Origin of the sequence: Acinetobacter sp. IK23, from assembly GCF_035615275.1 — a bacterium.
GTDB classification, from domain to species: domain Bacteria; phylum Pseudomonadota; class Gammaproteobacteria; order Pseudomonadales; family Moraxellaceae; genus Acinetobacter; species Acinetobacter seifertii.
The window spans coordinates 1-57,671 of sequence record NZ_JANBNX010000006.1 but is presented as its reverse complement, the minus strand read 5'-3'; the positions used below and the strand labels follow the sequence as shown (position 1 = coordinate 57,671).

The window sequence follows — 57,671 nt, the reverse complement described above, 5'->3', positions numbered from 1 at the left end:
GCTCTGCCATAGCTCCTATACCCGCTAGGTGATGATCAGTACCGGAAATGAGTTGCGAGCGAGTAGGGGAACAAGTTGGTGCAGTATGATAGTCCGTTAAAAGTCGACCTTCTTGTGCCAGACTATCAATATTAGGCGTATGAATTTCACCACCAAAGGCTCCTAAATCTGAATAGCCTAAGTCATCAGCCATAATGAATAAAATATTGGGTTGCTTTGATGTAGTTGCTGCAGTTTCTTGTGAATCATTATCGTTACAGCCAGCTAAAGATAAGCTAAATAAAGCAATCGAAAGACTAGGTAAAAGAGCTTTGTACTTCATTGTATCATCTGAATTATTAAAAGAATTGTGCACGAGTTTAATCAGATGGTTTTTGCAATCAAAACAAGGAATTGATCAAAGAAAATCAGAAAAATGTCTGAGCATTTATGCTGATAAATAAATGAGAAAAAAAGAAAAGCCCCTATTGGGCTTTTCAAAAATATTAAGTTTAAAATGGTAAGCGAGTAAGTTGATCTAAGAAATGTGGAATCACTCTTGGTTCAATCAAGATTGTTACAATCACGCCGTAAGCCGCACCCCATAAATGGGCACTATGGTTAATATGAGTATTGCCACGTTTGCCTGCCCAAATGCTATAAGCGACATATAAAACCGCAAAAATAATCGCTGGTACAGGAATAAAAAACACAAAAATCAGCTTCCATGGCTGAAACAGAATATAAGCAAATAGAACAGCAGATACCGCTCCTGAAGCTCCAAGACTTGCCCAGTTTGCATCATTTTTATGTTGTAGATAGCTTGGTAAAATCGCAAAAATTAAACCGCCTAAATAGAACAACACAAAGCCCATGTCATAAAAATATTGGCGATAAAAACTCTCAATAATACTGCCAAAGAAAAACAGGGTAATCATGTTGAACAGTAAATGTGTCCCATCTGCATGAATAAAGCCATGTGTAATGAAGCGATCAAATTGTCCACGGTGCATTGCAGGAGGCCAGAAGATCAGCCGGTTCATCACGTTTTGGTTGCTAAAAGCAATTAAAGAGATAATGACCGTAATAATAATAAGAGTAACTGTATGGTTAAATGGCAAATGCAACATAAGAAATATTTAAAAAATGATCAATACTGGCTCAATAATGCCATTAAAAACTTAAGTTGAAACCCTGTTGTGTATAAATCCGACAAATTTAGTTGATTTTTTTTAAATCCACCTCATCTTCGGTTAATATAAAGGCATCAGCTTGAGGAATATTGTTATGTCGACTGAGAACACCAACACTGCTGTTGCAGAAGAAATTCCGAACCTTTTGATTACACCATCTGCACAAGAGTATTTGCACGAATTATTGGCGAAGCAAAATACTCCGGGAATTGGCGTTCGAATTTTTGTTGAACATCCGGGTACACCACGTGCAGAGTGCTGTATGGCATATAGCGCACCAGAAGAAGTGGTACCAACGGACTATAAACAGGACTATCCTGATTTTCCTGCATACATTGATGCACCGTCTATTCCATATCTTTTAGACGCTGTAATTGATTACAACAAAGACCGTTTCGGTGGTCAGTTAACTTTCCGTGCACCAAATTCAAAAGTGCCACGTGTAGGACCAGATGCTTCAATTGAAGAACGTATTACTTATATTCTTCAAGCAGAAATTAACCCAGGTCTTGCAGGGCATGGCGGTAACTGTAGTTTGGTAGAAGTACAAGACGACCCAGAACATGGTTTAACTGCTGTATTAAAATTTGGTGGTGGTTGCCAAGGTTGTTCTGCAATTGATGTGACTCTAAAACAAGGTGTAGAAACAACCTTGAAAGAAAACATTCCTGAGCTTCAACGTGTGGTTGACCAAACAGACCATACACAAGCTGAAGGCGCTTACTTCAAATAAAATTATTTGAAAAATGAAATAAAAAAGCCTCTATATGAGGTTTTTTTTATTTCTAGTAATTGAAAATAATTATCAATATTATTTATTTTATTATTTAAATTTGTTACATTTGTTTAAGTAAAACTTAATATTTATTCATAATTTAATCTGTTGGAGCAGGATATGACTAAGCGTATTTTCCAATCTGTACTATCAATTTCGGTGCTTACAGGAATGTTTCCTGCGGCCTATGCCGCTGAAAGTGAAAATATTTTAGTTGATTCTTCCAGAAAAAATAAAAAAGAAAGTGAAGTTGCACAATTAGAAAAAATCGTTGTGACAGCAAGTGGTTTTGAACAAAATATAAAAAAAGCAGCTGCTTCTATTTCCGTTTTAACACAAGATGAAATTAATAAAAAAGCATATCGTGATGTAACGGATGCGCTTAAAGATGTGCCTGGTGTTGTGGTTACAGGCGGCGGAAGTTCATCTGATATTAGTATTCGTGGAATGGGGAGTGCCTATACCGTTATTATGGTCGATGGTAAGAAAGTAAACACACGTTCTGTGCGACCAAATAGTGATAATTCAGGTATTGAACAAGGTTGGTTACCGGGAATCGAAAGTATCGAACGTATTGAAGTTATTCGTGGCCCAATGTCTGGACTCTACGGTTCAGATGCGATGGGCGGTGTAATTAATATTATTACTAAAAAAGTTGCAGATGTTTGGAGTAGCTCGGTTAAGTTAGATACCACCATCCAAGAAAACAATAAATCTGGCAATCTTTACCAAGCCAATACTTATGTTTCAGGGCCGTTAATTAAGAATTTACTTGGGTTAAAGGCCAACGGCACATTTTCACAAAGAGATGAAGATGAAATTATTGGTGGTTATAGTAAACAAAAAATCCGTGCTGGTGGGGCTACTTTAAGTCTGACCCCGAATGACCAACATACCATTGAACTTGAATATCAGCGTTCTATTCAAAATCGTAATGCTACAGTTGGAAAATCAGTTTCACCTGTTCAAACTGGACGCAATCCACCAGTGGATTCAATAACGGATTATTATCGTACCGAATATAGTTTGACCCATCATGGTGACATTGGTCCTGTAAAAACTCATTCTTATATTCAACGCGAAGAAAATAAAAATTCATCTAGAAATATGGAAGCGGTAAATACTACTTTTAATACGCTTAACCAGATCACACTCGCAAATCATGCGCTGAGCGTTGGGGGGAGTTATTTAAAAGAAGAATTAGATGATTTAGGAAACCAGTTAAAAGTGGGCGGGTCACAACCTGTTTCTAATTTAGATCGTTATAGCTGGGCATTATTTACAGAAGATGCATGGAATATTATTGATCCTTTTACTTTAACAATGTCACTGCGTATGGATCAGGACGAAAAATTTGGAGATCATTTCACTCCTAAAGTCTACGGTGTGTGGACTTTAAATGATAACTGGATTATTAAAGGCGGTGTATCAACAGGCTATAAAACACCTGCGCTAAGAGCGACAGTAGCAGAATGGGGACAAGCTACGGGAGGAGGACGTTCGGCAGGGGTAATTGTTGGTAATCCAAATCTAAAACCAGAAAAAAGTACCAACTATGAGCTTTCATTTTCTTGGGATAATTTAGATAACTTGAATGCTGGCCTAACGCTTTTTAATAGCGAATTTAAGGATAAAATTACAGAAGTTAGAACCTGTTCAGGTGATGCAGGTACTTATAATTGTGATTGGTTAGGTACAAAATTTGATTTTGTTAGTCAACGCACAAATGTAGATAAAGCCAGTATGAGAGGGATTGAAGCGACGTTTGGCTGGCTCATTTCACCTGACGTAAAGTTGAATGCTAATTATACCTATACTGATACAGAGCAAAAGAGTGGGGAGTTTAAAGGCCAACCTTTAAATGAAATGCCGGAACACATGTTTAATACTACTTTAGATTGGCAAATGAATGATTTGGTGGGTATGTGGAGCCGTTTGAATTTCCGTAGTAAAACTTCTGAATATTTAAGCCGAACTTCAATGGCTGAAGGAAAGCCTGCTTATGGGTTAGTTGATATTGGTATGAACTATAAACCAACTGACAAAATCCAAGTTGCAGTAGGTATCTATAACTTATTTGATAAAGATATTGATGTAGCAACTTACAATTATGTTTTAGACGGACGCCGTTATAATTTAGGGATTATTTATAAATTTTAAATAGTTAAATAACAAAGGCGCTTCAAGCGCCTTTGTTATTTAAAATATCTAATGCTTTTTCAGAGTAATAAAACTTTTCTAAGTACACACGGGCACGGCATCTTAAATGTCCTGTTGTAACGAGTTGCTGTAATACGGGTACAAGTAGCTGAGTAAGTTCATGTTGTACTAGGCTTTCTTCAATATTTAGGTCTCGCAGTAACAAGTCAAAATTACGTTCTTGGTTACGCGCGTACCACGTATAAATACCATCATGGACTTGTTGTTTTAGATAATCAGTTTGACGAATATGGTCCCAAATTTCATGCCCTAAACCAACCGTTTTGGTTAAATCTTCAGTTTCTATATAATTTTTTAAAACAGAAAGTGGCATCGTTTTAACTTTATGCCAAATATTAGCTTGAAAGTGATAAAGCTTATCATTGTCAAAATGTTGGTTTAAAACACGTTCACTCATTTGGCTGAGTTTTAAAATATTCTTTTGCAAATAATGGTTAATCGTGTCATCGAGATTAGAATCCGTCACGGTTTCTAATACTGATTTGCCCATTTTCATAAAACGACCTACACCTGGTACGCGTTTTGACATAGATTCATCTAAATAATCATGCATGGTTTGCTGAATCAGTTGTGTGAGCAGGGCCGAAAAAGCAGGGTTATTTACGATCGTTTTTATTAGTTTTTTACGATGCTGTTCTTTACTTGCAACATACTGCGCAATGCGGTCAATGGTTAAGACAGGAATAACATCTTCAACTGTTGCCGTGTCATTTGCAGGATGAATGAGTGCAAAGCGAATATGCTCTGCAATCTGTTCAATTAGAAAATCAGAAGCGGGTGTATCTAAAATTTGCTTTTGAATGAGCTGTTGAATCTGTTCAAAAGTCCACAATTGTTGTAACTGCCGGCTACCCAACCAATGATAAAACTGCTCAAACTCTTGTTGGATGACTTGAGTCTGAGCAAATTGCTCATCTAAAAAATCTAGATGAGTTTCAATAAGTTTTTCAATGATTGGTTGGGTAGACATAAGGTCTCACAAGTCCGAAGTTTTATTTAATGAGAAGTCGTTTTTGACGCTTGATTTGTTTCTACTTTAAGTAAAAACGGTACATATTGTTGAATAACCAATTGCTCAGCCTCCAAAATTGGCATATGGCCTACGTTTTCTAAAATGACAGGAGGTTGTGCATTTTTTAAGAGACTTTTGAGCTCACTCGCCACTTCTACATTAATAATTTTATCTTGTTTGCCCCATAAAATGAGTGTGGGTGCATCAATGGTTTTGGTAAGCACTGCAAATGAGTCTGGAGTATAGACTTTATTAAGTGCGATCAGTTGATCAATTAGTTTTTGTGTTTGTGGTGCCTGATTAATCATCAGTTTTTCCTGAGCCTGTAAGAACTCTTTAGGAATAAATGGAGGATTAAACATGGTTTGTTTTAACAAATAGTTAAAGTCACCTTTTTTAGAGACTAAAAGTTGTTTTAGATAGGTAGGATCTTTGAGATAAATTGTGTTGGCAGAACGGAAAATACCGCCGCTATCAACTAAAAATAGACTCTTAGTTTCAAATGGATATTGTCCAGCATAGAGTAGGGCAATTGAGCCACCAAGCGAGTGCCCCGCAATATGAATAGGTCCCTTCAAATTTTCAGCTTCAACAAATCGACGTAATTTTTCAGCTAAGTTGGGAACAGAATAATCGAAATCTTGAGCAACAATTGTTTCGCCACTCCCTGGTAAATCAGGAATAATGACATGATAATTTGTAGTTAAGTAATGTGCTACTCGGTTCCAGTTATCTCGACTACCACCTAAGCCATGAATGAGCAGTAAAGTTGGCTTTGTGCTAGAACCACCTTCACTATATGACCAAGTGATATCACCAACTTTTAATTTTTTGCTTTGCAGTCCAGCCCAGCTACGTTCTTGCTGTAATATGGTCTGAAAGTTGATATCAATATTATCGGCTGCCTGTGCTTGAGAAATACTCATCACTGAAAATAAGCTACAAGAAGCTATAGTCAATACAGTAGCAGTTTTTTTCATGGAGGCTTTAATTGATGCAGACAGCCTAGTCATAGTTTTCATCCTTGAAGCTTAAACGAGTTTGAAAAATTATTGAAAAACTTTGCCAATGAGTCATTTGCCAAACGTTTGGAATCAAGAAAATTATAGTCAATCTAGGAACTAAAGTATGTCTATTTTTTCACTAAACAGTAGGGAATTGAGCAGTAATAGCTGATTAAAATCGATTAGGCATTTTTAAATTTTTTCATAACAAAGGATTTATTTTTTGTCAGTGACATTCAAATTTTGACACATTAAAATAATTTCTAACCTTGAAAAAACAATGGAAATATAAAATGCCTACTGCGCAAGAAGTTTTAGATCGTCTGAAAGCTGGTAATCAACGATTTGTAAATGGAAATACTTCCCTTGCAAAAACCTTATCGCACCATGAACGTGCTGAAATGGCAAAGGACCAAAATCCGTTTGCGATTGTATTAGGTTGTTCAGATTCTCGTGTACCAGCAGAAATGGTATTCGATCAAGGTCTTGGTGACTTATTCGTAATTCGTGTTGCTGGTAATGTGGTTGCCCCTTCACAAGTTGGTAGCGTCGAGTTCGCAGCAGAGCGTTATGACTGTCCAGTTGTAATTGTATTGGGACACAGTCATTGTGGCGCGATTCAAGCAACAATTGATACGTTGATGAATCCTGACCACCCACCGTCATCTAACTTAATGTCAATTGTGAACCGTGTTCGTCCATCAGTTGAAATTTTAATGCAAACTGATCTGAAGAATGATTTGAAAAAACTTTCATATCATGCAGTACGTTCAAACGTTTTTGCTTCGGTCAATCAATTACGTCATGGTTCTGCTGTATTAGAGAGCCTAATCGCAAAAGGCGAATTGATTGTTGTTGGTGCTGAATATTCGTTAGAAACTGGTGAAGTTACTTTTTTTGACTTCTGAGCAGATTGAAAAAATTTAAAACTAAAAGGTGCCTATAGGGCACCTTTTATGTATGGATAAGCCAAATTAAGTAATTTTGTTTGTGCTTGAGCATTTGGATGAATCAAGTCATTTTGCATTAGTTGTTTTTGACCAGCGACGCCATCAAGGAAAAACGGTAGCAGTTTCACCTGATATTTTTGACTTACAGTTTTATAGTTATTCTCGAATGCTTTGCTATAAGCAGTTCCATAATTTGGCGGAATTTTCATACCAAAAAGAATAACCTGCGCTTTTTGTTTTTGGCTTAATTGAACAAGCTGAGATAGATTTTGTTGAATCATTTGTGGCGGTTGCCCACGTAAACCATCATTGCCACCTAACTCAATAACAACAACCTCTGGTTTATAAGTTTGTAAAAGTTTAGGTAATCTCGCTAAAGCGCCACTTGTAGTTTCACCACTCATGCTTGCATTGACCACCTTATGTTGTTTGGGATACTGTTGGTCTAAGCGTTTTTGTAGTAATTGTACCCAACCTTGTTTAGGGTCTATTCCATAACCGGCACTAATACTATCTCCTAAAATTAAAATAGTCTTTGCCGAGACCAACATGGGCAACATGCTCAATGAGATGAGTAAGAGGCTTTTAGAACCAAACAAATAAGATTTATACATTTGTGTTTCAACTCGAATACTAAACATATAGGACTGTCCACATCATGCCACAACCTATTATTGCTGCCCATAAAGTTACACAAACTATTCAGATTAACCAAAATCAGTTTACGATTTTAAAAAACATTGATTTAGAGATTTATGAAGGTGAGCAGGTAGCCATTACAGGACGTTCTGGCTCAGGTAAATCGACTTTGTTGGGCATTTTAGCGACTTTAGACCAACCGTCGGAAGGAGAGGTGTGGTTATGTGGACAGGCTGTTCATGAGTTGACAGAAGAACAACGCGCTCAGATTAGAATGCAACATATTGGTTTTGTATTTCAGTCTTTCCAACTTTTACCGCAACTAAGTGCGCTTGAAAACGTGATGTTACCGCTTCGGTTGCGTAAAGACTTTGATTATAAAATTGCTGAGCAAAAAGCCTTAAACTGGTTGCATAGAGTAGGGTTGAGTCGACAAGCCGAACAAACGCCTAAAGTCTTATCTGGAGGTGAGCAGCAGCGTGTAGCAATTGCTCGGGCTCTGATTGCCGAACCACAAATTATTTTTGCCGATGAGCCAACTGGGAACTTAGATGGGCAAACAGCTCAAGAAGTTGAAGGTCTCCTTTTTGATTTAAATAAAGAGCTCGGCACTACACTTATTTTGGTTACACATGACCGCGATTTAGCTGGGCTTTGCCAGCGTCATGTTGAACTAGATGATGGTTGTTTAAAGACAGTACAGGGTGGTTAGACTATGCGTAATCTACTTAAACCACTTTTATTACAAAGCTTTCGTACTGGTGGGTTATATTTACTCATTATTGCGCTTTCACTTGCTATTAGTGCAACAACAGCTCTCAAGTTCAGTAATGATCAGGTTAAAAATGCGGTAAGCCTACAAGCGTCACAAATGTTAGCAGCCGATTTGGTTCTGTCGAATAACGAACCTCTAGACACTAAATGGCAGAAAAAAGCAGAGCAGCTTGGTTTAAGGCAGACTCATGTGACCATGTTTAGTTCTATGGCACATACTCAAAATCAGTTTGTCATGGTCAATGTCAAAGCAATAGAGCCGGCGTTTCCATTAAGAGGACAGCTTGAGATTGTACCTAGTGCACAGAGTATTCAACCCGGCCAACTGTGGTTAAGTCAAAGAGCAGCCGATTTACTTAAAGTTAAACTAGGCGATACGGTTTCTATTGCAGATGCCGAATTTCGTTTTAGTGGTGTCATTGTACGTGATTCGAATCAGGTACTCGGCTTTTCAGGTTTTTCGCCTACTGTGATTATTCATCAAGCCGATATAGCTAAAACGCATGCAATTCAAACTGGCAGTAGAATCGATTATCGACTATTAATGTCTGGTCAACCTGATCAGGTACAAAACTTTAGCAAGCAATTTAAACAGCAACATAAACCCGTAAATGATCAGGAAGAAAACGCAGGTTTACGTTTACGCGATGCCAGTGAGTCAAATAGTAGATTATTACGCCCACTAGAAAACCTTGATACTTTCTTGCAACTTGCCAATATTTTAACGATTTTATTATGTGGTATTGCGATTGCTTTAACGAGTCAACGTTATGTTCAGCAAAACCAAGACCATATTGCTTTAATGCGTTGTCTGGGTGCCAGTAAGTTCCAAATTTTATGGGCATATATCGGGCTACTTTTTTTAGTCAGCGCAATTTCAATTCTGATTGGTAGCCTACTCGGAATAATGATGGGTTATGGGTTACTTGAGCTTATGTTGCAGCTCATTCCACAACTAGAGTTAAGTTTCTCAGTAGTCGGCTTTTTAATTGGCCCCTTACCAATTGCTATTTTTACGAGTGTAATTGTGCTACTTGGATTTATTTTGCCAAGTATCTGGGAGTTGTTAAATACACCTCCAATTCGAGTTATTCGAGAGCAGGCTAAATCTCGAAAATCACTATTTTTTATGTTCTTTGCGGGTATTACCAGTCTTGTTATTTTTAGCTTAGTTTTAAGTGAAAACTTGATGCTCAGCATTATGGTGCTAGCTGCAATTATCGTTCTGTGTGTTTTGTTGTATACCGCTGTCTGGGTTTTGCTTCGTAGCTTAAAGAAGATGAAAACCCGTTTATCTTTTTATATTCGTTCACCATCGCAAAGTGCCTTACAAATTACAGCACTGGCTTTGGGTTTAAGTCTTATTACCGTGCTAAGCGTACTCAGGACAGATTTATTAGAGCGTTGGCAACAGCAGTTACCAGAAGGCACACCAAACCAGTTTGTTTATGGCCTACCACCATTTGATTTAAAAGCTTTTGAGCAACAATTAAAACAAAATGATTGGCAAAGTACGCCTCTGTATCCAAATATTCGTGGACGATTACTTGCAAAGAATGATGTTCCTTTTTCTGAAGATACAATCAAGCAAAATAATTCTTTACGCCGTGAATTAAATTTAACGCAGTCAAACATTTTGCCAAATGATAATGTCATTACAAAAGGACAAGCCACTTTTAATGACGTAGGACAAGTTTCAGTCGAGGCAAAAACTGCTGAAAGTTTAGGTATTGAGATTGGGGATAAGCTGACTTTTAGCATGCCAGACGGTACTTTGCAGGCAAAAGTTGTGAATTTTAGAAGTGTTGAATGGGAAAGTTTTAGTCCAAACTTCTTCTTTATTTTTTCGCCCAAAACTTTAGATGAAAATGCGGGTAGCTACTTGGGCAGCTTTTATGTGCCTAAACAAGATCAGCCTAAAATGATTAATATTATTCAGCAATTTTCAAATACAGTTTTTATTGATGTTGACCGTATTTTGGATGAAGTAAAGCGTTTAATGAATGTATTAGTCAAAATCGTGACTGTACTTGCGGCTTTAGTTGGCTTTTCTGGAATACTCGTTTTAATTGCTTGTCTAAACCTGTTAATGGATGAGCGCCGTCGAGAGGTCGCTTTATTACGTTCATTTGGTTTGTCTAAAAATAAAATGAAGCAAATGCTGAGTTTAGAAATTGGATTTTTAGGGCTATTAGCAGGCATTGTTGCCTGCTGTTTTGCTGAGGTAATTAGTGCAATAGCAAGTTATAAAATGAATATGGCTATACAGTGGCATATTGAAATATGGTTGATTTTACCACTGGCTATGATGTTGCTTTGTGCTCTCATTGGTCGATATCGACTTGGTTATCTTTGTAATTTACCGCCACTACAAAGTTTGCGAGAGCTGAACCAGATTTAAGTTAAGGCAGTATTTCTGGGTTCTGAATTAAAATTTCATGCCAAAGTGGAAGTAATGGTGAGTTCAGTTGATTACAGTAAATATAGAAGCCGACTGTTAATAAGAGTCCTCCCATTAAACCCAAAAATTTTAAGGTCGTACTAAGTTTAGTACGGTAACTTAAATACCAAATCAGCGCGAGTAATGCACCCATAATCATACCGCCGACATGTGCAGCATTATTGATACCTGTGGCAACCAGACCGAATATAAGGTTAATCGCCATAATCATTAATAATGCTTTTTTATCGAGTATATAGGCTTGATGAGGTAGAGGAGGAAATAATGAAAGGACAGTTAAAGCCGCACCTAATCCCATCACAGCACCAGAGGCTCCGGCACTTACATGAGGGAGCAAGCTTTGGTCAAAATGTTGTAGTAATTCATGTCCATTTTGAATATTGATATAACTACTTAAAAGGCTACCAAACAGGCCAGCAAGCAAATACAGGGCGATAAAGTATAAACGACCAAATAAAGCTTCAGCGACATTACCGAAAATATATAGGGCCCACATGTTAAGCATAAGGTGAATGATACCAAAGTGAAAAAACATGCTGGTAAATAAACGTTCGGGCTGTCCAGAAAAAGTAAGTGGTGTAAAATCTGCACCCCAGTGAAGAGCATCTTTTATGGCTGGGTCGCTAATGTCGACTCCAGATATAATTTGCCAGATGAACAAACCTACATTGATTGAGATCAGTAGGGCCGTCAGCCACCATGCTTGTACATTGAGTTTACGATTAATGTGCGGAGGCTGAGATTGAGTCATGCTATGCTTTTGTTATATATGAACATGCTTTACAGCTTAACATGAAAAAAGTTGAATACAGGAGATTGGGACGAACATGAAAGCTTTTATTGTTCGCGTGTTGTTAATTTTTATTGGTCTAATTCTCCTAATTCAGCTTTGGATTTTCTCAAGTTTAGTTTGGTGGCGTACTCATGAAGTTGATACTACCATGTTTATGCGAATTGATTATTGGTCAGATACATCTCGGCCGATCATTCATGAATGGCTCGACTATGATGATATAAGCGATAATTTCAAACATGCAATTTTAGCCGGTGAAGATGCAAAGTTTATTCATCATCATGGCTTTGACTGGGATGGTATTCGTTTTGCGCTAGAGCGTAATAACGAAGAGGGCGAAGTGGTTGCTGGTGGTTCCACTGTGTCTCAACAACTTGCAAAGAACTTGTTCTTATACAATAAGCGATCATTTATTCGCAAAGGCCAAGAAACAGTAGCGACATGGATGATGGAGCGTATGTGGTCAAAACGTCGAATTCTTGAGGTCTATATGAACTCTGTTGAATTTGGCAAACATTTATATGGTGTTGAAGCTGCTGCCCAATATTATTATGGTAAAAGTGCTAAAAATCTAACACGCGAACAAGCTGCTTTTTTAGCCGCGTTATTGCCTGATCCAAAATATTATCAAGATCACCGTAATGACCATAAACTACAATATCGAAAACGCGTTATTTTACGTTATATGAATAGCACCCAGATTCCTGAATAACTCTGTCTTAAAGATGTGTTATTTTTTTAGTTTTTATCAAATTGACATAATTTTGCAGCATACTATTTTGCAGAGATTTTGGTTGGAAAGAGATTAAGTTAGACATGAATACAGCGATTACAGCAACGACCCCAACAGAATATAGTTATAACGACCGTTATATTAATCGTGAATTGTCTATTCTTGACTTTCATTTGCGCGTATTGGAACAGGCAGTCGACCCTTTACATCCATTACTTGAACGAATGAATTTCTTGCTTATTTTTTCACGTAATTTAGATGAGTTTTTTGAAATTCGCGTAGCTGGTGTCATGGAGCAATATGCTCTAGGCAATGAAAGTCGAAGTCCAGATGGTTTAACACCTAGACAAGTCTTACAAAAAATCTCTGAGACTGCTCATGCTGCAATTGAACGTCAATATCGTATTTTAAATGAAGAAATCTTGCCTAAACTCCGTGAAGAAGATATTTGCTTCTTACGTCGTGGGGAGTTAACACCAGCTCAATCAGCTTGGGTTAAAAAATATTTTCAGGAACAAGTCGCACCTGTTTTAACACCAATTAGTCTAGATCCAGCTCATCCATTCCCGCGTTTAGTCAATAAAAGCTTGAACTTTATTGTGACCTTAGAAGGTAAAGATGCGTTTGGTCGTCAAATTGACTTAGCGGTTGTACCAGCACCACGCTCATTACCTCGGGTTGTACGATTACCCGATGAGTTGACAGGCGGTAAAGAGCATCATGTCATGCTGTCTGCCATTATTCATGAACATGTATCAGACTTGTTCCCAGGCATGACTGCAACGGGTTGTTACCAATTCCGTGTTACCCGTAATGCCGATTTGGCGCTCAATGAAGACGTTGAAGATTTAGCAAAAGCTCTAAAAGGTGAGTTAAGTTCACGCCGATTTGGTCGTGCAGTTCGCTTAGAAGTGACTCATAACTGTCCACAGCATATTTATGAATATTTATTAGAAGAATTCGATTTAACCGATGAGCAACTATACAAAGTTGATGGTCCTGTAAACTTGGCACGTCTGGTTTCAAACTTTAAACGTCCTCATTTGCGTTATGACTCGCATACACCGGTTGTACCAAAAGTATTTAAAAAGACTGAGAGTATTTTCTCGGCTATGCAAAAGCAGGATATTTTGCTTCATCACCCATTTGAATCTTTTGCTCCAGTTATTCAGTTACTCCGCGAAGCAGCACGTGATCCACAAGTACTTGCAATTAAACAAACGCTTTACCGTAGTGGTGTTGATTCGGAAATTGTACAGGTCTTGGCTGAAGCTGCACGTAATGGAAAAGAAGTAACGGCAGTTATTGAGTTACGTGCTCGTTTTGATGAAGAATCAAACATTGAAGTGGCGAATGTACTTCAAGAAGCAGGAGCGGTAGTCGTTTATGGCATTGTGGGTTATAAAACGCATGCCAAAATGATTATGGTAGTACGCCGTGAAAATAATAAATTGGTACGTTATGTTCATTTAGGAACAGGTAACTACCATGCGATGAATGCCCGTATTTATACCGATTATGGTCTCATGACGACCGATAAAGACTTATGTGAAGACGTACACCGTATCTTCCAAGAGTTAACAGGTATGGGCAAAATGGCAAAACTGAAAAAGTTGCTCCATGCACCTTTTACTTTGCATGCTCAGCTCATCAACTTTATTGATGAAGAAATTGCCAATGCTAAGGCTGGTCGTAAAGCTCAAATTATTGTGAAAGTGAATGCTTTAACTGAAGTTCAATTAATCAATAAATTGTATGAAGCTTCTCAAGCAGGGGTGCAGGTAGATCTCATTATCCGTTCGATTTGCTGCTTACGTCCAGGATTACCGAATTTATCGGAAAACATTAGAGTACGTTCAATCGTAGGGCGCTTCCTTGAGCATACGCGTGTTTATTACTTTAGTAATAACGGTGATGCACGTATTTACTGTTCAAGTGCAGACTGGATGGATCGTAACCTATTTAATCGTGTTGAAGCATGTTTCCCAATTGAAGACCCAGCATTGAAGAAACGAATTTATCAGCAAGGTCTTCTTAATTATTTGCAAGATAATCAGCAAGCTTGGTTATTACAAGGTGATGGTACTTGGGTTCGTGCCCAACCTGCTGAAGGTGAAAAATTGCATAATGCTCAAAGGGAATTATTAGAAACATTTAAATAAAACTTAATATTAGAAAACCGACTTTATGTCGGTTTTTTTAATTATATGAAATTCATAGTATTTTAGTCTGAATACTTAAATGGTTGCAGGATATACAATAATAATTTGAATTAACGCAAGATGTTTAAAAAATATGTGATTCTTTGCATAAAACTTTGAATATTAAAAATATACAAATCACGAGAAATCTACTTTAATACGCCGCATTAAATATACTTAACTTTGGTAAGTGAATAATATGCAATGCTTTATTAAAAGTTTATTTATTAGAATATTTTTAGGGGTAATGCCAGTGACTGCTTATGCAGATCAAAAGTGTTATGGAGATATTATTGTGTTTCATAAATATGATGATCAAATGATATATCCCTATTTTGTACAGCCGCCTAGGCAGAAAAATAAGAAGATTGAAACACAAAATAAATCTATAAACATTCAAAAAAGAAAAACGACTCAAGATGAGCAGTTAACACAAAAGAAGGCCGAAGAGACTCAATCAAAAAAAATAGAAGAAAAGAAAACTCTTGAGAATAAAAAACAGCTTGATGCAGCAGTGGCTAAAGAAATTTTAGAAAATGGTGAAAAAAAATGGATGGTACAAGTCGCATTAGCACCTAATCAAAATAAAGCAAATATGCTCCAGTCACAATTGCACGCTAAAGGATATAAGGTTGTGACTAGTCCAACCACAAAAGGAATACGTGTCATGATAGACCCAGCCAATGATTATGCGATTGCACAAATCATTCGAGAAAAAATCATTTCAGATGAGAATTTAGATTTGAAATCAGCTTGGGTTTTCAAATGGGCATCTTTAACAGCGCAGTAAAAGAAAAAGGAGTCCGAAGACTCCTTTTTTTATTCATGTAAATTTGTTGTGATTTTCTGCATGATTTGCAGGAGTACATCAAATTCGCTTTGTAGTGGTGTACTTTTACGTGTAACGAGTGCGAGAGTACGACTTGGTGCATCTTCAATTGGTTTTGCAGTAATCTGATCATTAAACTTGATCATACTATTTTCAATTGCGATTTCTGGTAAAAGCGTAAAACCTAAATTAGAAGACACCATCTCAACTAAGGTAGGTAATGAACTTGCTTTTAAACGGTTATCGTTTTTACGCTCACCAATTGGACACGCACTTAATACGTGGTCACGTAAGCAATGGCCTTCTTCAAGTAAAATCAGTCGTGACAAATCGAGGTCATCTAGAGAGTTTGCTTGAAGCGCATTTGTATCTTGTTTACTGCAAACAAGATACAAATTTTCTTTTGAAATTTCAGCTACTTTTAGACTTCTTGTGTCAAAAGGTAGTGCAAGAACGATCATGTCCAAATTACCATGCTCTAATCGCTCTACAATTTTCTCGCTTTGAGCTTCATGTAAATGCAACTGAATTTTTGGTAATTGGTGATGCACTTCATCAAGTAACCGTGTCAGGATAAAAGGTGCAATGGTTGGAATAACACCCAAATGAAGATCACCAGTTAATGGTTCACTCATTTCACGGCTTAAACGCATTAAATCCTGAGCATCTGCTAGCAATACACGGGCTCGAGCAACGACTTGCTCACCTAATGGCGTTAAACGCACATTCTGACGGTCACGTTCAACCAGAACGCCACCTAGTAGCCTTTCTAGCTCCATAATGCCGCCCGATAAAGTCGATTGGGTAACAAAAGAGCGACGTGCTGCTTCAGTAAAATGCAAAGTTTCCGACAACGTAACTAAATATGATAGCTGTCTTAGTGAGGGTAATGCAGCCATAGTGTCCTAGTATGATGATTTAAAATGATGCGCAAATAAACCGCTAAGCTGTGGAATAAAATGGGCAGGGATATCATGCCCCATTCCATCAATTAATTCAAACTTAGCACCGGAAATTGCTTTTGCTACAGCCTTACCGTGGCTCGGTGGAAGTAAGCGATCACGAGAGCCATGTAAGACTATTGTGGGTTGCTTAATTTCACGGTCCAGTTGTAGTAAGGAACCTGTACATAATATTGCTAAAAACTGTTGAAGTACACCAGCAGGATAATAGCTACGTTGATAAAGTTTTCGTGCGGTTTGAACGGCTTCAATATGGTTAATATAACCAGGAGAACCAATTAACTGGAATAATTTTAAGCTGTGATTAACAATCCCTTCTTCATCACGTGATTCTGGTTTGCCAATCAAACTTAAAAGTTGTTTAGGAAATGGTGGGGGTAAAAACGGTTGATTGTTACTTGTAAACATCAAACCTAACTTTTCTACTTTTTCTGGATATTTTGCAGCAAGAATTTGGGCAATCATACCGCCCATTGATGCACCGACTACATGAGTCTTACTTATGCCTAAACGGTCAAGAAGCATCGATACGTCGTCAGCCATATCATACAATGTATAAGGTGCGCCCTGATTACTTAACCCTAAAGCAAAACGTCCCATCAATTTCATGGTATTTAAACGTTTACCCTGATGACGTACTTTTGATGAAAGGCCAATATCACGGTTATCAAAACGAATAACACGAAAACCTTGATCAATGAGCGATTTACAGAAAAAGTCCGGCCAAAATAGCATTTGAGCACCTAAGCCCATAATCAGCAAAATGGTCGGGTGTTCTGGTTTTCCACCTACTTCTACATGCAATTCAATACCGTTGCCTAAGTTGACTTTGGTTTCCTGCATAAAAGGAGTGTAGGGTGAAATACTAAATTGTAAGGCGCTATTCATGTTATTCATACCTTAAAGGAATACTCTGTAACGAGTATTCCTAATTTAAACTTTATGCTTGGGCAGGAATAAGATCTGGAACAAGCTTAGTTAAAGTTAAACGTTGCTTGCCTGCTGTCGCACCTAACAATACGAAACCACGTAATGTTCCGTCATTATCAAGTGCTTTAGCAAGCATACCATCGTCGAATTCTTCAGTTTCCCAATTTACATCGACATCAACTGGTGCCGGTAAAACTGTAAGTGGTGCAGCCGGGGTTTTTACTGCAACTGGCATTGCAGGGTAATGTACATTTGTCTGTTGGCCGCTTAATGTTTTTGCTAGAGCACGCGCTTGCTGCATAATTGGCATTACATAAGGAAGCAGGGTACCGTTCACTTCTGCACAGTCACCAATCGCATAAATATCTGCTTGATTCGTTTCAAGCAAGCTATTGGTAATTACACCACGGCTGGTTTGAATATTTGCGCTTTGAGCAAGAGAAATATTGGGTTGTAGGCCAATTGCTGAAAGTACGATATCAGCAACTAAAGTTTGACCATTTGCTAATGTAACTGCGTAATCTTCCCCGTTATTGATTTTACTTACTTTTTCAACGGTAGTGCCTAATGCAAATTTAACCCCAGCTTCTTCAAGATTTTCTTGGAAAGCTGAAGCAATGTGTGAAGGTAATAAACGGCCCAATGGTTGAGGCGCTAAATCAATTACCGTTACATCATATTCACTATGAAGTAAGTCGTTGGCAAATTCACAACCGATTAAACCAGCACCCAAAATTACAACACGTTTATCTTTACGTTGAGCAAGGTTTTCGCGGAAGGTACGATAGTCAATTAGTGAGTTCACTACATGAATGTCATCACTGCCATCTCCTGCAATTGCAAGACGAATCGGGTTGGCACCAATAGCCAAAATTAATTTTGAATAGGGTTGTTGAGAAACAACACCATCTTTTTCCAGAACAAGCTCATGACGCTCAGCTAAAATTTCTTTCACCCATGTAAAAGGTTCAATACGCATATTGAGCTGTGCACTCATTTTTGCAGCATCACCTAACGGAATTTGTTCCGGAGCCTTTTTACCTGCAAAAGCGTTAGATAACGTTGGTTTTGCATAGTTCACCGCATCATCCGCACAAATCATCACAAGTTCTTGCTCTGGGTTAAGCTTACGGAACTCACGTGCTAAGGTATAACCCGCCATGCCTGATCCGATAATGACGATTGGATGCATTTTTTTCTCCAGAATTAGAATTGTTCATTTAATACGGTGATTGGTGATATATAAAAAAGACCATGTAAATCATGGCCTTTTCATTTAAGACATTAGATTTCGATCATTTCAAAGTCAGCTTTTGAAACGCCACAATCAGGGCAAGTCCAATCATCAGGGATATCTTCCCATTTTGTTCCAGCTGCAATGCCGTCTTGTGGCCAACCTTCTGCTTCATCGTAAATCCATCCACAAACGATACATTGATATTTTTTCATGAGACTCTCCGCACTGATAAGTTTGCTCAAAGCTGCCTTTCAGTAAAACTATTCCATCTATTAATAATGTAACTACGATCCGTTCAATAATAACTAATGTAGCTTTGATCGGGTATCAAATTTTTACGCAGTTCTACATTTAAAGTAAAGCACATAAGGGAGTTTAATCATTCGTAAGCAAAGATGAATGGCATATCGAGACAAATAACTGGTTATTTAGGCAAAACTTCAACATAAATACATAATAAATCATATTTTTTTATTCACTTATTAATCTAATAAGGTTTTAAGTGATATGAAGGGTTACAAAAAGAACAAAGCATTTATATAAATTAAGTTCTTAAAAACATAAGCTGATTAATAAATAGACAGATAAATTGATATTTATATAAAGCGATAAAGTTTGTTGAATACTTGAGTAACAGAGATAAGGAAGTTGAGTATGGAAATTCTAGTATATGAAGTAGAGATTAACGCGCCTATAGAAAAAGTATGGAACGTACTCTGGAATAGCGAGACATATAATGCGTGGACGAAATTCTTTGCGCCGGATTCTTCAATGCGTACTGACTGGGAAATTGGTGGTAAAACATATTTTCTAGACGGAGAAGGAAATGGAATGGTTTCGACCATTGAAGAAATGAAAAAGCCTGAAGTGCTAATTTTTAAACATTTAGGAATGATTAAAGAGAGTAAGGAAGACTTAGAAAGTGAAGAGGTGAAGGGCTGGAGTGGTTCGCTAGAAAAATATTTTTTAAGCCAAAATGGGAATACTACTACTTTAAAAGTTGAATTGGCCACCTTACCTGAATATATCGGTATGTTAAAAAGTGGCTTTATTCAAGGTTTTGAAGTTGTAAAACATATTGCTGAAGGGAGCTAGTTCATCTTACTCAGTTCGTTGTTTAGGCAAAGTATTTTTTATGAATTTTAGAAATCAGATCATTGAGACGAGAGGGATAAGCAAGACGATGATGCCCTCCGTCATATGTTTCTACTGTCATATAAGGTGAAAGCTTTTCCTGTACTTGATACATATCAAGTTGCTCGTCTCCTAACTCTAAATAAGCCATTTTAGGATGAGAGTGATCAAGATCCTCATCACAAAGGTGAGGGTAATCATTACGAAAACTAGGATTAAGGCTTGGGTTAGCAACAATCACCGCTAATTTATGTTGAGCGGCTGTTTTCAATGCCCAGTAGCCGCCAAGACTATGTCCAACCAATAAGTCAGGTTTAATTGTTTCGATCGCTTGGTGATAAAAATCTTTAACTGAAGAGTAGCTTAGGTTTCGATAATCAACATCAATACAAAATTTTTCAGGATGCAAGATGGCATGGAACTTTGTTGATTCACGAGAAGAATCCAAGCCATGTAAAAATAGAATTTTCATTATTTACTACACAATCTCATGGATAAAATAAAAGGCAAAAAAAGCCTTTTAATATCGAGGTCATTTGGATTTTTTTATATTTTACTTAAAGCAAAAAAAAATGATCTTAGCGATTGGTCTAAGTAATTTTCGTCATTGAATACTGATTTAGTGTGAGTGGTTTGACTTTTTTAATTTTTGTTTTGTTGAAATCTTTCGAAAAACTCCCGCAATCTGTTAGGATATAGCACTTAATTTTTACTTAATCGAGGCAGAGATGACGCAACAAAACGCTCAATCGACTTCTGAACCAACTATTTCCGAAAACGATTTAATCGCACAGCGTCATGCCAAATTAAAGCAAATCCAAGATGTTGCAAAGGATACTGGAAAGAGTCCTTGGCCAAATACATTTAAACGTGAACACTACGCTGGCGATTTACAAGAACAATTTAAAGATCAGTCGAAAGAACAAATTGAAAGCGCTGAACATGTCTATGTAAAAGTTGCTGGCCGTGTCATGTTAAACCGTGGTTCTTTCATGGTGATTCAAGATATGACTGGGCGTATCCAGTTATATGTTGACCGTAAAGGTTTACCAAAAGATATTCTTGAGACCATTAAGGGTTTGGACCTAGGCGATATTATTGCTGCTGAAGGTTATATTGGTCGTTCTGGCAAAGGTGACTTATATGTACACCTTGAAAGCTTTGAACTTCTTACAAAATCGCTTCGTCCGTTACCAGATAAATTTCATGGTTTGAACGATACAGAAGTTAAGTACCGTAAGCGTTACCTCGACTTAATCGTGAATGAAGAAACGCGTAAGACTTTTGAAATTCGCGCCAAAGTTGTTGCAGGTATTCGTGCATTTTTAACAAATGAGCGTTTCATGGAAGTCGAAACGCCAATGATGCATGTAATTCCGGGTGGTGCGTCTGCACGTCCGTTTGAAACGCATCACAATGCTTTAGATATGCCGTTATTCTTGCGTATCGCACCTGAGCTTTACTTAAAGCGTTTGGTTGTTGGTGGTTTTGAGCGTGTGTTTGAAATTAACCGTAACTTCCGTAATGAAGGGGTGTCAACACGTCATAACCCTGAATTTACAATGATCGAGTTTTATCAGGCATATGCTGATTATAAAGACTTGATGGCTTTAACTGAAAACATGCTTGAAAAGCTAGCTCTTGATATTTTAGGTACGACAGATGTGCCTTACCAAGGTGAAGTGTTTAGCTTTAAAGGGCCATTCAAGAAAATCTCTATGTTCGATGCGATCTTAGAGAATAACCCTCAGTTCACCCCAGAAAACGTCGGTGATCGTGAGTTCCTTGCAAAATTTGTGCGTGAGGAATTAAAAGAGCAAGTTAAACCTGGTTTTGGTTTAGGTAAACTTCAAACAATCGTATTTGAAGAAACAGTTGAAACTAAACTGCGTCAACCTACCTTTATCACTGAATATCCAGCGGAAACGTCTCCACTTGCTCGTCGTAATGATGACAATCCGCACATTACCGATCGTTTTGAGTTTTTCATCGGCGGACGTGAATTGGCAAATGGCTTTAGCGAGTTAAATGACCCAATTGATCAGGCAGAGCGTTTCCAAGCTCAGGTTGCTGAAAAAGATGCGGGTGATGACGAAGCAATGCATTACGATGCAGAGTTTGTTGAAGCGCTTGAATACGGTTTACCTCCAACAGCTGGTGAAGGTATTGGTATTGACCGTTTGGTTATGCTTTTTGCTGATGCGCCAAGTATTCGTGATGTAATTTTATTCCCGCATATGCGTCGTAAAGAAGGCTAATTTAATCTTCAAAGTACAAAAAGGCAGTTTATACTGCCTTTTTTTATTCACTATTTATATATGAAAGACACTAAAATTATAGAAAACTTAAAACACCGTTAAAAAATGTAATTGCACAGTTTAACAATTGCAAATTTGCGATAAAAAATTAATGCGTTGCTCATAAATAACTTTGAGAATTGTGCTGACATGTTTTTAAGAAAAACACTTTCAATTGCATTATTAACAGCTGCCTCTTCAGCTGTTTTTGCCCAAGGTTTGATGCTTAATAATGATGATTTGCGTACAGATTTAAATTGGTTGAATCAACAAGGTGTTATTAACATCAGCACTTCTACTTGGCCTTTAAGCGGTGATGAAATTCAGCGCGCACTCTATCAGGCTAAAGTAACTCATCCAGCTCAACAAAAAGTTATTAATTCAGTTCTTAATGCATTAAAAGCAGATAACGATACAGTTAAAGTAGGTGCTTTCGCTGGAACAGATATCAAAGATATTCCTCAAGCATTTGGAAATAATCATAAATCACAGTATGAAGATTCTGTAGAGTTTAATGCGGGCGGTGAAAACTGGGACGCAAAAATTCGTATAAACGCTGAAAAAGATCCACAAATTGATAGTGGGTATGATGTGAATGTAGAAGGTTCGTATGTTGCTGGCAAGCTCTGGAATCAGTGGGTGATTGCTGGACAAGTTCCAACCTATTGGGGACCTGCACATGATGGTAGTTTGATTCGTGGAGATGCAAGTCGTCCTGTGTATGGTGTGACCATGCAACGTGCTGTACAATATGCTTTTGAAACAAAATGGTTATCTTGGATTGGACCTTGGCAATATGAATTATTCGCTGGCCAGTTAGATGACTATAAGGCTGTTCCTAATGCTAAATTATTGGGAATGCGTGTAACTGCACGTCCGGTTCCAGCTTTGGAGTTAGGTGCTTCACGTACACTTTAGATTGGTGGTGATGGGCAACCAAACAGCTTCAAGGCATATTGGAATGCAATTATTGGTAAAGATAATGGCTGTATAAATACTGATTGTATTGGTGTAGATAATCCGTCTAACCAGTTAGCTGGTTTTGATGCTCGCTTACACCTACAACCTTTATTTAATATTCCAGTCAGCGTTTATGGACAATACATTGGTGAAGACGAAGCAGGTTATTTGCCATCAAAAAAAATGTATTTAGCTGGTGCTGATTATTCTTCAATTGTTAAAAATATGCTTTACCAACTTTACGCTGAATGGGCAGATACACGGACTAATGGCGATGTAAAAGGCATTTCATATAGTCACCATCAATATACCGACGGTTATTATCAGCATGGTTTCCCTCTAGGGCATGCAATTGGTGGTGATGGTCAAATGTACTCTGTCGGTGGTGATATTCGCTTTGACACGATGAATCGCTTAAGTGGCCGTGCAATGGTTGTGAAGGTAAATGAATCTAACTTGGCAATCAATAAAGCCTTCCCTAAAGAAGATAAAATCAAAGCACTTGATTTAACTTGGACGCATTACATCAAACCAGATCTTCCATTAAAAATTAATGGTTGGATTAGTGACTCTGACCTAGAAGGTAATGACTCAGGTGCATCTATTGGTATTGAAATTCCATTAGAACGTAAAATGTTTGGTTTCTAATTAATTAAATAGTGCTATAGCAAGAGAGAAGCTAAAATGGCTTCTCTTTTTTATTGTATTTAAAGAAATCTAAAGATGAGATCGTGATTTGCTTCAGCTAATAATGCGAGCTAGGATAGACAGGTTAGCTATGCAAATCAGTATTTTACATTTATATGATGAATTTGAATATCAATATGAAAAAACAAGCAAAAGAAAACAGTTTTAAATCACTATAATGCATAACTAATGCTATAAGCCTCATAAAGGGCTTGTGGTTGGATTATTTATCACGAAAAATTGGAGTTGTTATGGCACTCGTTCCTCCACATGGTCTTCTAAGTGGTGGTTTAATACCACTTCTAGATTTTATGGGCAAAATGGATAGAGAAGGGCGTGTTCATGACTGAATCAAGACTTACACATCTCAAGCAACTTGAAGCTGAAAGTATTCATATTATCCGTGAAGTTGCAGCAGAATTTGAAAATCCAGTCATGCTTTACTCAATTGGTAAAGATTCGGCTGTGATGCTTCATCTTGCATTAAAAGCATTTTATCCTGCGAAACTTCCTTTCCCTTTATTACATGTTGATACAGGTTGGAAGTTTAAAGACATGATCGCGTTTCGCGATAACATGGCAAAAACCCATGGCTTTGATTTAATTGTTCATCAAAATAAAGAAGGCCGTGAAGCAGGGATTAATCCATTTGATCACGGTAGCTCAAAGTATACAGATATTATGAAAACCCAAGCTTTAAAACAGGCTTTGGATAAATATCAATTTGATGCTGCTTTTGGTGGTGCGCGCCGTGACGAAGAAAAATCACGTGCGAAAGAGCGTGTGTATTCATTCCGTGATAGTAAGCATCGTTGGGACCCTAAAAACCAACGTCCTGAACTTTGGAACCTTTACAACGGTAAAGTAAACAAAGGCGAAAGTATACGTGTATTCCCATTATCAAACTGGACAGAGTTGGATATCTGGCAATATATCTATTTAGAAAATATTCAAATTGTTCCTCTTTATTTCTCTGCTGTACGCCCTGTGGTTGAGCGTAGTGGTACGCTCATTATGGTGGATGATGAACGCATGCGCTTAAAAGAGGGTGAAGTTCCACAAATGAAGTCTGTACGTTTCCGTACGCTTGGCTGTTACCCATTAACAGGTGCAGTTGAGTCTGAAGCTGATACATTGCCAGAAATTATTCAGGAAATGTTATTGGCAACAAGTTCTGAGCGTCAAGGTCGTATGATTGACCATGATGAAGCAGGCTCAATGGAAAAGAAAAAGCAAGAAGGCTATTTCTAAGACAGTTTCTAAATTTGTGGAGTTTGAGCAATGTCTCATCAATCAAACTTAATTAGCCAAGACATTCTGGCTTATCTAAAACAGCATGAACAAAAAGACCTTTTACGTTTTTTGACTTGCGGTAATGTAGATGATGGTAAAAGTACCTTAATTGGCCGTTTACTTTACGATTCAAAATTGATTTATGAAGATCAATTGCAAGCTGTAACACGTGACAGTAAAAAAGTAGGTACAACGGGTGATGCACCAGATTTGGCGTTGCTTGTAGATGGTTTGCAGGCTGAGCGTGAGCAAGGTATTACTATTGATGTAGCTTATCGCTATTTCTCGACTGAAAAGCGTAAATTTATTATTGCCGATACACCGGGACATGAACAATATACTCGCAACATGGCTACTGGTGCATCGACTGCTGATCTTGCAATTATCTTGATTGATGCGCGCTATGGTGTTCAAACACAAACGCGTCGTCATACATTTATTGCTAGTTTGCTTGGTATTAAAAATATTGTTGTTGCCATTAATAAAATGGACTTGGTTGAATACTCACCTGAGCGTTTTAATGAAATTCAGATTGAATATGATGCGTTCGTGAGCCAGTTAGGTGAGCGTCGCCCAGCTAATATCTTATTTGTTCCGATTTCTGCTTTAAATGGCGATAACGTTGTAAATCCATCTGCTCATACTCCTTGGTACAAAGGTCAGACCTTGATGAGTATTCTTGAGTCTGTGGAAATTAGCCGAGAGTCAAATAAACACGAATTCCGTTTCCCTGTTCAGTATGTGAACCGTCCAAACCTCGACTTCCGTGGTTTTGCTGGTACTGTTGCTTTAGGTGAAATTAAAGTAGGTGACGAAATTGTAGCGTTACCTTCTGGTAAGCGCTCTACAGTTAAAGAAATCGTTACTTTTGACGGTAACCTTGAGCAAGCAGTGGCTGGTCAAGCAGTTACATTAACGTTAAACGACGAAATTGATATTAGCCGTGGTAACGTGCTGGTACGTGCAGGTGAGCAACCATTAATTTCACGTAGCGTTCGTGCTTCTGTGGTATGGATGAATGAGCACCCGCTTGTAAAAGGTAAGTTGTACAACATTAAGATTGGTACACAAACCGTTCCAGCAAAAGTGACGAACATTCACTACCGTGTGAATGTAAATACACTTGAGCATACTCAAGTAGAAGAGCTTGAGTTAAATGCAATTGCCGATGTGGTAATTGAGTTTGATGCTCCAGTAGTATTTGACCAATATCAAGACTCTCGTTACACAGGTTCATTTATTTTTATTGACCGTTTAAGTAACGTGACTGTTGGCGCGGGCATGGTAGAAGCTGCTGTAGAGTGGACTGCTCATAGCAATGCTGTTACTGCCGAAGACCGTGCTGCTCGTTTAGGTCAAAAACCTGCTGCTATTGGTGTTTCTGCACAATTAATTGAAAAAGCTCAAGTCTTAGAAAGTTTGCTGATTCAGCAAGGTGTAGTTGCAATTGCGAAAGCAAATTTAACAGCTGAGCAATTGGTTCTGTTACGTGAGACTGGTGTTGTAACTATTACAACTTCTGTGGATGGTACAGATACTGAGATAACTGCTGAAACAGTAGAAGAAGCAGTAGAAAAAATCGTGGAATTGGTTCGTCTTTAATAGATTGAAAATGAGTTCCAAAAAACCCGCGTAAGCGGGTTTTTTTATTGAGTTTAGAAAATACTTTGAGTTTTTAAAGTTAAATATTCTCTTAAATCTTTAGGGTAGTTCTGAATCATGTTTAAGAATGTATCACGATCACCTTGATATAAGGCCCGTGTTGCTTCCTCGTAATTTGGCATATTGCCTAACATGGCAGACATAAAACGGTCGATGCCTTGTTTGGCAAGCATAATATTGCCTTCAGAATTTGGGTTATTTAACTCTTTATCAATTAACTTACGAATTACTGCTGATGCACTCGCACTTTGTTGATCTAACCAATCCCAATGTTTTTTCTGTAAAGTGATTTCACGCGAAATTACGCCAAGTTTAGGTCGTCCAACTTTTTTAATTTCTTCAGGTTCAGCATAACGTTGTTGAATTTCTTGTTCTGAACCAGAAAGATCAAGATCAATCTGTTGACCGGTTTGATCATTAAAAATCAGAATATTTTCCGTTGTTTTAGGAAGATCTTTTAGTTTTTTTGCAAGTTCAACAAGGGAGTCGCTTGCAATAAGTGTGCTTCCAGTAAAAGCAGTATAGGTGATTGTTGTATTCATTTTTGCCACATATTTTATCAGGGTAAAATAATATTATCAGGGTAAAACTAATTTGGCAAACATTAAAAATTATAACCAAAGAATTATCTGATTTTTATGAGTGGCATCTTTGAAGTTAAGGCTATAAAAATAGTTAAGGTAAGAGGCTATTTAAAATTTTGTTCTGCTTTAATATCGCTTTTATGAGAGAATGTGCCTTTAGTTGTAGGTATAAGGACTCCTATGTTTGAGCAATCTCCTGAATCTTTAAGCGATATCGAAATTTTAGACATTTTACAGTCGATGAAAAAAGATAAGCTGGATACGGAAGCAAATGAGATTATCCGTAGCGGGGGAAAAGCGGGACGTCAGGAAGCGCATAAACAGGCTTTGGTGGCACTAAATACAAATTTTGAAGAGAAGTTTGTAGAGGCAGTGACTCTTGCACTAGGTTTAAATGCAGCTCAAGCTAAAAAAATTCGCTATAAAAAAGATCGAATTCGTATTTTAAAAGCGCGCGGTATTGATTATTTAGCTATTGATGGGGCAGAAACAGCGCAAGTTTTGGCACAAATTTCACAAGCAATTGTTCGTGAAGATGCAATAGTTACCCATGACTTACATGATATCTTCCCATTTTGGAAAGAAGGTTGGCCAATGGTGCAATTTGATAATGCCTATAAAATTTTAGAAGAAGATATTACCTTGCACTTTCATGCGTTCTTAGATGCCATGATTGAGTACGTAAATAAATAAAAAATAAAAGCCCCAATTGGGGCTTTTATTTTTTTATAACAGAGTAGAGTTAGATCGCACTAAAAAGTGGGAAAACACCAATCACCAAAGCTGTACCCATTAACACCATACACGTAATAAATGCCCACTTAAAAGTGAACTTTTGGTGGTCTGCAAAATCGACTTTAGCAAGACCACATAACAAGTAAGTTGATGGAACAAGTGGTGATAATAAGTGTACAGGTTGGCCTACAATTGATGCACGAGCAATCGCTTCTGGACTAATACCATAATGTGAAGCAGCTTCAGCAAGAATAGGTAATACACCATAGAAGAATGCATCATTTGACATAAAGAACGTCAAAGGCATGCTTACCAACGCTGTAATTGGTGCCAGATATGGACCCATACTTGCAGGAATCATTGCGACAAACTCTTTAGACATCGCTTCAACCATGCCTGTGCCAGATAAAATACCTGTAAAAATACCAGCCGCAAAAATTAAGCCTACAACAGCCAAGATACTATCTGCATGCATAGCGATACGTTTCTTCTGCATATCAACATCTGGATAGTTGATAAGCATCGCAATACAGAACGCCAGCATGAATAACACTGACATTGGTAAAATACCTTTGATCAACGCAATCATAAGAATAATGGTGAGTACCATATTTACTTTACGCAAATGTGGGCGAGTCGCTTCTGGATCTTTTGAAACAGTAATATTGTCACCATGATGGCTTTCAAGCTCAATCACGCCTAAACGTTTTTGCTCATAGCGACCATATAAATATGCCAAGAAGAATAACCAGCCAATACTAATAATCATTGGAAGAATCATTGGTACAAAAATATGGCTTGGGTCGACTTGAAGTGCACTCGCTGCGCGGGCAGTAGGTCCACCCCATGGCGTAAGGTTCATTACACCACTACATAACAACATAAGTGCTGTCATGATCAGTGTATTCATACCAAGTCGCTGATAGAGAGGAAGCATCGCTGCGACACAAATCATATATGTCGTTGAGCCATCACCATCAAGAGAAACTAACGTCGTTAAAAAAACGGTCCCTAATGTAATTTTTAGAGGATCGCCTTTAACCTTTTTCAAAATCCATTTAACCGGGGGATCGAAAAGACCTGCATCGATCATTAAGGCAAAATATAAAATTGCAAATAATAGCATTACACCAGTAGGTGCAAGTTTTTTGATGCCTTCTAGCATCATCTCGCTGAGACCTTTAAGCTCAATATGACTTAAGCTTTCAAAGTAGTGACCTAGGCCCCAAGCAATAAGAGAAAAAATAAATGGGATAAGAATTAAAGCAATAATAGGGCTTAAACGTTTGGACATGATTAAGTACATGAAGCACAAAATCATGCCAACACCAAGTAATGTCAGCATACAATCAATCCTTTGCCTTTAGTTTTACTGAACAAGTTTATTCCAAACTTTGACTTTTATTATTCTTATGAATTTTTATTAAAAAAACAAATAATATATTTAGTTTATTTGGTTAATATATAATCAATTAAAAAGGTATATTCTCAGGAAATACTGAACATATATATTAATGGCTTAGTTTGTTTATTATATATAGTAGGTTTTATATTTATATAAAGGTTTTATCATATTTAAAATTATCATATATTTTGAAGAATTATACTTGCTTTGAGCGTTGAGATGAGAAGAAGATCCATTTACAAGGCTTGTAATGTCTACGTTACATAAGGTTGATGGGGTTGTAAATGCTTTATTCACAAATTCTCATTTCAATTGAACTTAATTTTTTTATTTTAATTAAGAGGTTAATGTTTATATTTATAAATATGATTAGCATAATTAATTAAACTTTTAATAATGAAGAATATTGAATGAAATCGTGAATTTAACAATTATTTATTCATATTAAAAAAATATCCTGCATTTGGCAGGATATTTTGCACCAAAATAAATCAATTTTCGTCAGGCGGTGAATGTAATTCAGATTTTTCTAATACGCGAGTAACTAATAGTTGATCGATTTTAAAATGATCCACATCGACAACTTCAAATTTATAACCACCAAATTCGACAAAATCGGCTGGACGAGGAATTTTGCGTAAACGATACATCATAAAACCTGCTAGCGTTTCATAATTCTCTTCATCGGGCATTTCGTCAATTTCAAGAGCATGTCTTAGGTCATCAATTGGTGTACTGCCATCAATTAACCAAGAGTTATTGTCACGTTTAATGATTTGCTGTTCTTCTTCAATTGGGGTGACCCAGTCACCCATTACGGTAATCATGATATCGCTTAAGGTGATAACTCCAACTACAAGCGCATATTCATTAATTACAACAGCGAACTTTTCTTTTGTTGATCGGAAGCGATCAAGTAATTCAGAAAGCGTTAATGTGTCAGGAATAATGAGAACATTACGAATAGTAGATTCATTTAATTGAGTGGGTGATTGGTTGTTTAAAATACGAACAAGAAAATCTTTGGCATCCACATAACCAATAACCTGATCAATATTTTCATTACATACTAAAAATTTAGAATAAGGATATTCTGCTAATTTTTGTCGAATACTGTCTTCATGTTCGTTTAAAGTGAAATAAACAACATTTTCACGCGTTGTCATACTCGATGGTACGTTGCGTTCTTCTAGTTCAAAAACATTTTCAATAAAATGATGTTCTTGTTTTTGAAGTACACCTGCTTGAGCACCTGCATCCATAACAGCTGAGATATCATCAAAAGTAATATTGTCTTCGCGAGTTGTGTTTACTTTAAATAAGCGGAATAACAGGTTCGCGATGGCATTAATTCCCCAAGCCAAAGGTTTACAAACTTTAATAAAAACCTGAATTGGATTGATAACACTAATTGCAATTTTTTCTGGGGCAATCATAGCCAAACGTTTTGGCATAAGATCGGCAAATAAAATAAATAGCGATGTTACTAAAGTAAAGGATAGAGCAAAACCAATTGTTTGCGACCAGGGGCCTACATAGAAGCGGTCAACTAAAGTCACAAAAAATGGACGGAAAGCAGCTTCGCCTAAAATACCGCCTAAAATTGCAACAGCATTTAGTCCAATTTGGGATGCTGCAAAAAAGTCTGCAGATTGTTCTTGTAAATCAAGTACCTGTTGAGCACGTTCCTCACCAGCTTCAGCTAAAATTTTTAACTTCACTTTTCTGGCACCAGCCAGTGCAATTTCAGTTAAAGATAAAAAGCCTGCTGCGATGATGAGCAGTACGATGATAATGATATTTTGAAAGAGACTCACAAATCACCCGAGGTTCATCATTATTATGACTATGTTTTAACACAAAAAAGCGCTGAGGTAATCAGATTGATTGCTCAGCGCTTAAAGATAATGTTTGAAAGAGACAATTAAATTAAAATTTATTTAATAGTGAGAAAATTGTGAATTGTTGGTAAGAAATTCACGATTTTCTTCTTCGATCATTTGGCGAGCAACGAATAGAATAAGTTGGCGTAACCAGCGATGAGCAGGGTGATGGTGTAATAGTGGGCACCAAGCCATTTTAAGTTCAAATTCTGGAATATAAAAAGGAGGATCCTTTATAACCAGTTTTGGATTTTGAGTTTGTAGGCGCGCCATTCGAGTTGGAAGCGTTGCAATGAGGTCAACATTTTGAGCAAGCAAAGCTGGCATTTGGTAGTGGCGAGTAAATACTGAAATTTTACGGCGTTGACCAATACGTTCTAATGCTTGATCAATCCAGCCTAAACCACCTTGTTTATCTGGGTTTACGCCAAAACCAACACCCATACCTGTTTTAGATACCCAAATATGCTGTGCATCTAGGTAACTTTTAAGATTTAAATGAGTAACAGCAGGGTGTTTGTCATTCAAAATACAGCTGAAACTATCACGCCAAACTAACACTTGGTGGAAACTTTGCGGTATTTCATTAAATCTATTAATTGCCAGATCAACTTTACCTTGTTCCATGTCTCTATATGACACATCACTTGGGGTAAGAAAGTCGAGCACTACATTTGGAGCTTCAGAACGTAAAGCTTTTACAAGACGAGGAACCAGAGTTGCTTCTGCATAATCAGAAGTCATAATGCGAAAAACGCGATTGCTGGTATAAGGGCGGAATTCGGTACGCGGTTCCAAAATCATGGAAAGATCAGAAAGGGCATCGCGAATACGTGGTTGTAATTCGAGTGCGCGTTCTGTCGGTGTCATTCCTTCCGATGAACGGATTAGAAGAGGGTCGTTAAATAAATTACGCAAGCGACGTAAAATATTACTCATGGCTGGTTGAGTAACGCCAAGCTGTTCTGCTGCGCGTGTAACATTTTTTTCACGAAGAAGAACATCAAGATATATTAATAGATTAAGATCTACCCGTTCCAGATTCATAAAAAAAATACCGAAAATAAAACCCTAAAATTGTTTCAAATTATGCCATATTTAAAGAACATTGTGTGAAAAAATGATGAGAAAAACGACATTTTTTGTTGAAATTAAGTATGCTTGAAAAGGACCTCAAATGCTCGATTTTATTATCTTTGATCTGTTTTTGACTTTATCTTTATAGACGTAAAATTTTTCTTTTATATTTAACCATGTTCTATCATTAAAATTGACTTTTTACATTGGCAAAAGTCGCCTAATTTACAATTGACTTTTGACACTAAAAATGAATGGAAAAATCTCAAAAATTGTATAAAAATAAAACTTGGAGAGTTTTTTGATCAAAATACTATACTCCTTTAGGATTATTTTGTTTTTATAAACAAAGTGTTATGTTTTTTAGTTTTACTTATAATATCGATTTATTGGTATATTTTTTAAATAAATACTGAAGATTAACGAAGGATATTGGATTAATTGATTGGCTAAGTCTAAGCTGTGTTCATGAGGAAGCAGCTGGTGTCATAAGAAATTTAAGTAACGTGACTCTAGGCTTCAATCGATGAAATCCTAAAATGAATACAGGACAATATCATGACTACATATCAAACAGCGATTGATGCAGTACGTCAATTAAAAGCAAAATTTGGCAACACTTGGGCAGACATTAGCCCAGAAGATGCTGCTCGTATGCAACTTCAAAACCGTTTCAAAACTGGTTTAGATATTGCTAAGTATACAGCTGCGATTATGCGTCGTGATATGGCTGAATACGATGCTGACTCAAGCAAATACACTCAATCATTAGGTTGCTGGCATGGTTTCATCGCACAACAAAAAATGATTGCGAACAAAAAATACTTCGGTACTACAAGCAAACGTTATATCTACCTTTCTGGTTGGATGGTTGCTGCTCTTCGTTCAGAGTTCGGTCCACTTCCTGACCAATCTATGCACGAAAAAACTTCTGTTCCTGCCTTGATCGAAGAAATCTACACTTTCTTACGTCAAGCTGATGCAAAAGAATTAAACGATTTATTCCGTGCCCTTAAAAAAGCACAAGAAGCTGGTGATACTGCTAAAGCAGCCGAAATCACAGCTCAAATCGACAACTTTGAAACTCACGTTGTGCCAATTATTGCTGACATCGATGCTGGTTTCGGTAACGAAGAAGCAACTTACTTACTTGCTAAGAAAATGATCGAAGCTGGTGCTTGTGCGCTTCAAATCGAAAACCAAGTATCTGATGCTAAACAATGTGGTCACCAAGCTGGTAAAGTAACTGTTCCACACGAAGACTTTATTGCTAAGATCCATGCATTACGTTATGCATTCTTAGAAATGGGTCTTGAAGAAGGTATCATCGTTGCACGTACTGACTCTGAAGGCGCTGACTTGACTCAAAAAATCCCAGTGGTTAAAGAGCCAGGTGACATCGCTTCTCAATACATCAGCTACTTAGATACTCAAGAAATTGACATTGCTGATGCGCAAGAAGATGAAATCTTAATCAAGCGTGATGGTAAGTTACACCGTCCAAAACGTTTACCTTCAGGTTTATATCAGTTCCGTGCTGACACTCAAATTGACCGTGTTGTACTTGACTGTGTATCTAGCCTTCAAAATGGTGCTGACCTTCTTTGGATCGAAACTGCGACTCCAAACGTAGAAGAAATCGCACACATGGTTAACCGTGTTAAAGAAGTTGTTCCAAATGCTAAGCTTGTTTATAACAACAGCCCATCATTTAACTGGACTTTAAACTTCCGTCAACAAGCTTACGACCGTTGGGTTGCTGAAGGTAAAGATGTTTCTGCATATGACCGCGCTAAATTAATGAGTGCTGAATATGACAATACTGAATTAGCTGCTGATGCTGATGACAAGATCCGTACATTCCAAGCAGATGCTTCTCGTGAAGCAGGTGTGTTCCATCACTTGATCACACTTCCGACTTACCACACTGCTGCGCTTTCTACTCATGAGCTTGCACAAGGTTACTTCGGTTCTGAAGGTATGTTGGCTTATGTTGCTGGCGTACAACGTAAAGAAATCCGTGGTGGTATCGCTTGTGTGAAACACCAAGCAATGGCGGGTTCTGACATCGGTGATGATCACAAAGAAATCTTCTCTGGTGATAACGCTCTTAAAGCACATGATGATGCTAAAAACACAATGAACCAATTCGCAGCTAACTAAGAATTGATTCCATAAAAAACCCGCTCAAATGAGCGGGTTTTTTATATTGAAAATTTATTAATCTTCTTTTTTCAACACATAGTGCTCTGCCAAAGAACCTTCAATTTTTTTACCTTCCATATCTAAAGCAGTTGCAGTATTTTCGCCAATAAAGAATTTACGATTTTCAGCTTTATTATCTAAGGTAATGATAGACGTGTTGTCTTTATCGAAAGCAAACTTACCATGTGTTTCAAATGGTTTTGTATCACCTTTACCTAAGTAAGTTTCAGTCAATTCATAAGTTTTATCATCTTTTAATTTTAGTTCTGTTTTGATGCCTTCACAGTCTGCACATGGAAGGGTACCTGTATATTTACCATTCCAATCTAAAGAATTTTCTGCTGTGTGCTCAGTATCTACAGCAACAGCACTACTTGCTTCACTAGTTTGTACAGGGCTTGAAGCATCAGAAGTTGTCTCTGTTTTATTTTCATGTTTGTTACATGCGACAAGAAGAGTACTCATAAGGGCAATTGCTAATAATGATTTTTTCATGATGAAGAAAACCTCAAAAATAAAAATAAAAAGTCTTTAAAGCCTAGAAAAAGATCATAAAAAATAAAAGCGTTTGTATGTAGTCAAAATTTAACAAAAGGTAAAGTGTATATTTTTTTGTTCATTTAAACGATTTTTATTGAAATTTATAACGAGTAAAAAAGTATCCACTAACTGAGTTAATGGATACATCTAAAAAATTATGGATGAGCAGAAACTCCACCTAGAGAATCACACGCTGATTTATAGAGTTCATATTGTTTTTTTACTACTTCGTCTAAAGGCATTGCAAATAATTCCTCACCATCTTTATAGCTTTCTACATAAGAGGTCGCTTTTTCTTTACTTACTGCTAAAGTTTGTTGGTAATAAGAATTAATGGAGCTATTTGAAATCTCCCTGGTTTCTACGTTTTTACATTGGAAATTATTTAGAAGTTTTTCTGCGCGTTTGACCTCACTAGATTGGCCAAAAATACACCCAGTTAAAAATACAAAAGGTACTAACACGAAAAAGATTTTCATGGAAAAAAATTTATAATAGCGAGGATGGGCGCTATTGTATAAATAATTCCATGCTTTACTGTGGTTTTATGTTAGACATTGATGATTTTTTAACTCATTAAAATAAAAAAATTGTTTCCAAGTTTGTAATGACCTCTTTTTGTATATGGTGCATATTTTGCTTATTAAATAAAGCCATTAATAAAAATGAGCCAAAATGAATCGGATTCAACAATTTTCTCATACTTCTTTAGCACCATTTTGGTATGCGCAATTAGAACTAGGTTTTTGTTTTAAAGAAAGTCGCACCATAATGAATCATAGAAAACATTATGGCCCTGTTCGGGTGCAAAAAATGCTCTGGCCTGAAAAAACTGGAGTTTGCCACGCTATTATTGTTCATCCACCAGCCGGCATTGCAGGAGGCGACCATCTTACTTTTCAAATTGAAACAGCTGAACAGGCGCATGCCGTTATTACCACGCCTGGGGCTGGAAAATGGTATAGAACAAATGGTAAACAGGCTTTTCAACATATTTATTTGACTGTAAAAAAAGACTCTATTCTAGAGTGGATGCCTCAAGAAACGATGTTGTTTGATGGTGCTGTAGCGCATTCGGAAATACACATTCACCTTGAACAAACAGCAAGTTTCATTGGTTGGGATATGCTGGTATTGGGACGGCAAGCTCGAGCTGAAAATTTTGTTCAGGGTAGTTATCACAACCAATTTAAGTTATGGCGTGAGAATAAATTATTGGTTGCCGATACATTATATTTTGGGGGAGGAGATCGCTGGTTAAGCTCATGTTTAGGAATGAATAATCAGGCTGTAATGGCAAGTTTATGGGCTGTACCGCCTGAAAAATTTCGCTCTCCATTTTATTTAGAACAACATGTTGAACTTGTCCGTGAGTTAATCATGCGTATGGATGCCCCGGTTACTTTGACTTTATTGGAAGATGTGCTCTGTGCACGTTTTTTAGGGAATGATGTACGGCATTGTCATGATGCATTTGCGGCTATACGCGCAAGATTAAGACGTTATTGGTTTGATTTAGATGAAGAATTTCCAAGAATTTGGAAAACCTAACTTACGTTAAATTGCGTATTTTAAAAACGATTAGAACAAGTATGCTGCTTTTGAGCACGCATTTTGCTTAAAGAAAACTAGATGCCATTAGGAAAGAGATATGGAACTCAATCCAACAGAGAAAGATAAGTTACTCATTTTTACCGCAGGCTTGGTGGCTGAGCGTCGTAAAGCACGAGGTTTAAAGCTGAATTATCCAGAAGCAGTTGCCTTTATTTCAGCAGCCTTACTCGAAGGTGCACGAGATGGAATGACAGTGAGTGAACTCATGCACTTTGGAACGACTTTGTTAAAGCGTGAAGATGTTATGGATGGTGTAGCGGAAATGATTGCTGAGGTTCAGGTCGAAGCAACTTTTCCGGATGGTTCGAAGTTAGTCACTGTTCATCAACCAATCGTATAAAAGGAGCAGTTATGATCCCCGGCGAAATCATTACTCCAGAGACTGACATTGAGCTAAATGTTGGGCGTAAAACTTTAAAAGTTATGGTGGCTAATGTTGGTGATCGACCTATTCAGGTAGCTTCGCATTTTCATTTTTATGAAGCCAATGATGCACTACAGTTCGACCGTGAAGCTGCAAAGGGTTTTCGCTTAAATATTGCAGCGGGTACCGCAATACGTTTTGAACCGGGGCAAAGCAGAGAAGTGGAACTTGTCGCTTTAGCTGGTAAGCGAGAAGTATATGGTTTTGCAGGCCGAGTCATGGGTAAGTTGGATTAAACATAACAACCATAATGAAAGATATGAGTAAAAAATTATGAAAATGTCACGTCGTGCATATGCTGAGATGTTTGGTCCAACGGTCGGAGATCGTATTCGTTTAGCTGATACAGAGCTCTTTATTGAAGTTGAGCAAGATTTAACGACTTATGGTGAAGAAGTTAAGTTTGGCGGTGGCAAAGTTATTCGTGATGGAATGGGGCAATCTCAACTTTTAGCTGATGAAGTTGCCGACACTGTCATTACCAATGCTTTAATTGTAGATTGGTGGGGAATTGTAAAAGCTGATGTTGGCTTAAAAAATGGCCGAATCTGGAAAATTGGAAAAGCTGGCAACCCCGATATTCAACCTGACATTACCATTCCTCTAGGTGCAGCAACAGAAGTGATTGCGGGTGAGGGGCAAATTTTAACAGCAGGTGGTATTGATACCCACATTCACTGGATTTGTCCTCAGCAAGTTGAAACCGCGCTTATGTCTGGTACAACAACAATGGTGGGCGGCGGTACAGGACCAGCAGCTGGAACCTCGGCAACGACAGTAACTCCAGGGCCTTGGCATATTGCGACCATGTTGCAGGCGATTGATGATTTGCCTATGAATATTGGTCTGTTAGGTAAAGGTAACCTGAGTTTGCCAGACCCCATTCGTGAGCAAATTAAGGCTGGAGTAATTGGGCTAAAACTACATGAAGACTGGGGTTCAACACCAGCAGCGATTGATAACTGTTTGAGTGTGGCTGATGAGTTTGATGTTCAGGTCGCTATTCATACGGATACACTAAATGAGGGTGGCTTTTTAGAAGAAACACTGGCCGCATTTAAAGACCGTACCATTCATACGTACCATACAGAAGGTGCGGGTGGTGGACATGCTCCAGACATTTTAAAAGCAATTGGACAAAGTAACGTGTTGCCATCTTCAACGAATCCAACGCGACCTTATACCATTAATACTATTGATGAGCATTTAGATATGCTCATGGTATGTCACCATTTAGACCCTGCAATTGCTGAAGATATTGCTTTTGCAGAAAGTCGTATTCGCCGTGAAACCATTGCTGCCGAAGATATTCTGCAAGACCTAGGTGCAATTGCCATGATGTCTTCTGACTCTCAGGCGATGGGGCGCGTGGGTGAGGTGATTTTACGAACTTGGCAAACTGCACACAAAATGAAAATTCAACGTGGCCCTCTAGAGGGTGACAACGAGTTTCATGATAACAATCGCGTTAAACGTTACATTGCTAAATATACAATTAACCCAGCCATTACCCATGGTTTAAGTCATGAAATCGGTTCGATTGAGGTGGGAAAACTTGCTGATCTGGTGTTATGGAAGCCAGCCTTTTTTGGTGTAAAACCTTCCATGATTATTAAAGGCGGCATGATCGCGGCGGCGCCGATGGGTGACATTAATGCCTCCATTCCGACACCTCAACCAGTTCATTATCGTCCAATGTTTGGCGCATATCCGCGTGGTGTGCATAACACTTGTATTACCTTTTTATCTCAAGCAGCCATTGATGAAAAAGTTGCTGAAAAGTTAGAACTTAAAAAGCTAATTAGCCCCTGTAAAAATACGCGTGAAATTACTAAAGCAGATATGAAACATAATACATATTGTCCAGTTATGCATGTGCATCCAGAAACTTATGAAGTAAGAGCAGATGGTGAACTATTAACTTGTGAACCTGCTGACGTATTACCAATGGCTCAGCGTTATTTCTTGTTTTGATAAGTTTTATTGAGATGATTTTGTTTTATGAATTTATATATATGAACTGAATAAAGGAGAGATAAATTAAATGAAAATCTATACCCAACGTCTTGAAGATATTTCTCCTGATCAGGCATTTGAAACGGTTGAACTAACTTTTGATACCCGTCAAAAATCACGTTTTCGAGCGGCCTTGGCAAGTGGCGTAGATATTGGAGCTGATTTGCCGCGTACTGGAATTTTGCGTAGTGGTTCGTATATTGCAACCAAAGAGGGTGATGTATTACGTATTGACGCGAAACCTGAACGTTTAATGCAAGTTAGTGCTAAAACCGATTTTGATTTACTTAAAGCTGCCTATCACTTAGGTAATAGACATGTACCATTAATGCTCACACCTACAGCTTTGTATTTTGAGCCTGATCATGTGCTTGCAGAAATGGTAGAAGGATTGGGGCTCACAGTGACAGAAACGGATCATCCTTTTGAACCTGAAAGCGGTGCCTATGCTCAGCATAGTCATGACCATCGCTTAAGCCCAATTAAAGCTTTACACCATGTCCATTCATAATGCTGCGCAATTACTGCAATTGCTGACACTGTCTTCAACGGCACTGCCAGTTGGAGCGTATTGTTATTCACAAGGCGTGGAAACAGCCATCGATATTGGCTTAATACACGATGAAAGCTCAGCAATTGCTTACTTTGAAGAAGTTCTTGAAATGCTATTAGTGAGGTTTGAGCTACCAGTACTCAAACGTCTTATGCAACATTATGATGAACCAGATGAATTCCTGATTTGGGCAAATTTATATAAGGCGAGTCGAGAAAGTAAAGAGCTTTTGGCTGAATCGCAGCAGTTGGCATTTTCTTTAAATGCATGGATTAAAGATGTTTTAAAAAAAACGGTTGAGGTTAAAAAGCAGTTTGGTTTTGTGCCTGTCTATGCGCAGCTTTGTGGGCGTTTAGAGCTTAAAGAAGAGGATGTGCTTACCGCTTATACTTTTACTGTTTTAGAAAATCAGGTTTTGGCAGCAGTAAAAACGGTTCCATTGGGACAAATGGCTGGGCAAAGAATTTTATGGCACTTGCATGGTTTAGTACCAGAGGCAGTACAGAAAGCTTTGAAACTTAATGATGAACAATTAAGCAGTGCTTTACCTCGTTATGCCATGCTGAGCATGAAACACGAAACACAATATTCACGGTTATTCAGATCTTAAGTTTAGGAAAAAAGGATAAAAATCATGACAGAACGTAGTCCGTTAAGAGTTGGAATTGGTGGACCAGTAGGTTCGGGTAAAACAGCACTTACGCTTAACTTATGCCGTGCCTTGCGTGATAAATACAATATGGCTGTAGTGACAAACGATATTTATACCAAAGAAGACTCAAACTTTTTAACCCGTAATGAAGCGATGTCGCCAGATCGTATTGTGGGTGTGGAAACAGGTGGTTGCCCACACACAGCAATTCGTGAAGATGCCTCAATTAACTTGGCTGCGATTGATGATCTATGCGAAAAATTTGATGGCTTAGAGCTTATTATTATTGAAAGTGGTGGTGATAATTTAGCCGCGACATTTAGCCCAGAACTCTCTGATTTAACTTTGTATGTTATTGATGTCGCTGGTGGAGAAAAAATCCCTCGTAAAGGCGGGCCAGGTATTACCAAGTCAGATTTACTGATTATTAATAAAACTGACCTTGCACCAATGGTCGGTGCAAACCTTGATGTCATGGACCAAGATGCGAAACGCATGCGCGGTGAAAAGCCATTTTTATTTTCAAACATGAAAACACAAGATGGTCTTGAACAAATTATTCAATTTATTGAGAAACAAGGGCTGTTTAAGGCTTAAGGAGTAACTATGAACTTCATTAAGAAATGGGGCATTGGGCTCCTTAGCATGTTACCGGCATTAGCCATGGCACATCCGGGACATGATCATGCACATTCAGGGTTTATGGCAGGTTTTATTCACCCTTTTACTGGGCTTGATCATTTAGTCATGGCTTTGGGTTTTGGTATCTTGTTATGGTCAGCAGCTAAACAGTGGAAAATTGCTGGTGTCATTACACTAAGCATTACTTTGATTGTAGGCTTTTTAATAGGTGCTGAAGGTTTGGTGCCAGCTAGTATCGCTGAATACGGCATTATCGCTTCTTTGATTGTTACAGCGATTGCATTATGGACAAAATCAAATCGGATTTTGCCTATTGCTGCTGCATTACTCGCAAGCTTTCATGGTATAGCGCATGGTGTTGAACTCGCACATGCGGGACATATTGTTGCATTAGTAGCTGGTATGGTTACTGGTATGGCACTTATCTATTGCTGTGGCTTAGCATTAGGTGCATTGTTTACGCGATATGTACCTTATGGCAAAAAAATTATGGGTACTTGCGCAGCAATTGTTGCAGTTATTGGTTTAAGTTAATTAAACCCTTGCAAAAAAAGGTAGCTTTAAGCTACCTTTTGGGATTTGCAAAATAAAATGTGTGTGCATAAAAATATTTATCCTGTTTTTACAGCGCTGATTATCTTTTACAGTGGATATGTTCAAGCCTATGATTTTTTTCAATCAGAAAGTGATTCTACTTTACTAGATACAGAGCAGTTATTAGATCAATCAGATTTAAACTTGGAACAAAGGCGATTAGCCATTGAGCATGATGATGAAGTTAATAACTATAATGTGCTCAAAAACGAGTTTTATTCAAATGAGCGTTGGGTAATTTATAATTACACGGCCTATGATACTGGGCAACTTCAGAACAAAAACAGCAATGGTTTAACGAATCATATTAATATTCAAGATTTATCTATTTCAGTTGGATATGGAGTTAATTATAGTGTTAATCCAAGACTGAAAATTGGTTATGAATATATTTCGAGTTTTCCTTATGATCGAGGTCAACTCATACGATTTTTTACGATCTATTTATTCTGAAATAAAAAAAATAAAATAATCTAATTCAAATAAATAGATCAGGTAAATTAATTCTTTATAAAATCCTACATGTTTAAATTTTCTGATAAAGGCCTGCGTGGACAGTACCTGCTTTAGTGGTTTTCACTTGTTGCCATGATGCAGGAAGATGAAGCTGGGATAAATCTCGGTCAGCTTCAACATAAATGTATCCATTATTTTTGATATGTGAATCTGCCAATTGAGCAAGCTCTTGCCATAGATTGAGACTATAAGGCGGATCTAAAAAAACGACATCAAATTGTTCTTTTAAGCGCGGTAATGCTTGCTGAGCAGTTGCGTTGAATAAATGACAATTCTGCGCTTTTAAAAGCTGGATATTCTCTTTTAAAAATCGTGCTTGGGTCTTATCAGGTTCAATCATATAAACAGATGCGGCACCGCGCGAAAGTGCTTCAAAGCCTAATGCACCAGAACCTGTACAGATGTCGAGAACCTGAGCATTTTGAATGTCCCACATGAGCCAATTAAATAACGTTTCACGAACACGATCTGGGGTGGGTCTTAAACCTTCAATACTTGCGAATGGTAAAACTCGTCTTTTCCATTCGCCCCCAATAATGCGTAATTGATTTTTCATTATTCATCGATCTCATTTGTAGCAGGGCGAGCAGGAGTAGCTTGTGGAGCAGATGCTGCTGCGGTAGTTGTAGCAGGTGCTGGCGTAGAGCTAGCAGTTTCGCCGCCACTTGGAAGCTCACCCGGTTTAATTCCTGCTGTCATAAGGCCACCATTAACTTGATGGTTGGCTGGACGAATCGGATTTTTATTGCGGGTTAATAACCAGTAATCAAATATCGGTTTAGCAAGTTGAGCTGCTGAACCACCATGACGACCATTTTCCCAAATGACCGCAATAGCAATTTCAGGTTTGTCAGCAGGTGCAAACCCAACGAATAAACCATGGTCAAGTTGGCGTTCACTAAGCGCAGCTTCGTTATAACGTTTACCCTGTGCAATACTTTTAACCTGTGCTGTACCTGTTTTTCCGGCAATTTGATATAGCGATGTACGGATACCACGTCCAGTACCTGATTGAATTACATCAATCATGGCTTCTCGCATTTTTACCCAGTCTTCGTCTGTACCGTTAAAATTAATTTTTCCATCAGGTGCATTACGGACTGAAAAAGGTTTTGCACCATGCGATGACCGTAAAACATGAGGAGTAACGTGAGAACCATGATTTGCCGTGATTGCAGTTGCCATTGCGAGTTGTAATGGGGTTGCAGTAAATGCACCTTGACCAATACTGACGGAAATTGTTTCACCTTTCATCCATTTGGTTTTGCGTGTACGCATTTTCCATTCTGGACTTGGGTATAAACCTTCACTTTCACTTGGTAAGTCGACACCTGTTTTTTGACCAAAGCCAAATTGGCGCATCCATTGGTTCATCTGGTCGATGCCCATTTGATTTGCCAAAATATAAAAATAGGTATCGCAAGACATGATAATGGCTTTGTGCATGTTCACGATGCCATGACCAGTTTTTTTCCAGTCACGGAATTTGTGAGAGTCACCAGGTAAATGGAAATAACCTGGGTCAGAAATAGCAGTAGACCAGTCGACAATACCATAATGTAAACCGCCCATTGCTTCCATTGGTTTAATAGTCGAACCAGGAGGGTATGCCCCTTGAACAGCACGGTTATAAAGAGGTTGGTCGATGTTGTCACGTAGAGAGCTATAATCTTTATGATTAATACCCGTCACAAATAGGTTTGGGTTAAAGCTTGGGCTTGAAACTAACGCAAGAATTTCACCAGTACGTGGGTCTATCGCAACAATTGCACCACGACGACCAGCAAGTTGCTGTGATGCTACGACTTGTAAACCATAATCTAATGATAAATAGAGGTCATTACCACGAGTTGGATCTTTACGTCCTAAATGACGCAATACATTACTATGAGCATCGGCTTCTACAGATTCATAACCTGGCGTCCCATGAAGTAAATCTTCATAGCTTTTCTCTACGCCAATTTTACCAATCAGGTTTGTTCCAGCATATAAGTCTTTATCAATACTTTTTAATTCTTTATCGTTAATGCGGCCAACATATCCGATCACATGAGCAAACAATTCACCATGTGGATAATAGCGCGTCATTTGGGTTTCAATTCTGACCCCAGGGAATTTGTATTTAACTTCACTAAACTTGGCAATATTTGTCTCGGTCAAGTTTAGCTTAATTGCAACGCGTTCAGTTTTTCTTGCCGTTTTAATACGACTTTTAAAGCGGTCTATATCTTCTTGAGTAAGTTCTAAAATGGGTTGTAGTTGTTCAATAACGGCATCAGGATTTTCAACATCTGCTTTACTTAATGTTGCTGTAAAAACCGGATAGTTGTCGGCTAGTAAAACCCCATTGCGATCATAAATATAACCACGAGCAGGTGGGAGTGGTTGTAAACGAATGCGGTTTTTATCCGATGCAGTCGAGAACTCATCGTAATGAAAAATTTGCAGATAAGCGTATCGGCTGGCTAGTACCAATAGACAGATAATCACAAGACCTACGGCAAAAAATATACGACCTCGATAAATGCGCTTTTCTTGCTGGATATCTTTTAAAGGAAAGTGCTGTTTCATACGGATCGACTTAATGACATAGGGTGAGAAAAATAGCTGCTTATTCTAACGCAAGCGCAGTTAAAATATCGCATAATTTTCAAAGTTTCAGTGAAGAGGAAAATTGGCTTTTTTGACTTTGTAGACAACAAAATTGTAGAGTCTTGTATATAAGAAGCAAAATAATTCTGTTAAAGTCTTTCATTCAATAGAATAGGGTTGTTCTCACTATACGATTAGGGAAAATGGAGAAAATAATGAGAAAAATTTATCCCTTACTTGCAGTTTTGACAGTAAGCAGTTGGGCAAATGCTCAAGATTATTCATTTCTTCCAGAAGCAAAATTAGCAGATCACAAAGCGTCTACTTGGAATGTAGGTGCAGGTTTTACTCAAAAATTGTTACATCTTAATGGTGAGTGGGTAAATCCTTATGGTATTGCCTATGCCAAGGTTGGTGCATTTTTAAATGGTGATAAAACTACTGGTGGACAGGTTGGATTTCGCTATCCTTACTATCTGACTGGAACAGATAAAAATGGCTACTATATTGGCTTTTATGCTGGACACCTTGATAGCAAGCCAGTGGATGGAGAGTATAAATCTCGTTTAGGTGCTGGTGTCGATTTGGCATATGTATTGTTGAATTCAGAAAGAATTAGTACTTTTAGTGTCGGTATTGGTGCAGCTGAAAAACTAACTGACCAGAACGGAGCAGTTGCTGCGAAGACCAAACCACAAATTCAATTTTCTTATTCTCTAAGTTTTGGTTTATAAAACAAAGCATTTTATCGTTAACTCGCCATAAGCAGAGCACAAATAAATACGAGAGTCTTACATGTTAGAGTACGTCAGCGAATTGTGGCAGACCTTTTTACACAGACCTGATTTTTGGGCCGTTTTAAGTATCATCCCAGTTACTGCCTTTGTCACATGGGCACATGTGTGGATGGCGTTAAAAATGGTATTTTACCCAATTAAATTTTGGGGTTTTCATTTAGGCCCTTTACCAGTCGGTTGGCAAGGAATTGTGCCGCGCAAAGCTGGACGTATTTCAGGAATTATCACCGATAATACTTTATCTAAATTAGGTTCTTTACGTGAGTTTTTAGAGGCCATGGACCCTGAAGACATGGCACGTATTATTGGTGAGCAAGTCGGATTTGAACTTGAGCATTTGATTGATGAGGTGATGATCGATCGTAATGCCGTACTTTGGGAAAATTTACCTTATTCAATTAAACGCCGTATTTATGCACAGGCACATAAACAATTACCCGGTGTATTAAGAGAATTAGTGACTGAGCTGACTATGAACGTCGAGTCACTGGTGAATATGCGTGAAATGGTCGTGAGCCAGATGGAAGGTGATCGCCGTTTAATGGTACGTATGTTTTTAAAAGTAGGCCAAAAAGAGATCAACTTTATTTGGCATATTAGTGCTTTAATCGGGATGTTCTTTGGTATTTTTCAAATGGTTGTCTGGTTCGTTGTACCTTGGCACTGGACTGTTCCGTTTTGGGCTTCAATTTGGGGTTTTTTAACCAACTGGATTGCAATCTGGATGGTATTTAATCCAATTGAACCAAATTATATTCGTTACCCACAGATTTTTAGATTAACAAAAGACCGTAAGTTCCCTTGGATTGTGCCAGTTCTTCGAATTGGGACGTATAATTTCCAAGGTGCTTTCATGAAGCGTCAAGAAGAAGTCTCTGATGTGTTCTCAAGTGTAGTTACAGAAGATCTGATCACGTTAAAATCGATTATGACTGAAATGATGTATGGGCCGCGTAAAGATAAGACGCGCCGTATTGTGAAACGTCATATTAACGAAATTATGGAAACACCACTTGTTCGTACATCTTTACAGCTTTCTTTAGGGCCAAGAGAGTACGCAAGATTAAAGACGGACTTGATTGATCGTTCAATTGAAATTACGATGGGACCCGTATGTGACCCTGCACTAAATGCAAGCCGGGCACAGAAGATTTTTCAAATGTTTAAAGAGCGTATTCGTGAACTAACACCAAAAGAGTTTCAGAATTTATTACGTCCTGCATTTCAAGAGGACGAGTGGATTCTTATTGTATTAGGTGGGGTAACCGGATTTATTGCTGGTACAATACATTTGTTTGTAGCTTTCTTATAATTCGACGTCGGGCAGGATCTATTGAAGATTAATGAGACTTTTTCTGCCAGACTTCATTCATTGTTTTAAATGAGGATGTTTTTTATGCGCATTATCTTACTCGGACCACCTGGGGCAGGCAAAGGTACTCAGGCTCAGTTGATCTGTAAGCGCTACAATGTCCCACAAATTTCAACCGGTGATATGCTCCGTGCTGCGATTCGTGAAGGTACTGAACTTGGTCTAAAAGCTAAAAGCGTAATGGAATCTGGCGGTTTAGTTTCAGATGAACTTATTATCGGTTTAGTAAAAGAACGTATTGCTCAACCTGACTGTGCGAATGGCTGCATTTTCGATGGTTTCCCACGTACTATTCCTCAAGCAGAAGCATTGGAAAAAGAAGGCATCAGCATTGATCACGTGATCGAAATTGATGTGCCTGACGAAGAAATCGTAAAACGTCTTTCTGGCCGCCGTCAGCACCCAGCTTCTGGTCGTGTTTACCACACTGTATACAATCCACCTAAAGTGGAAGGTAAAGATGACGAAACTGGTGAAGATCTTGTTCAACGTCCAGATGACCAAGAAGAAACAATCCGTAAGCGTCTAGCGTCTTATCATACTGAAACAGAGCAATTAGTTGGTTTCTACCAAGGCCGTGCTGCTTCTGGTGAAAATGCGCCAACTTATGACAAGCTTGATGGCTTACGTACAATTGAAGATGTACAAAAAGATTTGTTCAACATCTTAGACAAATAATTTAATATTATTTGTGATAAAGAGCCCTCTTTGTGAGGGCTCTTTTCTTTCATCAAGTGCGGGAGAACGATATGAAAATCATTTTGATTGTAGTGGTATTGCTGAGTCTGGCACTATTGTTATTTTTACTATATCAAAGTCAAAAAATGCTACGTCATGTGCAGAAACAACAGGCTTTGGAAAATAAAAAGAACGGACGAGAACGTCAACTACATCCCAAATTGCAGCAGATTAAAAAACCTCAGGATTAACTGAGGTTCTTTGTTGGAATTGCTTTTATAGCACCAAATTCAAAGCGGTCTGGCCAGTTACATACATCGGCAACTACACACTCTGAGCATTTCGGTTTACGGGCAATACAGCAGTAACGGCCATGTAATATCAACCAGTGATGTGCATCTATAATAAATTCTTTCGGAATCACCTTAACTAAACGGTGTTCAACCTCAAGTACATTTTTGCCTACTGCTAAGCCGGTACGGTTTCCCACACGAAAAATGTGCGTGTCGACAGCCATAGTTGGTTGTCCGAAAGCAGTATTTAAAACCACATTTGCTGTTTTACGTCCAACACCCGGTAAAGCTTCCAAATCTTTTCTATTGCTTGGAACCTCACCGTTAAATTGCGCCATTAAAATCTTACAGGTTTTAATGACATTTTCAGCTTTGGCGTTATAAAGGCCGATGGTCTTTATATATTCTTTTAAACCATCTACACCTAAGTTATAGATTTTTTCAGCAGTATTGGCGACAGGATAAAGCTTATCTGTTGCTTTGTTTACGCTAACATCGGTCGCTTGTGCCGATAACATGACGGCAATTAATAATTCGAATGGAGATGAATATTTTAATTCGGTTTCTGGAGAAGGTCTTTGTTCACGAAGGCGTTCAAAGAAAATTTGAATCTGCTTTTTCGTCATATTTTTGACAGCCATTCAGACCTCCTGTAATTGAGTGAGTTGCTGTTGTAGTTCATCAAGTTGAAGACGCTTTTTTGCATCTTCTCGAACACTGAGCTGCTTTTCCAATTTTTTAATTTGTGTGCGAATTTTAGCTAATTCAATAGTCGTTTTTGCGTCATTTACAATTACTTCTTTCTGCTTCTCAATGATTTGAATTGAAGGCAGATCATCAAGTGCTTGTGAGAACTGTGCAAAAAATTGTGTGTCAATTTCAGCGCGTACGACAGGCCCTTTGCGATGTATACGACGTTTCTCTTCGCGTTGAATATGCGCGTAGTAACGTTGTCTTAAATCATTTTGTTCTGCAATTCTTTGCTGTTCATTTGGTAAAGCTTGAGTGTCTTCGACCAGATCAATACAGTCAACTGGGCAGGGTGGAATACATAACTCACAACCTGTGCATAGATCAGTCAAAATGGTATGCATGAGCTTACCACTACCAATAATGGCATCTACAGGGCAGGCATTAATGCATTTTGTACATCCGATACATTCGTCTTCACGAATAATCGCTTTCATACGTTGTGGGCGTCCATCTGCTTGTACGGGCCAGACACTTGTTTCAGCAGGCAATGACGAGCGATTTAATAGTTTTGCGAGCGCATCGGCCACTGGCTGTCCACCAGGAACACATTTATTTGCATCTTCACCTTCAGCAATGGACTTTGCGTAAGGTAGACAACCATCACGGTGTCCACATAAACCACATTGTGTTTGTGGCAATAACGCATCGATCTCGCGTATGAGAGAAATAGATGGATTCATAGAGGAAAATAGCTTGTTTAAAACGATGCGATAATGAAGAAAAACCTAAGTAAGGTCAATGGATTTTAACGAATTTATAGGCTTTTTGATTGACCTAAAATGTAGCTAATATTGCACAATAATAGATCAAAAAAATTGAAATGATAAATGACTATTATTGATTTTTAGATAGTTTCTCTAAAATTAACTTTATGATAATTAATAAAAATAAAATAATTTAAAATAACTATTGTTAAAATTGATGGAAAGGGATTTAATATTTTGCTGCTAAATGATGCATTTTAAAATGTATTGCACCAATTTAATTCATTACTATGCTGAGGACCGTGCATTGAAATATAACAACCTGAATGAATTCCTGAATTACGTGCAAGTGCGTGATCCGCATCAACCTGAGTTTTTACAAGCTGTCGAAGAAGTCATGACAAGCTTGTGGCCATTTATTGAAAAAAATCCGGAATATGCAGAGCATGGATTGTTAGAACGTTTGGTTGAACCAGAGCGTGTAATTCAATTTCGTGTTTCATGGATGGATGATCAAGGCCAGACTCAAGTGAACCGTGCTTTTCGTGTTCAATATAATTCAGCAATTGGTCCATTTAAGGGTGGTATGCGTTTCCATCCGTCGGTCAACCTATCTATTTTGAAATTTTTAGGTTTTGAGCAAACTTTTAAAAACTCACTGACCACTTTACCAATGGGTGGTGGGAAAGGTGGTTCAGATTTTAACCCTAAAGGTAAATCTGATGCTGAAATTATGCGATTTTGTCAGGCACTCATGATTGAGCTTTACCGTCATTTAGGTCCAAATACCGATATCCCTGCTGGAGATATTGGTGTGGGTGCGCGTGAAGTAGGCTACATGGCTGGCATGATGAAAAAACTCAGCAATGACACTGCATGTGTATTTACTGGTAAAGGAATTTCATTTGGCGGCAGCTTAATGCGTCCGGAGGCTACAGGCTATGGTACGGTTTATTTTGCAGAAGAAATGCTAAAAACACGTGGGCTATCTTTTGCTGGTAAAACTGTTTCGGTCTCTGGTTCTGGTAACGTTGCTCAATATGCTGCGGAAAAGGCAATGTTCTTGGGCGCAAAAGTGGTCAGCTTATCGGACTCTAATGGTACTGTTTATCTAAAAAATGGTTTTACAGATGAGTTGTTGGCTGAAGTCATGGAGTTGAAAAACGTTAAACGTGGACGTATTTCGGAGTTTGCTTCTAAGCATGGCTTTGAATATTTTGAAGGTAAAACACCTTGGCATATTCCTGTAGATATTGCTTTACCATGTGCAACACAAAATGAATTAACCGATGAAGATGCTAAAACGCTCATCGCTAATGGTGTCATTTGTGTAGCTGAAGGCGCTAACATGCCATCTACACTTGAAGCTGTTGAACATTTTATTGAAGCTAAGATTTTATATGCTCCGGGTAAGGCATCTAATGCGGGTGGGGTGGCCACTTCTGGTTTAGAAATGTCTCAAAATGCAATTCGTTTGGGCTGGACACATGCTGAGGTTGATGAACGCTTACATGCAATCATGAAAGACATTCATGCCAATTGTGTTAGATACGGTACTAAAGAAGACGGTCGTGTGAACTATGTAGATGGTGCCAATATTGCAGGCTTTGTAAAAGTTGCTGATGCGATGCTTGCACAAGGTATTTATTAAAATATAGAAATAAAAAATCCGATGCAAAAGCATCGGATTTTTTTAGTCTAAAAATTATTTTTTAGGCTTTTTAACCATTTCTTGCTCTACAACCATATCTAACACATCTGCTTGGCTAGATTGATCTGCTGCTGGGTTTTTCACTTCAAAGCGTTTTACACGTAAAATTACGCGTTGGTTTGGATTGTGTTCAAAACCTTCGATTTGACCATAATATAATGACCAGTTTTTGTCGGCATAAGTTTTAACGCCTTTGTCATCATATTTAATTTCACGAACTTGCATACAAGTTTGTGGCGCAACACCCGTACAAGATTTAGTTTCTGGCGCTACTTCAAGAAAAACAGTTTTACCTTCAGACTGGTATTTTGCTTCAGGTGTCATTTTACCTGTGAACGTATATTTCTGACCTTGAGCATCAACGATTGTCAATGTTGGTTGATCGGCATTTGATGTATTAAGTTCAAATGGAATCGCACGTTTTTGGAACAGGCTGCTAGAGAATTGTTCCTGTTTCATTAATGCAGGTTCACACGCCATCATAGTCGACATTACATCAGCAGTTACGATGGTATTGTTTTCAACTTTCCAAGTAGTGCCTTGGCGGTTACAACCTGTTGCGATAGATAAACGGTCGTTTGTGAAGTTAAGAACAATCGGCTTTTTAGTATTTTCAGGTTGGTATGACCAAGAATAATCAGTTAAAGCTTGAGTATTAGTTGCTTTTACGCCTTGGAAAATATGCTTTTGACCTGCTTTATCTGTCACGCTTAAGATTACCTGACCATTGCTGTTACTAATTTCAATTGGCAATTTTGCTTCACTAAAGATGCTATTAGACAATTGTTCTTGTTTCATTAAATCGTCTTGGCAAGCCATCATTGTTGATGCAAGAGGAGAGGTTACAAGCTGGTTACCTTCAACTTTCCAAGTACCACCTTGACCATTACAACCTGTGTTAATTGCTAATTTGCCGTCTGCATTAAAGTTAAGAACAAGTGGCTTAGATGCTTTTACATTTTGGTAAGTCCAAGTATATTCACTTAGAGTTGCTGCAAGATTTTGTTGTTGCTCAGATACAATTGGAGCTTGAGTATGTGAAACTGTTTGACACGCCATCAAAGAAAAAGGTAATAACGCAAGAATTAAATATTTAATTTTCATTTAAAAACTTCAAGTAAAAAAACAACAGCACTAAGCTTAAAACATTCTTAAAAAAAGAAAATGTAAACATATGATTGTTTCGGTTTTCAAAATGTATAAGTTTGTAAATTATCCGAATTTTTAATAAAAATAATGCTATACCCCGCGAAAACGGGGTATTTCCTAAAAATTAATCAAAACGATATATATCCATACCTAATGAACCCATTGTGAAGCTGCTATGAACAATCGTAAAACGATGACCAGTTCCCATAGCGAAAAATAACGGTGCAAAATGTTCAAGAGTTGGATGATTACGTTTTATATAAGGCAGTGATTGCCATTCCAACACGCCATCGTAATCTTGATGTGAAAGCTTATTAACGACAGTATTTCTAAAAGTTGAAGCCCATTCAGGAACATTTGAATTGTCACCTTGCCAAGACAACTCAGCAAGATTATGGGTAATACTTCCAGAACCAATCAATAAGATTTGCTTTTCACGTAAAGGCGCAAGCGTTTGTCCAATTCGATAAATTTCTTGAGCGCTTAAGGTCATCGGTAAAGAAATTTCAACAACGGGAATGTCTGCATCTGGATACATGTGTAAAAGAGGCATCCATACACCGTGGTCGCGAGGACGAGTACTATTGGCATGTGCAACAAAATGAGCATCTGCCAATAACTTCAATATTTCTTCGGCAAGTTCGGGTTGACCAGGTGCACTATAGCGAATCTCGTATAACTCGGGCGGGAAACCACGGAAGTCATGCCATGTTTCTGGTCGTGTTGAACTACTTACTTCAAGTGCTTTACTTTCCCAATGAGCAGACATCACGATGATTGCTTTTGGAGTTGGTAGATTTATACTAAGACGGTGTAAAGCAGGACCCACTTGTTCTGGATCAAGTGCAAGCATGGGTGAACCATGTGAAATAAACAGTCCGGGAAGGGTTTGTAGTTCCATTTCATTACACCTGAGTTGAAAAGCAGAATAGTATTCATTATGCCAAAATCAAGACATGTTAAAAGTATCTAGATTTCAACGGATTGTTCTTAAAATGAAACGGTTGTTCCATTTATGCGCGGTGATACGGATGGTTGTGATTAATACTCATTGCTCGGTATAACTGCTCAATTAATAAAACACGCACCAAAGGGTGAGGCATAGTTAGTTTTGAGAGTGACCAATGCCAAGCAGCAGCTTTACGTACCTGATCTGATAAGCCATCTGGACCGCCAATAGCCAGTACCACATCATTTCCTTCAAGCATCCATTGTTTCATGGTGTCAGCTAGCTTTTCTGTGCTGAGTTCACGGCCACCCACCTCTAAAGCAATCAGTGTCTCGTTTGGTTTTAATGCATTTAAAATACTTTCACCTTCAATTTGACAGTATTTTAAAATATCCGCTTCCGAGTCATTTTTACCGCGTTTTGCCATTGGAAGTTCAATCACTTGAGTCTGGACAAAAGGCTGGATGCGTTTGAAATAATCTTCAAAACCAGTAAGTACCCAAGCAGGCATTTTTTGACCAATGGTCAGAATACGAATTTTCATGTGGTCTATTCAGTCAAAACGGCTGACACATTATACCTGAGGAGATGATAACCGCGGGGTGCAACTGGGCATAAAAAACGCAGTCCAAAAAATGGTGTTGGACTGCGATCAAATGATCATCTGTCTGGAGTTCAGATGACCATAGAGAATAAAAACAAGGCTATCTGTAACATAAGATAGATAAGAGTAAATAATAAAATTAATCACTCTTACTTCTTATTATGAGGATGGTTGGATATTTTTCAATCAAATTATGTAACAAAAAAAGAGAGCCGAAGCTCTCTTTTTTTTATTTTTCAATTAGTGACGCGCTGCTTTTGAACCTTCTACCGGTTTTACAATCGGTGTTTTGGGTAAAGGCTTTGGCATTGCAGTTAATGCTAAAGGTAAGATTTCATCAATGCTTTTCACAGGTTTGATTTCTAATCCTTCTTTAACATTGTCAGGAATCTCTGCCAAATCACGAACGTTATCTTGAGGAATAAAGACAAGCTTAATTCCACCACGATGTGCAGCAAGAAGTTTCTCTTTCAAGCCACCGATACGCATCGCACGACCACCAAGACTTGTTTCACCTGTCATTGCGATGTCTGGACGAATCGCAATACCAGTAAATGCTGATACAAGTGCAGTTGTTAATGCCAAACCAGCAGATGGACCATCTTTTGGAGTTGCACCTTCAGGTAAGTGAACGTGTACATCAGTTTCTTCAAAACGAGACGCTTCAATACCAAGTTCATCAGCACGTGTACGTACTACAGTCATTGCTGCGGTAATCGATTCTTTCATTACGTCACCGAGTGAACCAGTTGTAATAAATTTACCTTTACCTTTAACAGCTGCAACTTCAATAGTAAGTAACTCGCCACCGACAGAAGTCCATGCCAAGCCATTTACACGGCCTACTTGTGCTTCATCTTCAGCAATACCAAAGTCAAATTTGTGCGGACCTAGATATTCAGGAAGATTGGCAGAGGTAATGTCAAGCTGTAAGTTTTTAGACTTTTTACTTACCGCTTCTTTTACCACTTTACGCGCAATTTTAGAGACTTCACGTTCTAAACTACGAACACCAGCTTCACGTGTATAGCGTTGAACAATGTCACGAATCGCTTCTTCATGAATTGTTAACTCTTTTGCACGTAAACCGTTGTTCTTAATTGCTTTAGGAACAAGGTAACGTTCAGCAATGTTTACTTTTTCATCTTCGGTATAACCCGGTAGACGAATGACTTCCATACGGTCCAGTAACGCTTCTGGAATATTCATACTGTTTGCAGTACAGATGAACATGACTTCAGAAAGGTCAAGATCAAGATCTAAATAGTGATCGTTGAACTTACTGTTTTGTGATGGATCAAGTACTTCAAGCAATGCAGAAGCTGGGTCACCACGGTAGTCTTGTGCCATCTTGTCAATTTCGTCGAGTAAGAACAATGGGTTCTTCACGCCAACTTTCGTTAAAGACTGCACAATTTTACCTGGCATCGCACCTATATAAGTACGACGGTGTCCACGAATTTCTGCTTCATCACGTACGCCACCAAGCGCCATGCGAACAAATTCACGACCTGTTGCTTTAGCTACTGATTCACCGAGTGAAGTTTTACCAACCCCTGGAGGACCTACTAAACAGAGAATAGGGCCTTTGAGTTTTTTCACACGTGATTGAACAGCTAAGTATTCAACAATACGGTCTTTAACATCATCAAGACCATAGTGGTCAGCATCAAGAATCTCTTGTGCTTTTGCTAAGTTAATACTGACTTTGCTCGCTTTGTTCCACGGTGTATCTAAAATCACTTCTAGATAGTTACGTACAACGGCAGCTTCACTAGATGCTGGCTGCATTGCTTTAAGTTTACGGAACTCAGCTTCAGCTTTTTTGCGTACGTGTTCAGGTAAATCAGCTTCAGCAAGACGTTTCTCTATTTCAGCAACGTCATCTTCAGCACCGCCATTCATATCGGAAAGTTCACGTTGAATGACTTTCATTTTTTCATTTAAAAAGTATTCACGTTGGTTCTTTTCCATTTGGCGTTTTACGCTGTCATGTAAAGTTTGCTCAATTTGCTGTTCAGCAGATTGATTCATCAAGTAGTTCATTAACTCTTGCAAATGCGCTTCAAATTCATCGTGCTCTAAAAACTTCTGTTTAATTTCAATATTTAGAGGTACACGAGTTGCTACGAAGAACATAAGTTGCAATAAGTCTTCGATTTTATTGGCAGCAGCAACGAGTTCACGTGCATTACGTAATTTTGCTTCTGCATATTGAGCAAATAAGTTACGTAACTCTTGTAAACGAGTTTCTTGAGTTGCCTTATCTACATTAATAGTCATTGGACTTAGATCATGTTCAGCAGTCAAATAACTATCTTCATCGATAATTTTTGTGAGCTTAGAACGATGTAAGCCTTCAATAAGTACTTTAATGCAGTTTTCATCATTTTCATGATTAACTACTTGTACAATCTTAGCGACTGTACCGTACTGGTATAAATTGTCGTGATCAATTTCTTCTGTAAGCGAATCTTTTTGCGCAACTACAAATACTAAATTGTCACTGTTACGAGCCACATCAACTGCATTGATCGATTTTTCACGACCCACGAATAGCGCAATTTGCATGTGTGGATAAACCACAACATCACGTAAGGCTAATAGTGGTAATACACTTGGAACCTGAGGCTCTAAGTCAGTTTTTTCATTCATAATAAGTTCAGACATGGGCACTCCTAATGAGTGACAACGAGGTTGCCATGTTTTTTATAGTGATGTGTATTTCAAAAATTACAAGGGCATGACAATAGAAAATGTTGAAAAAATGACTAATTTAGTCAACTTTTTTTTAAAAATGTTATGAATCAATAGATTAATTCTTAAGAAGAATAAAATTTTGTAGTGAAGCTAAGCATTTTTACTTAATAATTAGTCTTTGCCGTACAAGTAAGGAAATCAGTTTTCAAAACAAATGTTTTGTTTAGTTTTATTTTATAATAAGTGTTTTTATTAAGTATATTTAAAAATTTATTTATTTTATAAATTATTATGAGTAGAATAAATATAATATTATTTATAATATGCAGGTTTATTTTAAATTAAATGATTTTTGCTAAATAATTATATTAATAATGATATTTATTTTAGAGTTAATATTCTATTTTTATAATATACAGATGTATTTTAAAATGTATTTATTTTCATTAACTTTATAAAAATTAATCATATATTTAGAGTTATTATTCTATTTTAAGATAAGTTTACTTATTTTTAACAAAAACAAAACATTCTATCGTTAATTAATTTTTTATTTATTAAATTCAGTAATTTGAAATTAATTATAAAAATGTAATTTGTGATTAAAATCACAATTTTTCTTATTATTATTTTGTTTTTATATTTACCCTTTAAATTTATTCAATTAGGATGCCGCCTCTTTTTTTGGGCCGAAAATTTTAAAAATGTATTTGTACATTTTTATTGGTCTTTGAGTTTGGTATTTGTCTGAGAATTTTTATGAATAAAGTTTATAAGGTCATTTGGAATGCTTCGATTGGAGCATGGGTTGCAACATCTGAAATTGCAAAAGGTAAAACGAAGACTAAATCAAAAACTTTAAATGCATCAGCGATTATTTTAACTAGTTTAATTAGTTTTACGCCAAATGCTTTTGCAGGGACAAATACCGAGGGTGGAGTAGGCCAAGGAACATCTATTTCAGGTACAACTTCTTGTCGTGAAGGGAATGCAAGTACTGCCAATGAAAAAGATGTCGCTATTGGTTGTGGAGCCCAAACTCGGGCAACAGCACAGCCAACAATCTGGGTGGTGGATCAAGCTATGACAGCACGACAGGTGCAGTCAGCTCGCCAACCTATACCGTGAATGGCAACAACGTCAATAACGTGGGCGATGCGATCACGGCATTAGATAAAGGCTGGACTTTACAAAGCAATGGGTC

The 57,671-nt window shown here is 37.9% G+C and carries 54 protein-coding genes and 2 pseudogenes (1 of these 56 running past the window's edge); 31 read left to right on the top strand and 25 right to left on the bottom strand.

Annotation, left to right across the window (positions count from 1 at the left end; all coding sequences use genetic code 11):
• A protein-coding gene (locus MSG95_RS06530) for an arylsulfatase (protein ID WP_077164795.1) crosses the window boundary here: on the bottom strand, positions 1-322 show its beginning. Its footprint begins 1,355 nt before the window's first position; only the first 322 of its 1,677 coding nucleotides appear in the window; its start codon is at positions 320-322; the stop codon falls past the left edge of the window.
• A 169-nt stretch (positions 323-491) separates the two neighbouring features.
• On the bottom strand, positions 492-1,109 hold the full coding sequence (locus MSG95_RS06525; protein WP_077164794.1) for a rhomboid family intramembrane serine protease: 618 nt from the start codon (positions 1,107-1,109) through the stop codon (positions 492-494).
• A gap of 157 nt (positions 1,110-1,266) precedes the next feature.
• Between MSG95_RS06525 and nfuA the strand changes: the two genes are divergently transcribed.
• Both nfuA and MSG95_RS06515 read left to right on the top strand, forming a co-directional pair.
• A complete protein-coding gene (nfuA, locus tag MSG95_RS06520; protein WP_004703125.1) occupies positions 1,267-1,905 on the top strand; it encodes a Fe-S biogenesis protein NfuA in 639 nt (212 codons plus the stop codon).
• A 162-nt stretch (positions 1,906-2,067) separates the two neighbouring features.
• The gene (locus MSG95_RS06515; protein WP_077164793.1) at positions 2,068-4,107 is read left to right on the top strand and encodes a ligand-gated channel protein; all 2,040 of its coding nucleotides are present in this window, start codon (positions 2,068-2,070) and stop codon (positions 4,105-4,107) included.
• 22 nt (positions 4,108-4,129) lie between these two features.
• Here the strand turns inward: MSG95_RS06515 and MSG95_RS06510 are convergent, their stop codons facing one another.
• Together MSG95_RS06510 and MSG95_RS06505 are read right to left on the bottom strand one after the other, a co-directional pair.
• Entirely contained in the window at positions 4,130-5,137 is a 1,008-nt protein-coding gene (locus MSG95_RS06510) for a hypothetical protein (RefSeq protein ID WP_077164792.1), read from the bottom strand.
• 26 nt (positions 5,138-5,163) lie between these two features.
• Positions 5,164-6,192 carry an alpha/beta fold hydrolase gene (locus MSG95_RS06505; RefSeq protein WP_077164791.1) on the bottom strand — a complete coding sequence of 343 codons (1,029 nt, stop codon included), beginning with the start codon at positions 6,190-6,192 and terminating at the stop codon, positions 5,164-5,166.
• Between the two features lie 284 nt (positions 6,193-6,476).
• On the opposite strand from MSG95_RS06505, the gene MSG95_RS06500 reads away from it, so the two are divergent.
• Positions 6,477-7,091, top strand: a complete 615-nt coding sequence (locus tag MSG95_RS06500; protein WP_324624714.1) for a carbonic anhydrase — start codon at positions 6,477-6,479, stop codon at positions 7,089-7,091.
• Positions 7,092-7,123: 32 nt separating this feature from the next.
• Here the strand turns inward: MSG95_RS06500 and MSG95_RS06495 are convergent, their stop codons facing one another.
• The gene (locus MSG95_RS06495) at positions 7,124-7,747 is read right to left on the bottom strand and encodes an arylesterase (RefSeq protein WP_031944531.1); all 624 of its coding nucleotides are present in this window, start codon (positions 7,745-7,747) and stop codon (positions 7,124-7,126) included.
• Between the two features lie 44 nt (positions 7,748-7,791).
• Between MSG95_RS06495 and MSG95_RS06490 the strand changes: the two genes are divergently transcribed.
• Complete coding sequence (locus MSG95_RS06490; protein WP_004703117.1) at positions 7,792-8,484, top strand: ABC transporter ATP-binding protein; 693 nt, start codon at positions 7,792-7,794, stop codon at positions 8,482-8,484.
• Between the two features lie 3 nt (positions 8,485-8,487).
• A complete protein-coding gene (locus MSG95_RS06485) occupies positions 8,488-10,947 on the top strand; it encodes an ABC transporter permease (protein ID WP_324624713.1) in 2,460 nt (819 codons plus the stop codon).
• Position 10,948: 1 nt separating this feature from the next.
• On the opposite strand, the gene MSG95_RS06480 is transcribed toward MSG95_RS06485, so the two are convergent.
• Entirely contained in the window at positions 10,949-11,758 is an 810-nt protein-coding gene (locus MSG95_RS06480) for a rhomboid family intramembrane serine protease (RefSeq protein ID WP_077164789.1), read from the bottom strand.
• Positions 11,759-11,834: 76 nt separating this feature from the next.
• Here MSG95_RS06480 and mtgA point away from each other — a divergent pair, with 76 nt between their 5' ends.
• From mtgA to MSG95_RS06465, 3 genes are all read left to right on the top strand, one after another.
• Positions 11,835-12,512, top strand: a complete 678-nt coding sequence (mtgA, locus tag MSG95_RS06475; RefSeq protein ID WP_049065774.1) for a monofunctional biosynthetic peptidoglycan transglycosylase — start codon at positions 11,835-11,837, stop codon at positions 12,510-12,512.
• A 104-nt stretch (positions 12,513-12,616) separates the two neighbouring features.
• Positions 12,617-14,695, top strand: coding sequence for a polyphosphate kinase 1 (gene ppk1, locus MSG95_RS06470; RefSeq protein WP_019456848.1), 2,079 nt, complete (start codon positions 12,617-12,619; stop codon positions 14,693-14,695).
• Between the two features lie 238 nt (positions 14,696-14,933).
• The gene (locus MSG95_RS06465; protein WP_139344718.1) at positions 14,934-15,524 is read left to right on the top strand and encodes an SPOR domain-containing protein; all 591 of its coding nucleotides are present in this window, start codon (positions 14,934-14,936) and stop codon (positions 15,522-15,524) included.
• Between the two features lie 29 nt (positions 15,525-15,553).
• Here MSG95_RS06465 and oxyR read toward each other — a convergent pair whose 3' ends face one another.
• The 4 genes from oxyR to rubA form a co-directional block, all read right to left on the bottom strand.
• Positions 15,554-16,462, bottom strand: coding sequence for a LysR family transcriptional regulator OxyR (gene oxyR / locus MSG95_RS06460; protein WP_004703104.1), 909 nt, complete (start codon positions 16,460-16,462; stop codon positions 15,554-15,556).
• A 6-nt stretch (positions 16,463-16,468) separates the two neighbouring features.
• Complete coding sequence (gene estB / locus MSG95_RS06455; protein WP_077164787.1) at positions 16,469-17,413, bottom strand: esterase EstB; 945 nt, start codon at positions 17,411-17,413, stop codon at positions 16,469-16,471.
• Between the two features lie 52 nt (positions 17,414-17,465).
• Positions 17,466-18,647 carry a rubredoxin reductase RubB gene (rubB, locus tag MSG95_RS06450; RefSeq protein WP_049065777.1) on the bottom strand — a complete coding sequence of 394 codons (1,182 nt, stop codon included), beginning with the start codon at positions 18,645-18,647 and terminating at the stop codon, positions 17,466-17,468.
• Between the two features lie 92 nt (positions 18,648-18,739).
• Positions 18,740-18,904 carry a rubredoxin RubA gene (rubA, locus tag MSG95_RS06445; protein ID WP_000760495.1) on the bottom strand — a complete coding sequence of 55 codons (165 nt, stop codon included), beginning with the start codon at positions 18,902-18,904 and terminating at the stop codon, positions 18,740-18,742.
• A 442-nt stretch (positions 18,905-19,346) separates the two neighbouring features.
• Between rubA and MSG95_RS06440 the strand changes: the two genes are divergently transcribed.
• Positions 19,347-19,787, top strand: a complete 441-nt coding sequence (locus MSG95_RS06440) for an SRPBCC family protein (RefSeq protein ID WP_077164786.1) — start codon at positions 19,347-19,349, stop codon at positions 19,785-19,787.
• A gap of 22 nt (positions 19,788-19,809) precedes the next feature.
• Here MSG95_RS06440 and MSG95_RS06435 read toward each other — a convergent pair whose 3' ends face one another.
• On the bottom strand, positions 19,810-20,298 hold the full coding sequence (locus MSG95_RS06435) for a YqiA/YcfP family alpha/beta fold hydrolase (RefSeq protein WP_004703099.1): 489 nt from the start codon (positions 20,296-20,298) through the stop codon (positions 19,810-19,812).
• A gap of 256 nt (positions 20,299-20,554) precedes the next feature.
• On the opposite strand from MSG95_RS06435, the gene lysS reads away from it, so the two are divergent.
• From lysS to cysN, 5 genes and pseudogenes are all read left to right on the top strand, one after another.
• A complete protein-coding gene (lysS, locus tag MSG95_RS06430; protein WP_039253375.1) occupies positions 20,555-22,084 on the top strand; it encodes a lysine--tRNA ligase in 1,530 nt (509 codons plus the stop codon).
• A 189-nt stretch (positions 22,085-22,273) separates the two neighbouring features.
• A pseudogene (locus tag MSG95_RS06425) lies at positions 22,274-23,731 on the top strand (capsule assembly Wzi family protein).
• Between the two features lie 257 nt (positions 23,732-23,988).
• Positions 23,989-24,120, top strand: a complete 132-nt coding sequence (locus tag MSG95_RS06420) for a hypothetical protein (protein WP_081401316.1) — start codon at positions 23,989-23,991, stop codon at positions 24,118-24,120.
• Positions 24,113-25,021 carry a sulfate adenylyltransferase subunit CysD gene (gene cysD, locus MSG95_RS06415; protein WP_000140408.1) on the top strand — a complete coding sequence of 303 codons (909 nt, stop codon included), beginning with the start codon at positions 24,113-24,115 and terminating at the stop codon, positions 25,019-25,021. The genes MSG95_RS06420 and cysD overlap by 8 nt, the downstream gene beginning before the upstream one ends.
• 30 nt (positions 25,022-25,051) lie before the next feature.
• Positions 25,052-26,665, top strand: a complete 1,614-nt coding sequence (gene cysN / locus MSG95_RS06410; RefSeq protein WP_324644990.1) for a sulfate adenylyltransferase subunit CysN — start codon at positions 25,052-25,054, stop codon at positions 26,663-26,665.
• 53 nt (positions 26,666-26,718) lie between these two features.
• Here cysN and MSG95_RS06405 read toward each other — a convergent pair whose 3' ends face one another.
• Positions 26,719-27,276 carry a DUF2239 family protein gene (locus MSG95_RS06405; protein ID WP_077164785.1) on the bottom strand — a complete coding sequence of 186 codons (558 nt, stop codon included), beginning with the start codon at positions 27,274-27,276 and terminating at the stop codon, positions 26,719-26,721.
• 213 nt (positions 27,277-27,489) lie between these two features.
• Between MSG95_RS06405 and MSG95_RS06400 the strand changes: the two genes are divergently transcribed.
• Positions 27,490-28,002 (top strand): hypothetical protein, encoded by a 513-nt coding sequence (locus MSG95_RS06400; protein ID WP_049065783.1) that lies wholly within the window; start codon positions 27,490-27,492, stop codon positions 28,000-28,002.
• Positions 28,003-28,051: 49 nt separating this feature from the next.
• On the opposite strand, the gene MSG95_RS06395 is transcribed toward MSG95_RS06400, so the two are convergent.
• The 3 genes from MSG95_RS06395 to MSG95_RS06385 form a co-directional block, all read right to left on the bottom strand.
• Positions 28,052-29,389 carry a CitMHS family transporter gene (locus MSG95_RS06395; RefSeq protein ID WP_004703084.1) on the bottom strand — a complete coding sequence of 446 codons (1,338 nt, stop codon included), beginning with the start codon at positions 29,387-29,389 and terminating at the stop codon, positions 28,052-28,054.
• 551 nt (positions 29,390-29,940) lie between these two features.
• Positions 29,941-31,266 (bottom strand): hemolysin family protein, encoded by a 1,326-nt coding sequence (locus MSG95_RS06390; RefSeq protein ID WP_019456855.1) that lies wholly within the window; start codon positions 31,264-31,266, stop codon positions 29,941-29,943.
• A gap of 123 nt (positions 31,267-31,389) precedes the next feature.
• A complete protein-coding gene (locus tag MSG95_RS06385; protein ID WP_004703082.1) occupies positions 31,390-32,379 on the bottom strand; it encodes a LysR family transcriptional regulator in 990 nt (329 codons plus the stop codon).
• A gap of 588 nt (positions 32,380-32,967) precedes the next feature.
• Between MSG95_RS06385 and MSG95_RS06380 the strand changes: the two genes are divergently transcribed.
• Complete coding sequence (locus MSG95_RS06380; protein WP_004703081.1) at positions 32,968-34,572, top strand: isocitrate lyase; 1,605 nt, start codon at positions 32,968-32,970, stop codon at positions 34,570-34,572.
• 57 nt (positions 34,573-34,629) lie between these two features.
• Here MSG95_RS06380 and MSG95_RS06375 read toward each other — a convergent pair whose 3' ends face one another.
• The gene (locus MSG95_RS06375) at positions 34,630-35,109 is read right to left on the bottom strand and encodes a copper resistance protein NlpE (protein ID WP_077164784.1); all 480 of its coding nucleotides are present in this window, start codon (positions 35,107-35,109) and stop codon (positions 34,630-34,632) included.
• A 200-nt stretch (positions 35,110-35,309) separates the two neighbouring features.
• On the bottom strand, positions 35,310-35,633 hold the full coding sequence (locus MSG95_RS06370) for a hypothetical protein (protein WP_004703079.1): 324 nt from the start codon (positions 35,631-35,633) through the stop codon (positions 35,310-35,312).
• A gap of 196 nt (positions 35,634-35,829) precedes the next feature.
• On the opposite strand from MSG95_RS06370, the gene MSG95_RS06365 reads away from it, so the two are divergent.
• From MSG95_RS06365 to MSG95_RS06325, 9 genes are all read left to right on the top strand, one after another.
• Positions 35,830-36,705, top strand: a complete 876-nt coding sequence (locus tag MSG95_RS06365; protein WP_139344716.1) for an urease accessory protein UreD — start codon at positions 35,830-35,832, stop codon at positions 36,703-36,705.
• A gap of 100 nt (positions 36,706-36,805) precedes the next feature.
• On the top strand, positions 36,806-37,108 hold the full coding sequence (gene ureA, locus MSG95_RS06360; protein WP_002054385.1) for an urease subunit gamma: 303 nt from the start codon (positions 36,806-36,808) through the stop codon (positions 37,106-37,108).
• A gap of 11 nt (positions 37,109-37,119) precedes the next feature.
• Entirely contained in the window at positions 37,120-37,428 is a 309-nt protein-coding gene (locus MSG95_RS06355) for an urease subunit beta (RefSeq protein ID WP_324644988.1), read from the top strand.
• A 37-nt stretch (positions 37,429-37,465) separates the two neighbouring features.
• Positions 37,466-39,166 (top strand): urease subunit alpha, encoded by a 1,701-nt coding sequence (gene ureC / locus MSG95_RS06350; protein WP_077164782.1) that lies wholly within the window; start codon positions 37,466-37,468, stop codon positions 39,164-39,166.
• Between the two features lie 70 nt (positions 39,167-39,236).
• A complete protein-coding gene (gene ureE / locus MSG95_RS06345; RefSeq protein WP_039253396.1) occupies positions 39,237-39,719 on the top strand; it encodes an urease accessory protein UreE in 483 nt (160 codons plus the stop codon).
• Positions 39,706-40,371 (top strand): urease accessory protein UreF, encoded by a 666-nt coding sequence (locus MSG95_RS06340; RefSeq protein ID WP_077163548.1) that lies wholly within the window; start codon positions 39,706-39,708, stop codon positions 40,369-40,371. Before ureE ends, MSG95_RS06340 begins: the two co-directional genes overlap by 14 nt.
• Before the next feature lie 24 nt (positions 40,372-40,395).
• Positions 40,396-41,010 carry an urease accessory protein UreG gene (gene ureG, locus MSG95_RS06335; RefSeq protein WP_039248672.1) on the top strand — a complete coding sequence of 205 codons (615 nt, stop codon included), beginning with the start codon at positions 40,396-40,398 and terminating at the stop codon, positions 41,008-41,010.
• Between the two features lie 9 nt (positions 41,011-41,019).
• Positions 41,020-41,589 (top strand): HupE/UreJ family protein, encoded by a 570-nt coding sequence (locus tag MSG95_RS06330; protein WP_039253401.1) that lies wholly within the window; start codon positions 41,020-41,022, stop codon positions 41,587-41,589.
• Positions 41,590-41,646: 57 nt separating this feature from the next.
• Positions 41,647-42,102, top strand: a complete 456-nt coding sequence (locus tag MSG95_RS06325; protein WP_077164781.1) for a hypothetical protein — start codon at positions 41,647-41,649, stop codon at positions 42,100-42,102.
• Between the two features lie 73 nt (positions 42,103-42,175).
• Here the strand turns inward: MSG95_RS06325 and rsmD are convergent, their stop codons facing one another.
• Together rsmD and mrdA are read right to left on the bottom strand one after the other, a co-directional pair.
• Positions 42,176-42,721: a 16S rRNA (guanine(966)-N(2))-methyltransferase RsmD gene (gene rsmD / locus MSG95_RS06320; protein ID WP_039253403.1), complete on the bottom strand. Its 546-nt coding sequence runs from the start codon at positions 42,719-42,721 to the stop codon at positions 42,176-42,178.
• The gene (gene mrdA / locus MSG95_RS06315; RefSeq protein ID WP_077164780.1) at positions 42,721-44,736 is read right to left on the bottom strand and encodes a penicillin-binding protein 2; all 2,016 of its coding nucleotides are present in this window, start codon (positions 44,734-44,736) and stop codon (positions 42,721-42,723) included. Before mrdA ends, rsmD begins: the two co-directional genes overlap by 1 nt.
• A 236-nt stretch (positions 44,737-44,972) precedes the next feature.
• Here mrdA and MSG95_RS06310 point away from each other — a divergent pair, with 236 nt between their 5' ends.
• From MSG95_RS06310 to MSG95_RS06295, 4 genes are all read left to right on the top strand, one after another.
• On the top strand, positions 44,973-45,491 hold the full coding sequence (locus MSG95_RS06310) for a hypothetical protein (protein ID WP_077164779.1): 519 nt from the start codon (positions 44,973-44,975) through the stop codon (positions 45,489-45,491).
• Positions 45,492-45,552: 61 nt separating this feature from the next.
• Positions 45,553-46,866, top strand: coding sequence for a hypothetical protein (locus tag MSG95_RS06305; RefSeq protein WP_077164778.1), 1,314 nt, complete (start codon positions 45,553-45,555; stop codon positions 46,864-46,866).
• 84 nt (positions 46,867-46,950) lie between these two features.
• On the top strand, positions 46,951-47,604 hold the full coding sequence (gene adk, locus MSG95_RS06300; RefSeq protein ID WP_002117671.1) for an adenylate kinase: 654 nt from the start codon (positions 46,951-46,953) through the stop codon (positions 47,602-47,604).
• 71 nt (positions 47,605-47,675) lie between these two features.
• Entirely contained in the window at positions 47,676-47,855 is a 180-nt protein-coding gene (locus MSG95_RS06295) for a hypothetical protein (RefSeq protein ID WP_077164804.1), read from the top strand.
• On the opposite strand, the gene nth is transcribed toward MSG95_RS06295, so the two are convergent.
• Complete coding sequence (nth, locus tag MSG95_RS06290) at positions 47,852-48,538, bottom strand: endonuclease III (protein WP_324624711.1); 687 nt, start codon at positions 48,536-48,538, stop codon at positions 47,852-47,854. The two genes, MSG95_RS06295 and nth, sit on opposite strands and share 4 nt — an antisense overlap.
• Positions 48,539-49,330: an RnfABCDGE type electron transport complex subunit B gene (locus tag MSG95_RS06285; RefSeq protein WP_077164777.1), complete on the bottom strand. Its 792-nt coding sequence runs from the start codon at positions 49,328-49,330 to the stop codon at positions 48,539-48,541.
• Between the two features lie 271 nt (positions 49,331-49,601).
• On the opposite strand from MSG95_RS06285, the gene gdhA reads away from it, so the two are divergent.
• A complete protein-coding gene (gdhA, locus tag MSG95_RS06280) occupies positions 49,602-51,005 on the top strand; it encodes an NADP-specific glutamate dehydrogenase (RefSeq protein WP_077164776.1) in 1,404 nt (467 codons plus the stop codon).
• 54 nt (positions 51,006-51,059) lie between these two features.
• On the opposite strand, the gene MSG95_RS06275 is transcribed toward gdhA, so the two are convergent.
• The 4 genes from MSG95_RS06275 to lon form a co-directional block, all read right to left on the bottom strand.
• Positions 51,060-52,169, bottom strand: a complete 1,110-nt coding sequence (locus tag MSG95_RS06275; protein WP_324624710.1) for an META and DUF4377 domain-containing protein — start codon at positions 52,167-52,169, stop codon at positions 51,060-51,062.
• A 169-nt stretch (positions 52,170-52,338) separates the two neighbouring features.
• On the bottom strand, positions 52,339-53,115 hold the full coding sequence (locus tag MSG95_RS06270; protein WP_151819287.1) for a dioxygenase: 777 nt from the start codon (positions 53,113-53,115) through the stop codon (positions 52,339-52,341).
• Positions 53,116-53,227: 112 nt separating this feature from the next.
• Complete coding sequence (rlmH, locus tag MSG95_RS06265; protein WP_004703042.1) at positions 53,228-53,707, bottom strand: 23S rRNA (pseudouridine(1915)-N(3))-methyltransferase RlmH; 480 nt, start codon at positions 53,705-53,707, stop codon at positions 53,228-53,230.
• A gap of 300 nt (positions 53,708-54,007) precedes the next feature.
• Entirely contained in the window at positions 54,008-56,437 is a 2,430-nt protein-coding gene (gene lon / locus MSG95_RS06260) for an endopeptidase La (RefSeq protein WP_004703041.1), read from the bottom strand.
• A 789-nt stretch (positions 56,438-57,226) separates the two neighbouring features.
• Between lon and MSG95_RS06255 the strand changes: the two are divergent.
• Positions 57,227-57,570 (top strand): annotated as a pseudogene (locus MSG95_RS06255) (ESPR-type extended signal peptide-containing protein); the annotation flags it as partial.
• Between the last annotated feature and the right edge of the window lie 101 nt (positions 57,571-57,671).

Bases quoted from the DNA above. Each gene is read 5' to 3' on its own strand.
- MSG95_RS06375 (WP_077164784.1), bottom strand. From the start codon at position 35,109: ATGAAAAAATCATTATTAGCAATTGCCCTTATGAGTACTCTTCTTGTC.
- ppk1 (WP_019456848.1), top strand. From the start codon at position 12,617: ATGAATACAGCGATTACAGCAACGACCCCAACAGAATATAGTTATAAC.
- MSG95_RS06490 (WP_004703117.1), top strand. From the start codon at position 7,792: ATGCCACAACCTATTATTGCTGCCCATAAAGTTACACAAACTATTCAG.
- MSG95_RS06285 (WP_077164777.1), bottom strand. From the start codon at position 49,330: ATGAATCCATCTATTTCTCTCATACGCGAGATCGATGCGTTATTGCCA.
- MSG95_RS06500 (WP_324624714.1), top strand. From the start codon at position 6,477: ATGCCTACTGCGCAAGAAGTTTTAGATCGTCTGAAAGCTGGTAATCAA.
- mrdA (WP_077164780.1), bottom strand. From the start codon at position 44,736: ATGAAACAGCACTTTCCTTTAAAAGATATCCAGCAAGAAAAGCGCATT.
- MSG95_RS06380 (WP_004703081.1), top strand. From the start codon at position 32,968: ATGACTACATATCAAACAGCGATTGATGCAGTACGTCAATTAAAAGCA.
- rlmH (WP_004703042.1), bottom strand. From the start codon at position 53,707: ATGAAAATTCGTATTCTGACCATTGGTCAAAAAATGCCTGCTTGGGTA.
- MSG95_RS06505 (WP_077164791.1), bottom strand. From the start codon at position 6,192: ATGACTAGGCTGTCTGCATCAATTAAAGCCTCCATGAAAAAAACTGCT.
- MSG95_RS06325 (WP_077164781.1), top strand. From the start codon at position 41,647: ATGTGTGTGCATAAAAATATTTATCCTGTTTTTACAGCGCTGATTATC.
- lysS (WP_039253375.1), top strand. From the start codon at position 20,555: ATGACGCAACAAAACGCTCAATCGACTTCTGAACCAACTATTTCCGAA.
- ureC (WP_077164782.1), top strand. From the start codon at position 37,466: ATGAAAATGTCACGTCGTGCATATGCTGAGATGTTTGGTCCAACGGTC.
- rubA (WP_000760495.1), bottom strand. From the start codon at position 18,904: ATGAAAAAATATCAATGTATCGTTTGTGGATGGATTTACGATGAAGCA.
- MSG95_RS06310 (WP_077164779.1), top strand. From the start codon at position 44,973: ATGAGAAAAATTTATCCCTTACTTGCAGTTTTGACAGTAAGCAGTTGG.
- ureG (WP_039248672.1), top strand. From the start codon at position 40,396: ATGACAGAACGTAGTCCGTTAAGAGTTGGAATTGGTGGACCAGTAGGT.
- MSG95_RS06340 (WP_077163548.1), top strand. From the start codon at position 39,706: ATGTCCATTCATAATGCTGCGCAATTACTGCAATTGCTGACACTGTCT.
- MSG95_RS06400 (WP_049065783.1), top strand. From the start codon at position 27,490: ATGTTTGAGCAATCTCCTGAATCTTTAAGCGATATCGAAATTTTAGAC.
- gdhA (WP_077164776.1), top strand. From the start codon at position 49,602: ATGATGCATTTTAAAATGTATTGCACCAATTTAATTCATTACTATGCT.
- MSG95_RS06370 (WP_004703079.1), bottom strand. From the start codon at position 35,633: ATGAAAATCTTTTTCGTGTTAGTACCTTTTGTATTTTTAACTGGGTGT.
- lon (WP_004703041.1), bottom strand. From the start codon at position 56,437: ATGTCTGAACTTATTATGAATGAAAAAACTGACTTAGAGCCTCAGGTT.
- nth (WP_324624711.1), bottom strand. From the start codon at position 48,538: ATGGCTGTCAAAAATATGACGAAAAAGCAGATTCAAATTTTCTTTGAA.
- MSG95_RS06395 (WP_004703084.1), bottom strand. From the start codon at position 29,389: ATGCTGACATTACTTGGTGTTGGCATGATTTTGTGCTTCATGTACTTA.
- MSG95_RS06385 (WP_004703082.1), bottom strand. From the start codon at position 32,379: ATGAATCTGGAACGGGTAGATCTTAATCTATTAATATATCTTGATGTT.
- MSG95_RS06330 (WP_039253401.1), top strand. From the start codon at position 41,020: ATGAACTTCATTAAGAAATGGGGCATTGGGCTCCTTAGCATGTTACCG.
- MSG95_RS06275 (WP_324624710.1), bottom strand. From the start codon at position 52,169: ATGAAAATTAAATATTTAATTCTTGCGTTATTACCTTTTTCTTTGATG.
- MSG95_RS06525 (WP_077164794.1), bottom strand. From the start codon at position 1,109: ATGTTGCATTTGCCATTTAACCATACAGTTACTCTTATTATTATTACG.
- MSG95_RS06485 (WP_324624713.1), top strand. From the start codon at position 8,488: ATGCGTAATCTACTTAAACCACTTTTATTACAAAGCTTTCGTACTGGT.
- ureA (WP_002054385.1), top strand. From the start codon at position 36,806: ATGGAACTCAATCCAACAGAGAAAGATAAGTTACTCATTTTTACCGCA.
- MSG95_RS06365 (WP_139344716.1), top strand. From the start codon at position 35,830: ATGAATCGGATTCAACAATTTTCTCATACTTCTTTAGCACCATTTTGG.
- MSG95_RS06440 (WP_077164786.1), top strand. From the start codon at position 19,347: ATGGAAATTCTAGTATATGAAGTAGAGATTAACGCGCCTATAGAAAAA.
- rubB (WP_049065777.1), bottom strand. From the start codon at position 18,647: ATGCATCCAATCGTCATTATCGGATCAGGCATGGCGGGTTATACCTTA.
- ureE (WP_039253396.1), top strand. From the start codon at position 39,237: ATGAAAATCTATACCCAACGTCTTGAAGATATTTCTCCTGATCAGGCA.
- MSG95_RS06465 (WP_139344718.1), top strand. From the start codon at position 14,934: ATGCAATGCTTTATTAAAAGTTTATTTATTAGAATATTTTTAGGGGTA.
- estB (WP_077164787.1), bottom strand. From the start codon at position 17,413: ATGAATAGCGCCTTACAATTTAGTATTTCACCCTACACTCCTTTTATG.
- MSG95_RS06295 (WP_077164804.1), top strand. From the start codon at position 47,676: ATGAAAATCATTTTGATTGTAGTGGTATTGCTGAGTCTGGCACTATTG.
- MSG95_RS06435 (WP_004703099.1), bottom strand. From the start codon at position 20,298: ATGAAAATTCTATTTTTACATGGCTTGGATTCTTCTCGTGAATCAACA.
- MSG95_RS06355 (WP_324644988.1), top strand. From the start codon at position 37,120: ATGATCCCCGGCGAAATCATTACTCCAGAGACTGACATTGAGCTAAAT.
- MSG95_RS06270 (WP_151819287.1), bottom strand. From the start codon at position 53,115: ATGGAACTACAAACCCTTCCCGGACTGTTTATTTCACATGGTTCACCC.
- rsmD (WP_039253403.1), bottom strand. From the start codon at position 42,721: ATGAAAAATCAATTACGCATTATTGGGGGCGAATGGAAAAGACGAGTT.
- oxyR (WP_004703104.1), bottom strand. From the start codon at position 16,462: ATGGCTGCATTACCCTCACTAAGACAGCTATCATATTTAGTTACGTTG.
- cysD (WP_000140408.1), top strand. From the start codon at position 24,113: ATGACTGAATCAAGACTTACACATCTCAAGCAACTTGAAGCTGAAAGT.
- MSG95_RS06510 (WP_077164792.1), bottom strand. From the start codon at position 5,137: ATGTCTACCCAACCAATCATTGAAAAACTTATTGAAACTCATCTAGAT.
- cysN (WP_324644990.1), top strand. From the start codon at position 25,052: ATGTCTCATCAATCAAACTTAATTAGCCAAGACATTCTGGCTTATCTA.
- MSG95_RS06515 (WP_077164793.1), top strand. From the start codon at position 2,068: ATGACTAAGCGTATTTTCCAATCTGTACTATCAATTTCGGTGCTTACA.
- nfuA (WP_004703125.1), top strand. From the start codon at position 1,267: ATGTCGACTGAGAACACCAACACTGCTGTTGCAGAAGAAATTCCGAAC.
- MSG95_RS06495 (WP_031944531.1), bottom strand. From the start codon at position 7,747: ATGTATAAATCTTATTTGTTTGGTTCTAAAAGCCTCTTACTCATCTCA.
- MSG95_RS06305 (WP_077164778.1), top strand. From the start codon at position 45,553: ATGTTAGAGTACGTCAGCGAATTGTGGCAGACCTTTTTACACAGACCT.
- mtgA (WP_049065774.1), top strand. From the start codon at position 11,835: ATGAAAGCTTTTATTGTTCGCGTGTTGTTAATTTTTATTGGTCTAATT.
- MSG95_RS06480 (WP_077164789.1), bottom strand. From the start codon at position 11,758: ATGACTCAATCTCAGCCTCCGCACATTAATCGTAAACTCAATGTACAA.
- adk (WP_002117671.1), top strand. From the start codon at position 46,951: ATGCGCATTATCTTACTCGGACCACCTGGGGCAGGCAAAGGTACTCAG.